This is a genomic window from Delftia sp. HK171, assembly GCF_001886655.1.
GTDB lineage: Bacteria > Pseudomonadota > Gammaproteobacteria > Burkholderiales > Burkholderiaceae_C > Comamonas > Comamonas acidovorans.
The window spans coordinates 2157433-2214554 of the sequence record NZ_CP018101.1 but is presented as its reverse complement, the minus strand read 5'-3'; the positions used below and the strand labels follow the sequence as shown (position 1 = coordinate 2214554).

Genomic DNA, 57122 nt, shown 5'->3' with positions numbered 1-57122 from the left:
CGGGGCGAACCACTCGTTCACCCAGACCACCTTGGCCTTGATCGAGGGATCGACGCTTTGCGCACCCAGCACGAAGCTGTTGATGTTGCGCACCACTTCCGGAATCGGCACCGAGGCCACGACGCCGACGGTCTTGGTCTTGGTCATGCCGCCGGCCACGATGCCGGCCAGGTAGGCGCCCTCGAAGGTCTTGGTGTCGTAGGTGGCCACGTTGTCGGCGTTCTTGTAGCCGGTGGCGTGCTCGAACTTCACGTCCTTGAGGTCGGCCGCGACCTTCTGCACGAACTCCTGGTAGCCGAAGCTGGTCGCGAAGATCAGCTTGTTGCCCTGGCCGGCCATGTCGCGCATCACGCGCTCGGCATCGGCGCTCTCGGGCACGCTTTCGACAAAGGAGGTTTCCACCTTGTCGCCGAACTTCTCCTGGATGGCCTTGCGGCCCAGCTCGTGCTGGAAGGTCCAGCCACCGTCGCCGATGGGGCTGACGTACATGAAGCCGATCTTGAGCTTCTCGGCCGGCGCCTGGGCGGCAGGCGCGGCAGCGGGAGCAGGCGCTGCGGCCTCTTCCTTCTTGCCGCAGGCGGTCAGGGCCGCCACCGAGATGGCCGACAGGCCGATCATCTTCACGAGCGTGCTTTTCAGGCCAGGTTTCAGGGTGCGTTCGCGCAAAGCGGGCATGCGTTTGTCCTTTTGTGGTTCTGGAGGGAGAGAAAAAAATGAAAGCGTCAGGAGCCCGGGTAGAAGGGCTTGCCCAGCGAGGCCGGCATGTTGGCACGGATCCAGGCCGGATTGCGCGAGATCAGCACCAGCACGACGATGGTCGCCAGGTAGGGCAGCATGGACAGCAGCTGGCTGGCCACCTGCACGCCCGTGGCCTGCAGGTGGAACTGCAGCATGGTCACACCGCCGAACAGGTAGGCGCCCAGCAGCACGCGCGCAGGGCGCCAGGTGGCAAAGGTGGTCAACGCCAGCGCGATCCAGCCCCGGCCCGACACCATGCCCTCCACCCACAGCGGCGTATAGACGGTGGAGATGTAGGCGCCGGCCAGCCCGCACATGGCGCCGCCGAAGACCACGGCCGCCAGGCGGATGCGGCGCACCGGATAGCCCAGCGCGTGGGCCGACTGGGGCGACTCACCCACGGCGCGCAGCACCAGGCCGGCCCGCGTGCGGTAGAGGAACCAGACCAGGGCCGCCGCAATGACCACCGCGCCATAGACCAGCGGATGCAGGCGGAACAGCGCCGTGCCGACCACGGGCAGGTCGGACAGCCAGGGCACGGCGAACTTGGGCAGCTCGGGCAGGCGCGCCTGCACATAGCCCAGGCCCAGGAAGGCCGAGAAGCCCGTGCCGAACAGCGACAGGGCCAGCCCCGTCGCGTACTGGTTGGTGTTCAGCCAGATCACCAGCACGCCGAATATGGCAGCCAGCAGCGCGCCCGCGCCCATGCCGGCCAGAAAGCCCACGGTGGTGCTGCCCGTGTGGACCACGGCGGCAAAGCCCGCAATGGCGGCGCACAGCATCATGCCCTCGGCACCCAGGTTGACGATGCCGGCCTTTTCATTGATCAGCAGGCCCAGCGCGGCCAGCGCCAGCACGGTGCCGGCGCTGAGCGTGGAGCCCAGCAGCAGTGCATAGGATTCCATCAGCGGGCCTCCTTGACGGCAGGCGACGCTGCGGGCGGGACCACGGGCGTGCGGGACACCCACCGCACGCGGTAGGCCACCAGCGTGTCGCAGGCCAGCAGCGTGAACAGCAGCAGGCCCTGGAACACGCCGGTCAGCGCCTTGGGCAGGCCCAGGCGCGACTGGGCGAGTTCGCCCCCGATATAGAACATGCTCATGAGAATCGCGGAAAAGATCATGCCCACGGGATGCAGGCGGCCGACGAAGGCCACGATGATGGCGGCGAAGCCGTAGCCGGCCGGGACATAGGGCGTGAGCTGGCCCAGCGGGCCGGCCACTTCCAGCGCACCGGCCAGGCCGGCGGCGGCGCCCGAGATCAGCAGCGCCGTCCACAGCGCGCGGCGCGAGGAAAAGCCCGCGTAGCGCGCAGCAGCCGGGGCCAGCCCACCGACCTGCAGCGCAAAGCCGGCACGGGTACGGAACAGGAAAACCCACAGCATGGCCGCCGCAGCCAGCGCCAGCAGCAGCCCGATGTTGGTGCGCATGCCCTGCATGAGCTTGGGGATCTGCGTGACGCGCTCGAAGGTCTTGGTCTGCGGGAAGTTGTAGCCCATGGGGTCCTTCCACGGCCCGTAGACCAGAAAGCCCAGCACCAGGGTGGCCACGTAGACCAGCATCAGGCTGACCAGGATTTCATTGGCGTTGAAGCGGTCGCGCAGCAGGGCCACAATGCCGGCCCAGACCATGCCGCCCAGCATGCCGGCCACCAGGATGGCGGGCACGATCCACGGGCCCGTGGTCTTGTCCGCCAGCAGCGCCACGCCGCCTGCGGCCACGGCGCCGATCACGAACTGGCCTTCGGCACCGATGTTCCACACATTGGAGCGAAAGCACACGGCCAGCCCCAGCGCGATCAGCAGCAGCGGCGTGGCCTTGACGGCCAGCTCGCCCAGCGCATAGGTGGACTTGACGGGGTCCCAGAAGAAGGCCTGCAGGCCGCGCACCGGGTCTTTGCCCAGCATCACGAACAGGCACACGCCGATCAGCACGGTGATGGCCAGCGCCAGCACGGGCGAACCGTAGGTCCACAGCTTCGAGGCCTGGGGGCGTTGCTCAAGCTTGAACATGGGCGCCTCCCCTGGCGGCGTTCTGGGCGGCGTTCGGGGCGGCAGCACCGTCCCACAGGCCGCTCATCCACTCGCCGATCTGCTGCACGGTGGCATCGGCCCGCGCCACCGAGGGCGACAGCCGGCCCTTGGCCACCACATGCAGGCGGTCACATATTTCGAACAATTCGTCCAACTCCTCGCTGAGCACCAGCACGGCGCAGCCTTCGTCACGCAATTGCAGGATGGCGCCGCGGATCTGCGCGGCCGCCCCCACGTCCACCCCCCAGGTAGGCTGGGAGATGATGAGCAGCTTGGGCCTGGCATCGATCTCCCGGCCCACGATGAATTTCTGCAGGTTGCCGCCCGACAGCGACTGCGCAGCCGCGTTGGGGCCACCGGCCTTGACGTTGAAGCGCGCGATGATGGCGCGCGCCTGCTCCTGCAACTGGCCCATGCGGATCCACCCGCCCGCGCCCAGCGCGGTCTTGCGCGTCAGCAGCAGGTTGTGCGCCAGGCCCATGCTGGGCACGGCACCGCGGCCAAGACGCTCCTCCGGCACGAAGTGCAGGCCCAGCGCACGGCGCCGGCCGGGGCCCAGGCGCCCCGCCTCCCGGCCGGCAATCTGCACCATCTCGGGCGCCGCGCGCGTGTCCTCGCCGGACAGCGCATACAGCAATTCCTTCTGGCCATTGCCCGAGACACCGGCGATGCCCACGACTTCGCCCGCGCGCACATCGAGCTGTATGCCATGCAGGTCCACGCCGAAGGGCTCCGAGCGCGCCAGCGCCAGGCCCTGCACGCGCAGCACGCTGGCGCCGACCTGGGATTCGCGGTGCGTGAGCTCGGGCGGCTCCGAGCCGATCATCAGCCGCGACAGCGAGGCATTGCTCTCCACGGCCGGGTTGCACACACCCGTCACCTGCCCGCCGCGCAGCACGGTACAGGCCGTGCACAGCGAACGGATCTCGTGCAGCTTGTGGCTGATGTAGAGGATGGAGCAGCCCTCGGACGCCAGGCGGCGCAGCACGACGAAGAGCTTCTCCACCGCCTGCGGCGTGAGCACCGAGGTGGGCTCGTCAAGAATGAGCACGCGCGGGTGCGTGAGCAGGGCGCGGATGATTTCCACGCGCTGCATCTCGCCCACGCTCAGCGTGTGCACGGGGCGGTGGGGATCGACCTCCAGCCCGTAGTCATGCGCCGTGGACTCGATGCGCTTCACCACCTCGGCCAGCGGCAGGCTCTTGTCCAGGCCCAGCCAGACGTTCTCGGCCACGGACAGCGTGTCGAACAGGCTGAAATGCTGGAACACCATGGCGATGCCCAGCTGGCGCGCCTCCTGCGGGTTGCGGATGTGGACCGGCTTGCCATCGACCTCGATGCGGCCCTCGTCGGGCTTGACGGCGCCGTAGATGATCTTCATCAGCGTGGACTTGCCGGCACCGTTCTCACCCAGGATGGCATGCACTTCGCCGGCGCCCACGGTCAGCGAAATACCGTTGTTGGCCACCACCGCCGGATAGCGCTTGGTGATGCCTGTCAGCTGCAGCCGGGGCGGTGCGGCGGCTGGCAGGGGGACTGTATCGGGGGGATTCATGGCTGGGATTGTCTTTCAATTTCTGCAACAAACTGGAACACAAGTCCTTGAAACCGCCTCGGCGGCCCTCATATCGACCACCACTTTGTTCACCAAAAAGGCGGTTCCTGCCGCCATCGCCTAGCGGGCACGGGACATCAGGGCCACATGCCGCACGGCGTCGCGCAGCCAGCGCGTGGAGGCGCCCATGTGCGTGCGGGCGTGCCACAGCTGGTAGTACACCAGCGGCGCGAACTCCACCGGGCAGGGCAGGATCACCAGGGGCAGGCGCTGGCTGAAGCGCTCGCAGAACAGCCGCCCCGTGGTCAGCACCAGCAAGCTGGTGGCCACGATGTCGGGGATCAGGCTGAAATGCGCGCAGCGCGCCGCCACCTGGCGCTGCAGGCCCATGCGGGACAGCTGGTCGTCGATCACGCCGCGCGCGCCCGGATAGGTGGGCGTGGGCGCAATGTGCTCGGCCTCCAGCCACTGGGCCACGTCCCAGCCGCGGCGCACGGCCGGGTGCTGGGGGCTGACCAGGCAGACCACCTCGTCCTCGAACAGGCTGGCCATGTGCAGGCCCTGCGGCGGCTCGGGCCAGTTGCCGATCACCACGTCCACATCGCCCTGGGCCAGTTGCACCTCGTAGTGCGCGTCGCCGTTGAGCGCCAGGATGTCCACGGGGCAGCCGGGCGCCTCGGTCTTGAGATGGGCCACCAGGCGCGGCAGGAACAGCGGGTCCAGGTAGTCGCTGGCGGCGATGCGGAAGGTGCGCGTGGAAGTGCGGGGATCGAAATGGCGCGCATCGCTGAACAGGCCCTCGGCCGCGCGCAGGATGTCGGCGGCCGGCTGCACCATGCGCAGCCCGGCCTCGGTGGGCTGCATGTGCGCGCCCGAGCGCACCAGCAGCGAATCGCCGGCCAGGTCGCGCAGGCGCTTGAGCGCAGCGGACACCGCCGGCTGGTGCATGCCCAGGCGCAATGCGGCACGCGAGACGCTGCGCTCGGTCAGCACCGTGTGCAGCACCCGTATCAGGTGCAGATCAATCTTGTCGAACAGGGCCTGGTCGCGCATGTAGCGAAGCAATCAGCGAAAAAAAGAGCGGTCGCGCCGGGGACGCGCCGCAGGTCATGGGGAGCCCGCAGCGTAACCCAGCCATGACCCCCGCCAGCTAGATACAAGCACCAAGAATGCCCTGGGCAGGGGCGGTTAAACACTTGTGCACGCAGCACATGCAATATGCGAGCCAGTCGCCGGCAAACCATTGTCCAAACCTATACAGACTTCCAGACTGTTAGCGTGATTCAATGAAATCGCTTCAAAAGGAAGTGGATTGCAGGAGACAAGACGATGAAACAGCCAACCCCTTTTTCGGGCATGGTGGCCGCAGCCACGCTCGCCAGTGTGCTGACCGCCTGCGGCGGCAGCGGTGACTCAGGCCTGGGTGTCATCGAGATACGCAGCCTGTCCAACCGGGCCGACATGATCAGCGACGGCAATGCCTATATTGAAATTGTGCTGCCCAAGGGCAGCCCGCCCGGTGCGCTGAAGGTGGCGCTCAATGGCACGGATGTCACCGCCCGGTTCGCCCAGCGCGCCAATGGCCGGATTCTGGGCCGGGTCGAGGGATTGAAGGTGGGCGCCAACACCCTCACCGCCACGGCGGCCGGCAGCGCGAGGGCACGGCTGGACATCACCAACCATGGCCGGGGCGATCCCATCTTCGCCGGGCCGCAGACCGCGCCGTGGATCTGCGCCACGCGCAATGGCGCGCAAGCCACCGTTTCCGTGCCGGGCACGGCACTGTCGGCGACCGTGACCACGCGCGTCAGCGGTCTCGATACCGATCCGGTGGATGTCCAGTGCAATACCAGGACCCAGTACACCTACTACTACATGCCCAAGGCCAGGCAAGGCAGCGCCTGCACGATGGGTCCGGCAGGCGCCACGCCCTGCCATGTGGCCTACGACCCATCGCAGCGCCCGGCCGACAGCGAGATCGCCGACTTCACCAACGACCGCGGAGATACGGTCAAGCACCTGCTGCGCATGGAAACTGGCGTCATGGGCCGCGGCACCTTCCAGATCCTGGCCTACCATGACCCCGCGCAGGCCTGGACGCCCTGGGAGCCGCAAAAGGGATGGAACGGCAAGGTGCTGTGGCGATTCGGCGCAGCCGCTTCCGGCAATCGCTTCCAGGAGCCGGCGGTCAACCTCCTCGACCAGTTCAGCGGCAGCCTGCCGTTCGACCCCAACGCGCTCGCGGCAGGCCACATGGTCGTGAAAGCCATGCTGACCAACCACCTGCACAACAACAACGAGTTGCTGGCCGCCGAGAACATGATGCGCATCAAGGAGCATCTGATCGAGAACTACGGCGAAGTGCGCTACACCATGGGCGACGGCGACTCGGGTGGCTCCATGATGCAGACAGTGATCGCCTCCGCCATGCCGGGTCTGCTGCAGGGCATACAGACGGGGCTGAGCTATCCCGATGCTGTGTCCACCTGGATGGAAACACGCGACTGCGGCCTGCTGTCCAGCTACTACAGGACGGCCGCAGGACAGGCACTGAGCGACACCGCGAAGGCCGCCATCAACGGCCATCCGGCCAGCTACTGCGACAAATGGGTAGGGAGCTTCATCGCCCCGCAGAACCCCCGGCTGCCCGACAACTGCGGCGTGGGCTTTCCCGCCTCCATCGTCTACGACCCGCGCACACGCGGCCAGGGCGTGCGCTGCTCGATCCACGACATGCTGGTCCCGGTGTTCGGGACGTTCAAGAACACCGACGGCCACACCAAGCCGCAGCTGCCGTATGACAACACGGGCCTGCAGTACGGACTCAAGGCACTGCAGTCGGGCGCCATCGACGCGGAGGCTTTCGTGCAGCTCAACGAAGGCATCGGCAGCTACACCAACGACATGGACTGGACCGGCGGCACTGCGTCCCGGCCGGCAGCCCGCGAGCGGGCCGTGGCCAGCCTGCTGCCCAGGCTCTACAGCAGTGGCCTCACCAGCAACGGCAGGAACCTGTCCCAGGTGGCCATCATTGACCTGCGGCCCGAGGGCGGCAGCGACATCCACATGACTTGGCGCAGCCTGCAGCAACGCGCACGGCTGGATGCCGCCAACGGCCACCATGACAACCATGTGATCCGTGCCAGCAAGGGCATGGTCCCGCTGCTGATCGCCCCGGCCATGCGACGCGAGGCCTTTGTCATGATGGACCGCTGGCTGACCGCCGTGGAGCGCGACACCACCGGCGCTGCGCTGGCACAGAAAGTGGTGCGCAACAGGCCTTCGGATGTCAGGGATGGATGCATCGCCGCAACGGGAGCCGCCCCTTCGGATCTCGACAAAGTCCTGGCCCTGGACGACCCAGCCTGTCCCCTCAAGCCGACCCTGTCGCCACGCCAGGTGGCCGGAGGCCCGCTCGTGGAGGACATCTACCAGTGCCAGCTCAAGCCCCTTTCGTTCACCAGCCCGGAGTACGCCGGCATCACCTTCAGCCCGGCCCAGCAAAAGCGCCTTGCCGCAGTGTTTGCGGCGGGAGTGTGCGACTGGAGCCAGGCCGGAACGGGCCAGAGCCAGGAGGCGGCCTTCCTGACCGATTTCAGTGCCGGCCCGGCGGGCACCAAGGCCGGGCCTGCTCCGGTCTCGCGCAACGATTGAGTTGCGCCTTGCGCGAAGTCCCGCAGGCGTCCGGGGGCCGGTGATCAGGGTTTGCAGCGTGCCAATTCATGCAATGAAGCAGCAGACTTTCATTGAAGATTTGCATCAAGCACCATGCAGCCGCCCACGATCAACGCCGTCCTCAAGTCCGCGCCCTTTGCGCCCCACCTGAGCAGGGCCCACCTGCTCAGGTTGCGGCGGGAGGTGCTGTTGCGGCACATACCGGCCGGCACCCCGCTTTGCCACAAGACGCACCGGGCCGGCCACTGGGCCGGCGTCGTCCAGGGAGCGGTCAAGATCCATGCACTGTCGCCTACCGGGCGCAGCACCACGCTGGCCACCTTTACCCCGGGTTGCTGGTTCGGCGAGGGCACACTGCTCAAGCACGAATGCTGGCCGTTCGACGCGACGGCGATCGAGGATACGCTGGTGGCACTGATGCCGGCCAGCACCTTTCACTGGCTGCTGGAGCGCAGCCTCGGCTTCAACCGCTTCCTGCTGGACCAGCTCAATGCGCGCCTGGGCCAGTTCATCGGCCGCTGCGAGCATGCGCGGCTGCACCATTCCAGCCGCCATGTGGCGCACTGCATCTCGGAGCTGACCGATTCGAGGCTGTATCCGGACAACGGCAACCGGCACCTGGGCATGTCGCAGGAGGAGCTGGCCAGCCTGGCCGGCGTGTCGCGCCAGATCGTCAATCGCACCCTGGGGAGCTGGAGGACATCGGAGCGGTCCGCGTCTCCTATGGCGCATTGACACTGATCGATCCCGAAGGACTGCGGCGCTTCAGCGAATCCTTCGAGTGAGGCACGGCCCCGGCGCTCAGGCGGCCTCCAGCACCTCGACGCGGTTGCGGCCCTTGCGCTTGGCCGCATAGCAGGCCATGTCGGCCGAGCGCAGCGCGCTGCTGACCGTGTGCTGGCGGGCATCGAGCACCACCATGCCGACGCTGGCGCCCATCAGGTAGCGCTGGCCCTCGTGCGCGCCTTCCCAGTCCTGCACGGCCATGCACAGGCTTTGCGCCAGCAGCATGCCCTGCTCCGCCGAGGTGCCCGCCAGCAGCACGGCGAATTCATCACCGCCCAGGCGCGCCACCCAGCCCAGCGGCCGGACCACGCTGTCGATCAGCCGGGCCATGTGGCACAGCACCTCGTCGCCCGCCGCATGGCCGCCCTGCTGGTTGACGTGGGCGAAGTGGTCCAGGTCCAGGAACAGGATCACGCCATGCTGCTGCAGGCCGACGGTCTCCTCCTCCGCCTCTTCCTCCGCCTCTTGCGCCTCCTCGACCGTGGCGACGGCGGTGTTGTCGCTGTGCAGCAGGGCGGATTCACCCTGCTGCAGCGCCTCGGCCGGCCGGCGCTGGGCGGCACTGCATTCCTGCAGCCATTCATGCAGGCGCATGGCAAAGGCCTCGCGATTGGGCAGCAGGGTCAGCGGATCGTGCATGGCCTTCCAGCCCGGCTGCTCGCGCACCAGTCGCTGCATGGTCACGTCCTCGACCACCCAGACCAGGGTGGGGTCTGCCGGCACCACGGCGCGCGGCTCCAGGCCGCGCTGCAGGCGCTGCAGGCTCTGGCCGTGCAGGCGCACCCAGATGGGGCGGCCGTCCTTGCGGACAAAGCACTGCTCGCTGTCGAACTGGCCGTACATGTCCAGGTCCTTGCGCACGCGCTCCAGCAATTGGATGTGCGCCGCGTCGGAGGCGCACAGCTGGCGTATCGCCTGCCCCTGCAGCTCGCGCGGCGGGTAGCCGAGCATGCGCGCGGCCTGCAGGCCCACCAGCTCCAGATGCGCCGACCGCGTGACCACCAGGCCCACGGGCGCGTAGTCCATCAGCGTCTGCAGCTGCAGTTGCAGCCGGCCGACCTCGTGCGCCTGCTCCTGCCCCATCTGCCCCAGGCGATGCAGGGCCTGCCACAGCGTGGAGGCTTCGCCCCAGGCATGGGTCCAGGGCATGCGCCAGCCGCCTTCCTCGGCATGGCCCGGCTCGGGTTCGGGCGCGGGATCGGGCTCCTCGGCCATCAGCCTTCCCTGGCTCGCCAGCCATTGGCGTGCAGTGCGGTGCAGGGCCGCCATGGGTTCGGTGACCAGAATCAGCAGCAGGACCAGCAGGCCAGCGACACCGGCCACGACGGCCAGCAGCCACCACAGCACGCGCGGCGCCAGGCTGGGTGCGATGGCTTCCTCGGGGGTGATCCTGACCACCAGCCACTGCGGCAGCGGCATGCCTGCCGTCGTCACCAGATAGCCTGCGCGCCGCTGGGTGTCGGGGCCCACCTGCACTGCGCCGGCCGCGGGGTCCTGCAGCCAGTCCGCGCCCAGGCCGGGCTCGGCCTCGGCGCGTGCCGACCAGCGCGAGGGGTCGGAGTGGGCCAGGATCTGCCCGTCGCGCTGCATGACCAGCAGGCGCCCGCCGGAGCGCGAGGGATCGATGCTGGGCGGCAGCAGGGCCTGGGCAGACATGCGCACGCCGGCCGACAGCACGCCGCTGACCGTGCCGTTGCCGGTGCGCAGCGGCACGGCGTACAGCAACTCCATCATTCCGGGATCGGCTCCCTTGCGCACCATGGTGGAGACCACGGGCCGGCCATCGGCCAGGCTGCGCCGCATCACGTCGCGCACGCCTTCGTCCAGATCGACCAGGGGCTCTGAACGGCCGCCGCGCAGGCTGAGTTGCAGCTGGCCACGCGCGTCGGCCAGTTGCAGGGTGTCGAACAGCCGCACGGATGCGTCTCCGCGCAGCATCTCGCCCATCAGCCGGCTCGGGTCGCTGCCCTGGTCGGCAATGCCCTGGGCCAGCACCCACAGCAGGCGCTGCTGCTGCTCCAGCCGCGCAGCCAGCATGCGCGCCACGGTATCGACCTCGTCGGCCTGCCGGGCCATGGCGCGCTCCAGCGTCTGCTGGCGCATGTTGTGCGAGACCCACCAGGCACTGCCAAGGCCCGCCAGCAGCACGGCCGCAGCGGCCAGCGCCAGCACCGTGCAGCGCATGGCGCCCCAGCCTGTGGCCGCGCGCGGCCGCGAGGGTGAATCCGGCAGCTGCGGAGCATCCTGGGATGCCAGCAGTGCCTGGAAAAAGGGAGATCGGCGGGCGTCCAGTGACATGACGCCATCAATATATGCAGGCCCGAAAGCCGTCCCACTGGGTGGAACCCGCGAACCAGTGGATACCCCGCCCCGCAAGGCCCGGCGCTTGCAGGCCGGCACCCGTCAGCGGCGTGGGAATCAGCCTACTGCGAGCACTTCGAGGGCCGCCGGCTTGGGCAGATCAATGACATTGCCCCGGCCCGCGATGAGCCCGTGCTCACGCAACTGGCGCAGCACGCGCGAGAAGGTCTCGGGCGCAATGCCGAGCTGGGCGGCGATGAGCCGCTTGCGCAGGTGCAGCGTCACGCGCAGGCCGCCAGCTTCGTGCGGCATGGCATGGCGCAGCAGCCACTGGGCGCAGCGCGCCTCGGCGTCCTTGGACAGGCGGCTCACCGCCAGCTCGGTCTGCGCGCAGTAGGCCTGGGCCATGTCCTGCAGCAGTTGCTGGGCGGGCGAAGGCAGCTGCGAGACGGCCTTCAGGAAGTCGGCCTGGGGCAGTTGCTGCACGCGGACATCGCTGTCGGCCAGCATGTCCAGGCTGCTGCCGCGCCGCTGCAGCACAAAGGCCGCATCCAGCCAGGCTGGTCCCTCCACGACACCGAGCTGGTGGCGCATCTGCCCACCCTGGCCTATGCCCAGGAGCACGCGACCGCGCTCCAGATACATCACCGTATCCGGCGACTGCCGACGCAGCCTGAGCCAGGTACCCGCGGCCAACACCTGGGCGGAACCCGGCGCGAAGGCGAAAGCTTGCAAGGAAGACAGGGCGAACATGCATGCAACTTTGCCGGCTTTGCTCCCGCCGCGTTTTGAGCCATGTCAATCCACCGCCAGCACACCGGTCCGCAGGCGGCATACTTGTCACAAGAATGTCACCAGTGAAACGTAATGTATCCAACTGAAAAGTTGAGCCCATGATCGATCCCCAGATGCTCGCCAGCCTGCCCGCTGCCGCGGCCGTGCTCTCCGCCGCCGTGCGGTCCGGCGCAGGCCCCGTGGCGCAGCTCATGCGCGCGGGCGGCCTGTACTGCGTCTTCCAGCCGCTGGCCGACTTGCGCAGCGCCAGCATCTATGCGCATGAGGCGCTGATCCGCGGCCCTCGGGACATGCCATTGCATACGCCCGACGCCCTGCTCAAGGGCGCTGCGGCCGAGGGCATTCTTCGGGAATTCGAGCTGCTGGCGGTCTGCGTGGCGCTGCAGGACTGGGGCCGGCAGAGTGCGCCGGGCCGGCTGTTCGTCAACCTCAGCGCCCAGGCGCTGGTGCAGGCCGTGGGGGTCTGCGGCCCCGGCATGGTCGGGGACACGGTGCGCAGCTTCGGCGTGCAGGCCCGCTCCCTGGTGGTGGAGATCACCGAACACGACCATGTGACCGACATGCCCGCCGTCTGCGCCGCCGTGAAGGCCGTGCATGCCACGGGCGCGCGCCTGGCGCTGGATGACTTTGGCGACGGCCGATCCAGCCTGCGCCTGTGGTCCGAGGCCAAGCCCGACTTCGTCAAGATCGACAAATACTTCATCCACCAGATCGAGCAGCGCCCGGCCACGCTGCAGTTGCTGCAGGCCATCAAGGGCATTGCCGAGGTCTTCGGCACCACGCTGATCGCCGAAGGCATAGAGACCGAGGATGAGCTGCGCACCCTGCGCGACCTGGGCATTCCATATGGCCAGGGCTGGCTGCTGGGCCGCCCTGCCGAAACCGCCCAGCCCCAGATCAGCACGCAGGCGCGCAGCGTGGCGCAGGACCCGCGCGTGGCCGTGCTGCCCCACCAGGGACACAGCGCGCGCCCGGGGGTGCTGCGCAATCTGATGGTGATGCAGGCGCCCTGCGTGGTGCCCACGGCCAGCAACGACGAGGTGGCCGAGCTGTTCCAGGCCGGCCAGCAGCTGCATGCCATTGCCGTCGTGGAGGCCGGCCGGCCGCTGGCGCTCATCAACCGCCAGCAGTTCATGAACCACTACGCCACGCTGTACTTCCGCGAAGTGCACGGGCGCAAGCCCTGCCTGGCCTTTGCCAACGTGCAGCCGCGCATCGTGGAGCTCGATTGCGATGTGGACCAGCTCGTGGGCATCCTGACCTCGCAGGACCAGCGCTACCTGAGCGACGGCTTCATCGTCACCGACAACGGCCGCTATGTGGGCCTGGGCACGGGCGAGCAGCTGGTGCGCCGCGTGACCGAAGCCCGCATCGAGGCCGCGCGCCACGCCAACCCGCTGACCTTCCTGCCCGGCAACATCCCCATCAGCCTGCACATGCAGCGACTGCTGGACAGCGGCGCCGGCTTCGTGGCCTGCTACGCCGACCTCAACCACTTCAAGCCCTTCAACGACCACTACGGCTACTGGCGCGGCGACCAGATGATCCGCCTGGTGGCGCGGCTGGCCGTGGCGCACTGCGATGCGCGGCGCGACTTCGTTGGCCATGTGGGCGGGGACGACTTCATGCTGCTGCTGCAAAGCGAGGACTGGCAGCGGCGCTGCGAAGGCATTGTGGGAGCCTTCGCCAGCGAGGCGCGCCAGCTGTTCGACGACCAGGCGCGCGAGGCCGGAGGCATCTGGGCCGAGGACCGCCACGGCATCCGGCGATTCTTTGCCTGCACCACGCTGTCCATCGGCGTGGTGCGCGTCACGCCGGGCAGCGTGCTGGCACCCGAGGACATCGCCAATCTCGCGGCCCTGGCCAAGCAGCAGGCCAAGGCGCAAAGCCTGCCGGGGCGCGGCGCCATCGCGCTGCACACGCCGCGCGATGAAGCGCGGCGCCCGGCCCTGCACGGCACCGCAGCGGCCTGGCCTGCCTGAAACAGAAAGCCCGCAGGCTCTTGCGAGGCTGCGGGCTGGTGGCTGGCCGCCGAACGCTGACAGCAAACGCCGACAGCGTCTGGGCGCGGCCCAGCGATCAGTTCACCGATGCACCAGACTCGTACCAGCGCTTGACCATGCTGCGCTCGTCATCGTTCAGGGCACCCGGATTGCCAAAGGGCATCTTGCGCAGTTGCACCACCTGCTGGTAGATCTGCTGGGCGTGGGCCTTGACCTGCTCAGGCGAGTCCAGGCGCACATTCTTTTGCTGCAGGGCGGCACCGTGGCAGACCACGCAATGCTGCTGGAAGAAGGGCGCCATCTGGGCGTAGCCCACGGCGCCGTCGGCGGCGGGAGCAGCGGCCGCAACGGGTGCAGCGGCTTCGGCACCGGGCGCCGCCGTCGCAGCGGGCTCGGCACCAGCAGGCGCCTGCACGGCGGCGGGAGCCGGTGCGGGGGCTGCGGCAGGCGCAGACACAGGGGCGGCGGCAGGCGCCGGTGCAGGCTTGAGCCAGACGGCCGTGCCGATCAGCACCAGCACGCCGACCAAGGCGTAGGGCCAGGGATGGGCATTGCGGCCCAGCTTGAAGCCGTGGCGCATCACGAAGAACTGGCGGATGGCAGCGCCCGCGAACATCATCAGGATCAGCACCAGCCAGTTCAGCTCATGGCTGTACAGCCAGCCGTAGTGGTTGGACAGCATGGCGAACAGTACCGGCAGCGTGAAGTACGTGTTGTGCACGCTGCGCTGCTTGCCGCGCTTGCCGTGGATGGGGTCCACGGGCTGGCCTTCCTTCAGGGCCTTCACCACCGTGCGCTGGCCGGGGATGATCCAGAAGAACACGTTGGCGCTCATCGAGGTCGCCAGCATGGCACCCATCAGCAGGAAGGCGGCCTGGCCCGGGAAGATGTGGCAGGCCAGGAAGGCCGCGATGCACACCAGCACCAGCACCATGGCGCCCACCGTGGCGTCGCCGTTCTTCTTCTGGCCGAAGACGCGGCAGATGCCGTCGTACAGCAGCCAGAACACGACCAGGAAGGCCAGGGCCGAGGCAATGGCCGCAGCCGAGCCCATGGCGTTGGGATCGGCCGGATTGACGAGGTAGATCTTGGCGTTCCACAGATACGACACCGTCAGCAGCGCAAAGCCGCTGAGCCAGGTGGTGTAGCTTTCCCAGTAGAACCAGTGCAGGTGGTCCGGCAGCTTGGGCGGGGAGACATTGAACTTGACGGGGTGGTAGAACCCACCGCCGTGCACGGCCCAGAGTTCGCCGCTGACGCCCTGCTTCTTGAGGTCTTCATCGACAGGCGGCGTCAGGCTGCTGTCGAGGAAGACGAAATAGAAGGAGGAACCGACCCAGGCGATGGCCGTAATGACGTGGAGCCACCGCAACAGCAGGTTGGCCCAGTCGAGAATGTAGCTTTCCATAGCTCTCAACCTTGGCAGCGTGGGGGCCGCCGGTGTTCAACCTGCTCACCACTGCGGGCGCTCTGAGCAGAAGAAAAAGGCCGCGCACCCGGTAGATATACCGCCGGTGCACCGCTGCGACCATTTCGTAGACACAAAGTGTATGCAATTTTTCGACAGCCAGCCGGCTTGCGCGACATCAATTCACTAGAGATTTCCCTGATTCTGCGCAGGCGCGGCGCTGCGCCGCTGCAGCAGCTGCGCTGCCACGGCCACCGCGATCACCTCAGGCTCCTTGCCCTTGATGCCGGGCACGCCGATGGGGCATGTCACATGGTCCAGCTCCGCATCGCTGAAACCACGCTCGCGCAGCCTGCGCCGGAAGGTGGCCCATTTGGTGGCGCTGCCGATCAGGCCCACATAGGGCAGGTCGCCGTGCTGGCGCTGGCGGCTCAGGCATTGGGCGACCACCTCCAGGTCCTCGGCATGGCTGAAGCTCATGATCAGCACCTGGGAGCCGGTGGGCAGGTCGGCCACGGCGGACTGCACGGGATCAGAGTATTCACACTGCACGAGCTCGTGCTCCTCCTCGGGGAAGACCGAATCGCGGCTGTCCACCCACATCACGCGGTAGGGAAGATTGCACAGCAGGCGCACCAGCGCATGGCCGACGTGGCCTGCGCCGAACAGCGCCACGCAGTCGCGCGGCGGCTGCAGCCGCTCGCGCAGCATGTCCATGCGGCCCTGGGGCACCAGCACGAACCTCAGCATCACCACGCCGCCGCAGCACTGGCCCAGGCTGGGGCCCAGCGGATAGCGGTGCTGGTGCTCGGCGAGGGCGGGACCGGCCTGCCCAGGCTGTCCGGGCAATCCGGCCTGAAGCGCCGCGTCGCGCAGCAGGCTGCGCGCGCGGTCGATGGCGTCGAACTCCAGGCGCCCGCCGCCAATGGTGCCGGCCACGCGGTCGGCAAACACGGCCATCCAGGCGCCACGCTCGCGCGGCACCGAGCCGCGCGACTCCATCACCTCGACCCAGCACAGCGGCCCCTGCGCAAGGCCCTGCTCGACTTTCTTGAACGTGTCACTCCACATGGGCGCACCTGACAGCCCGTCGTGGCGCCTGCGGGCTTCGTTGGAATTTGTTGCGGGATTTTCCGCTGCGGCACTTGAGTTTTGCGCTCCGACTGCCGGTGCCGCAGCGTTTCAGGATACGCTCGCAATCATGCCCGATTCCCCCGATTCCTCTCAGCACAGTTCCGTGCAAAAGCCACGTTCCGGCCGTCCCTGGCTGTGGGCGGGGCTGATGGCCGCCATTGCCTCCCTGGTCACGGCCTGCAAGTCGCCACCCGGCCCCGGCCCGCGCCCCGACGAGGCCACCTCCAGCGCACAGCTGCAGTACCGCAAGGTGGCGGCCAACCATCTGTACGCGCGCAATGCCGAGCGCATCTACAAGGGCCAGCTGCCGCCCATGCTCTACGCCATCGGCGTGCTGCAGGTGCAGATCGACCGCAACGGCCAGGTCCAGCGCCTGCACTGGATGCGCGCGCCCAGCCATGCCCCCGAAGTGGTGAGCGAGATCGAGCGCCTGGTGCGCGCCGCCGCGCCCTTCCCCGCCCCGGCCGGCGCCGCCCGCATCACCTATACCGATACCTGGCTCTGGGACAAGTCCGGCCGCTTCCAGCTCGACACGCTGACCGAAGGCCAGCTCTGAGCCTCAGGCCGCCAAAGGCTGGCTCATGCCGGTTCAGGCAGATTCACGCGGCTGGCCGTCGGCAAAGCTCCTGGCGCTTCTGAGCAGGCAGGTCACGGCATAGAGCACCAGGTCCTCCGGGGCATCGTCGTTCACGCGGTCGATGACCTCGATGGCATAGCCCAGGTCCTGCGACATCTGCGGCAGCACGCCTGCCGCACGGTCGCCGGCCTGCAGGCTGGCTACCGCCTGGTCAGCGCTGGCGTGGTAGCCGCGCAGCAAATCACGCGCGGCACACACCATGGCCGAGCCGGCGCGCTCTGCATGCAGCTCCAGCACGCCCAGGGCCGCGCCCATGTGGCACAGCGCATCGACCGCCAGCACCTCCTGGTGCTGTGGTGAATATCTTCGGTGACTGCGGCCCGATGGGTTGACTGTCTTCATGGCTCCCCTTGCGCGGGACCGTGCTGGTCCCGAAGCAACAATACCTTTCAGGTCCCTTGCAGTCAATACCTTTCCGGTCCATGATTGCCGGCGATGAAACAGACCGATCCTCAGTACAAGCTGCGCCTGCCGCAGGAACTCAAGGACCTCGTCGAGGAGGCAGCCAAGCGCACCGGCCGTTCCATGAACGCCGAAGTCGTGGCCCGGCTGCAGACCACGTTCGAGGCCCCTCTGCTCGGCCGCCTGTCGGCCGCGACGGACCCTGCGCTGGAATGCGAGGAGCCCGTGAGCATCTACGACATCAAGATGAGCGCCGAGGCCGTGGAGCGCATCGAAAAGCGCCTCGAACGCATAGAGCAGGCCGTGCTCCCGCCCGCTGCGCCGGGCAGCGCCAATGAAGACGGCGCCGCTGGCGCCGACTGAGACAACCGCACAAAGAAAAAACCGGCCCGCAGGCCGGTTTCGTTCAAAGGCCCCTCAGGGCCGGGATCACTCGACCACCTTGGTGATCTTCGAGCCCTGCAGCGACACGCCGGCTTCCAGACCCGCATTGGTCAGCACATAGCTGGTCACGGGGCCCTGGGCGGTCGTGGTGTCCACGCTGCCATTGGCGCCCACCTTGCCTGCGGCCACCGTGGCATCGGCGCCCACGGACCAGCCCTCGCTGGCCAGGAACTTGTCCAGCGCTTCCTGGGTGTTGAACACATAGATCACAGCCTTGGACTGGCCACCGGCCTGCCAGCCCACCGAGGCGCCTGTCGTGCTGTAGTAGCCCTTGTTCTGGCCGCCGACGCGCAGAACGCCGCGGCCATGCTCGACACCGATGACGAAGCTGCCGCCGATCACCGAGGGGAAGATCAGCACGCCCTTGGAGCGGGCCACCATTTCCTTGGAGCCTGGCGCCGTCTGGTACAGCCGCTCCAGCGCAGCGTTGGCGCGCGCATTGACGGTGGTGGCATCAGCGCGCGGCGCGGACTGGGTTTCCGGCTTGGTGGTCGTGCAGCCGACCATGGCAATGCTGCCGGCCGCCAGTGCAGTGGCCATCACGACGGTACGCAAAGAAAACTGACGCATGGGAAAACCTGCCTTTCTTGATTGGACGTTTTGGGGAGACCCCATCGGTTCATTGGATTGATCACCTTGCCTCACGGTCCCGGGCACCCCTTCCAGTGCTCGCAAACCGTTTCTGAGACAGGCTGGGGATGATGCTAGGCGGCTTTGCGGTACTTGTGATGAGACATGTCACAAGTTGCGCCATAGGACTACAGGCCCGCAGGAAATGTCTGAAAATCCCGTGCCGGGCCGCCACAGCCGACACCGAAAGCGCGCTGATGCCAGAATGCACGCACAGCAACACCCGGCCCACCGGGCCTATCCACACCGAGGGAGTTCATGAAGTTCTGGAGCCACTTTCACCATCCCCAGGCAGCCATGGTGCTGCTGCGCGTCACGCTCGCGGTCCTGTTGCTTTTTCACGGCTGGGCCAAGCTGCGCTACGGCATAGGCAGCATCGAGCGCATGGTGGAGTCCACGGGCGCACCGGGCTGGCTGGCCTATGCGGTCTATCTGGGTGAGGTGGTGGCGCCGCTGCTGCTACTGGTCGGCCTGTGGGTGGTGCCTGCGGCGCTGGTGATTGCGATCAACATGGTCGTGGCCTTTGCGCTGGTGCACACGGGCCAGGTGATGCAGCTGCACAGCTCGGGAGGCTGGGCGCTGGAGCTGCAGGCCTTCTTCTTCATCACGGCCCTGGTCGTGGCCATGGGGCATTCCAAGGGCAAGTAGCCCGCACGCTTGCTGGAGCCCCAAAAGCAACGGCCCGCAATGCGGGCCGTTTTTCGTTTCAGGGCTCACTCCAGGCCATCCCCCGACAGCCTGCCTGCAGCAGGGCTCAGGAGCCCCGGTACGTGGAATAGCTCCAGGGGCTGACCAGCAGGGGCACGTGGTAGTGCTGGTCGGCATGGGCCACGCCGAAGTCCAGGCTCACCTTGTTGAGGAAGTTGGGCTCCGGCAGTTGCACGCCACGGGCCTTGAAGTAGGCCGCCACGTCGAAGGTCAGGCGGTAGGTGCCGGTCCTGAGGCTGTTGTTGTCGAACAGCGGCGCATCGGTGCGGCCGTCGTGGTTGAGCACCAGGCTCTTGATCAGCGTGGCCTGGTCGCCATCGGTGGAATACAGCGCGACAGCCATGCCGGCTGCGGGGCAGCCGTTCATGGTGTCGAGGACGTGGGTGCTCAGGCCCATGGAAATCTCCTGTGCGGCGGGAGCTGGCCCGCCCGGTTGTCATTGGTTGGTCAATGCACGGAGCGCGGCGCGCGACAGCACTCGCGGCCCTGCCCTGCATTCGCAAAGTGTATACAGTTTTTGTACGCCCTTGAAGGGCGTTGCACAGCCGACGCCTAGGCAGATACCCGCACTTTCGGCGCCCGGGCCGGCGCGCGGGAAGCCTGCCGACGCCATGCTTCTACACTGTGGTCCGCCGCCGCCCCGGCCGCAGGACCCTCCGGCCGGCGCACACAGGGCGGCACAGGACGCGCGCTCTTTTTCCACTGTTCCACTGTTTCATCTGCCAAGGAGATACCGATGCAACTTCGCTCCCCCTTGCTTGCAACCAGCCTGGCGCTGGCCATTGCCAGCCTGGCCGCCTGCAGCAGCACGCAGCCGCCCGCGGCTTCGGCGGCGCCAGCACCCGTGGCCGCAGCGCCTGCCCCGGCAGCGGCGCCCATCACGCAGAGCAACGCGGCCCAGGCCGCCAGCGCCGCCTATGACTTCGACATGGATGTGTTCCATCCCGTCGTGGGCAGGAGCGGCATGGTGGCCAGCGAGCAGGAGCTGGCCTCGCGCATCGGCCTGCAGATCCTGAAGTCCGGCGGCAATGCGGTGGACGCCGCCGTGGCCATGGGCTTTGCGCTGGCCGTGGCCCTGCCCAACGCAGGCAACATCGGCGGCGGCGGCTTCATGGTGGTGCATGACGCCAAGAGCGGCAAGAACATTGCGCTGGACTTCCGCGAGGTCGCGCCCTCCAAGGCCACGCGCGACATGTACGTGGGTGCGGATGGCAAGGTCATCGACGGCAAATCGCTCTACACCCACTACGCCGTGGGCGTGCCCGGCACCGTGGCCGGCATGGAGCATGCATTGAAGAAATGGGGATCGCTGCCCTTGTCCACGGTGATTGCGCCGGCCGCAAAGCTGGCCGACAAGGGCTTTACGGTCAGCGAGACCCTGGCCAAGATCCTGGAGCAGGAAAAGAAGAACATGGGCCAGTGGCCCGCCACCCAGGCCATCTTCTGGCGCAACGGCGAGCCCCTCAAGCGCGGCGACCGCCTGGTGCAAAAGGACCTGGCGCAGTCGCTGCGCCTGATCGGCCAGCAGGGCTCCAAGGTGTTCTACGAAGGCTCCATCGCCCGCAAGATCGCGGCCGAGATGGCGCCGCATGCAGGCGCCCTCTCGCTGCAGGACCTCAAGAGCTACAAGGTCGCCGAGCGCGAGCCTCTGCGCGGCACCTACCGCGGCTACGAGATCGTGACCATGCCGCCACCGTCCTCCGGCGGTGCCCACCTGATCCAGATCCTCAACATGATGGAACGCTGGCCCATGAACCAGTGGGGCGTCAACAGCGCGCAGAGCATCCACTACATGGCGGAAAGCATGAAGCTGGCCTATGCCGACCGTGCCGAATACCTGGGTGATCCCGACTTCGTGACCGTGCCGCTCAAGGGCCTGACCTCCAAGCGCTATGCCGAGGCACTGGCCGCCGGCATCGACCCCTACCAGGCGCGCGCCGGCAAGGACATCCGGCCCGGCAAGCCCCAGCCCTACGAGAGCGACCAGACCACGCACTACTCGGTGGTGGACAAGGCGGGCAACGCCGTGGCCGTGACCTATACGCTGAACACCAACTTCGGCAGCGGCATCGTGGCCAAGGGCACGGGCATCCTGCTCAACAACGAGATGGACGATTTCTCGGCCAAGCCCGGCGTGGCCAACGCGTATGGACTGGTCGGCGGCGATGCCAATGCGGTGGCCGCAGGCAAGCGCCCTCTGTCGTCGATGACGCCGACCATGGTGCTCAAGGGCGGCAAGCCCGTTCTGGTCACCGGCAGCCCCGGCGGCGCACGCATCATCACCACCGTGCTGCAGACCGTGGTCAACACCATCGACTTCGGCATGAACCCGGCCGAGGCCGCCGCCACGCCGCGCTTTCACCACCAGTGGACGCCCGATGAGCTGCGCGTGGAAAAGGGCATCAGCCCCGACACCGTGGCCCTGCTCAAGTCGCGCGGCCACAACGTTGCCGTGAAGGCGTCGATGGGCCGCACGCAGACCATCGAGCTGCGCGACGGCATGCTCTACGGCGCCTCCGACCCGCGCAACCCCGACGGGCAGACACTGGGATATTGAAGAAAGAAAAAGCCGCGCCCGTTGCCGAGCGCGGCTTTTCACAACAGGGCGGCGCAAGGCCGCCCTCCCACCAATCGTTGTCTCAAAGGCCGGCCATCAGTCCTGGACCTTCTGGCCCACTTCGAAGTTGGCCTGGATCTCCAGCGCACGCACCATGCCCGAGTGGTCCCAGTTCGCGCCGCCGTGGGCCACGCAGCTGTTGAACAGCTCCTGGGCCTGGGCGGTGTTGGGCAGGGACACGCCGAGCTGGCGCGCGCTGCTCAGGGCCAGGTTCAGGTCCTTCTGGTGCAGCGAGATGCGGAAGCCCGGATCGAACGTGCGCTTGATCATGCGCTCGGCATGCACTTCCAGGATCTTGGACGAGGCAAAGCCGCCCAGCAGCGCCTCGCGCACGCGGGCCGGGTCGGCGCCGGCGCGCGACGCGAACAGCAGGGCCTCGGCCACGGCCTCGATGTTCAGCGCCACGATGATCTGGTTGGCCACCTTGGCGGTCTGGCCGTCGCCGTTGCCGCCCACCAGGGTGATGTTCTTGCCCATGCGCTCGAACAGCGGCTTGACGCGCGCGAACACGTCCTCGGGGCCGCCGACCATGATGGACAGGGTGGCGTTCTTGGCGCCCACCTCGCCGCCGGAGACCGGCGCATCCAGGTACTGGGCGCCGATGGCCTCGATGCGGCGAGCGAAGTCCTTGGTGGCCACGGGCGAGATGGAGCTCATGTCCACCACCACCTTGCCGCTGCTGCCCTTGAGGCCGGCGGCCACGCCGTCCTCGCCGAACAGCACCTTCTCGACATCGGGCGTGTCGGGCAGCATCAGGAAGATGATGTCGGCCCGCTCGGCCACGCCGCGCGCCGTGGTGCACTGGGTGGCGCTGCTCTCGGCGATCTGCGCGGGGATCTTGCCCAGGGTGTTCACGAACAGCTGGTGGCCGGCCGTGAGCAGGTGGCCCGCCATGGGCGCGCCCATGATGCCCAGGCCCACGAAACCAAGCTTGAGAGAGGATGCATTCATGCTGTGTACTCCTTGTCGTTTTTGAAAAGCTGAAAAAAACTCCGGCGGCGCTCAGGCGGCGACTGCCGCGCGCACGCTGGTGTGGGCGTCCAGCCAGCCCAGGCCCGATTCGGTATCGCGCGCGGGCTTGTACTCGCAGCCCACCCAGCCCTGGTAGCCGATGCGGTCCAGGTGCGCGAACAGGAAGGGGTAGTTGATCTCGCCCGTGCCCGGCTCGTTGCGGCCCGGGTTGTCGGCCAGCTGCACGTGGCCGATGCGCGCCAGGTGCTTTTGCAGCGTGGCCGCCAGCTCGCCCTCGGTGCGCTGCGCGTGGTAGATGTCGTACTGCACGAAGGCGTTGGGCGCGCCCACCTCGTCGAGGATGGACAGGGCCTCGTCCGTGCGGTTCAGGTAGAAGCCGGGAATGTCGAAGGGGTTGATGGGCTCGATCAGCAGGCGCAGATTGGCCGCGCTCAGCGCCGATGCGGCAAAGCGCAGGTTGTCCACGAAGGTGCGGCGCAGCAGCGCGGCATCGGCACCGGCAGGCGCCTTGCCGGCCAGGCAGTTGAGCTGGGGCACGCCCAGCGCATGGCCATAGGTCACGGCCTTGGCCACGCCGGCGCGGAACTCGTCCACGCGGTCGGGGTGGCAGGCAATGCCGCGCTCGCCCGCATCCCAGTCGCCGGCCGGCAGGTTGTGCAGCACGATCTGCAGGCCGTGGGCGTCCACGCGCTCCTTGATCTCTTCGACCGTGTGGGCGTAGGGAAACAGGAATTCCACGGCCTCGAAGCCGGCGCGCGCCGCGCGCTCGAAGCGGTCGAGGAAGGGCACCTCGGTGAACAGCATGCTGAGGTTGGCAGCAAAACGGGGCATGTCAGAAGTCTCCGGTAGTCGTTTGGTGGGTTGGGAGCGGCAGGGCACGCAGGGTGCCCCGCCGATAGAAAAAGCAGTGCAGTGCAATGCCGTGCGATGTGCCGTGGCGGGCCGGTCAATCCAGCAGTGCAAGCGCGCTGGGCACGTCGGCCGGCGCTGCGGCCAGGTCCTCGAACTCGATCACGTTGTCGATCTCGGCGCCCATGGAGATGTTGGTCACGCGCTCCAGGATGACCTCGACGACGACCGGCGTGCGGTGCTCTGCCATCCAGGCCTCGGCCTGCTGCATGGCGGGCGCGAAGTCCTCGGGACGGTGCACGCGGATGGCCTTGCAGCCCAGGCCCTCGACCACCTTGACGTGGTCCACGCCATAGCCCTTGGACTCTTCCTTGTCGTCGACATTGATGTTGTCGAAGGCCAGTTGCACGCAGTAGTCGATGGAGAAGGCGCGCTGCGCCTGGCGGATCAGGCCCAGGTAGCTGTTGTTGACCAGCACATGGATGTAGGGCAGCTTGAACTGCGCACCCACGGCCAGCTCCTCGATCATGAACTGGAAGTCATAGTCGCCCGACAGCGCCACGATCTTGCGGGCCGGGTCGGCCACGCGCACGCCCAGGGCGGCCGGCACGGTCCAGCCCAGCGGGCCGGCCTGGCCGCAGTTGATCCAGTTGCGCGGCTTGTAGACATGCAGGAACTGCGCGCCGGCAATCTGCGACAGGCCGATGGTGGAGACATAGCAGGTGTCCTTGTCCAGGCTGCGGTTCATGCACTGGTAGACGCGCTGCGGCTTCATGGGCACGTTGTCGAAATTGGTCTTGCGCAGGTACTCCACATTGTTCTTGCGGGCCTGGCATTCGGCCACCCAGCCGCTGCGGTCCTTCAGGCGGCCAGCCGCCTTCCACTCGCGCGCCACCTCCACGAAGAGCTTGAGCGCAGCGCCCGCGTCCGAGACGATGCCGTAGTCGGGCGCGAACACGCGGCCGATCTGCGTGGGCTCGATGTCCACGTGCACGAACTTGCGGCCCTTGGTGTAGACCTCGACCGAGCCCGTGTGGCGGTTGGCCCAGCGGTTGCCAATGCCCAGCACGAAGTCGGAGGCCAGCATGGTGGCATTGCCGTAGCGGTGGCTGGTCTGCAGGCCGCACATGCCGGCCATCAGGCGATGGTCATCGGGAATGGTGCCCCAGCCCATCAGGGTGGGAATCACGGGCACGTCCAGCAGCTCGGCAAACTCCACCAACAGCTCGGAAGCGTCGGCATTGATCACGCCGCCGCCCGAGACCAGCAGCGGGCGCTCGGACTCGTTGAGCATGGCGATGGCCTTTTCCACCTGCTTGCGCGTGGCAGCCGGCTTGTAGACCGGCAGGGGCTCGTAGGTATCGATGTCGAACTCGATCTCGGCCAGCTGCACGTCGATGGGCAGGTCGATCAGCACGGGGCCGGGGCGGCCCGAGCGCATCAGGTGGAAGGCCTGCTGGAAGGCGCGCGGCACCTGGGCCGGCTCCAGCACCGTGGTGGCCCACTTGGTCACTGTCTTGGCGATGGAGGCAATGTCCACGGCCTGGAAATCTTCCTTGTGCAGACGCGAGCGCGGCGCCTGGCCCGTGATGCAGAGAATCGGAATCGAATCCGCGCTGGCCGAGTACAGGCCCGTGATCATGTCCGTGCCGGCCGGGCCGCTGGTGCCGATGCACACGCCGATGTTGCCGGCCACGGCGCGGGTGTAGCCCTCGGCCATGTGGCTTGCGCCTTCGACGTGGCGCGCCAGGATGTGGCCGATGCCGCCATGGTCCTTGAGCGCTGCGTACAGCGGGTTGATGGCGGCACCGGGAACGCCGAATGCGACGGTCACGCCTTCTTTTTCCAGCACGCGGACTGCGGCTTCGATTGCTTTCATTTTTGCCATGGGAGGTCTCCTTCAAATTGGAGTCAACTCTAGGCAGACAGGCCGATTGGCGGAACGCCTGCGCAGACCATAAAATTTATTCCGCACAGGAATAACTACCAATGAAAAAGGAGACAGCGCCATGGACAGACTCGATGCCATGCACATGTTCGTGCGCGTGGTGGAGACCAGCAGCTTCACCAAGGTCGCGCACGAATTCGCCACCACGCAGCCCACGGTCACCAAGCAGATCGCAGCCATGGAAGCGCGCCTGAAGGTGCGCCTGCTCAACCGCAACACGCGCGGCGTGAGCCTGACCGAAGCGGGCGCGCTGTACTACGAGAAATGCAAGGCCATCGTCAACGACGTGGCCGAGGCCGACAAGGTGGTCCAGGTGCGCCAGACCCAGGTGCAGGGCCAGCTGCGCATTGGTAGCTCGGTGGCCTTTGGCCGGCGCGTGCTGATACCGCTGGCGCTGGAGTTCATGGCGCACAACCCCCAGGTGCAGGTCGACCTGAGCTTCGAGGACCGCTACACCGACCTGGTGGCCAACGGCATCGACGTGGCCCTGCGCCTGGGCAAGCTGGCCGACTCCAGCCTGGGCGCACGCACGCTGGGCGTGAACCCCTGGGTGCTGGTGGCCTCGCCCACCTACCTGCGCAAGCGCGGCACGCCGCGCCGCCCCTCCGACCTCAAGGAACATGCCACGCTGATCTACAGCAGCGTGCAGGGCAACGACATCTGGCGCCTGCGCAACGCCAGCGGAGAGCCGGTCTCGGTGGCAGTCACGGGCCGGCTGCGCTCCAACAACCTCTCGGCCCTGCTGGCGGCCTCACGCTCGCACATGGGCATCGCCGCCCTGCCCCGCTACGTGGCCCACGACTCCCTGGAAGCCGGCCGCGTGGTCGAAGTCCTCAAGACCTGCCGCCTGCCCGAGCAGGAAATCCACGCCGTCTACCCCTCGCCGCGCCTGGTGCCGCAGAAGGTGCAGTCCTTCATCGCCTTCCTGCAGGGGCGGTTCGATGCCGAGTGGTGGGAGACGCTGCCGCGCGGGGCGTGAGGCCAGGCGCTGCGCATTGGCAATGCAATGTATGTACATTGAGAAGAATGCCGCCCGAACGGCATGTCTGATTTCCGTCTTGCGAGGTGACCGCCATGTCCAAAGAAGTGCAAATGACATTTCGTGTCGAGCCCGAACTGCGCTCGGAGTTTGCCGACGCTGCCTTGCTGGAAAACCGCCCCGCAGCACAGGTGCTGCGCGAGTTGATGCGCGCCTATGTCAACCAGTCGCGTGAGCGCGTCAGCGGCCCTGTGAACGCCGCCATTTCCGCAACGGAGAAACGTCGGCGCGAAGCAGCCGTCAACTTCGCCCGCGCGTCCATCGGACTGGAAGGCTTCATGCCTTCCGAAGCTGCTGAGACCGGCGCACGCCAATTCATCCGGGGTGATATCCAGCTTGCCGATTTCGTCCAGGTGAAGGTCAATGCGCGATGAGTTCCCGCCTGCATCCGCGAGCACGTTGACTGCAGCGCAGCGTCAGCAACTCGAAGCCGATCACACATTCAAACGGCTTGTCGAGCTGGAGCTGGAGCCTGTGCGCGGCAGCTTCGACGCCGCGCACCTGAAGGCAGTCCACCATCGCCTCTTTCAGGACTTGCCGGACGCCGGCTTCCACGAGGTCACGCCTGGCGAATTCAGAACACAGGTGCCCCATGGCCAGGACTGGATGAAGCAGCGCGGCCTATCGACCATGGGAGGCACTTTCCATGTCGTCTATTCACGCATGGACGACGCGGCCATGGCCAGACTCGACAAGGCCCTCGAAGAAGCCAGCCCCGACGAGCTGCGCGGCTTGAAGACCGCTGAATTCACGGCACGGCTTGCCAGGATGTACATCGAGTTGGACTATGCCCATCCATTCAGCGATGGCAACAGCCGAACGCTTCGCACCTTCACCAGGCAGCTCGCCAGGGAAGCTGGATATGAGGTCGATTGGGCACGATTCGGACACAGTGAGACCGGGCGTGATCTTCTCTATATCGCACGCGACCGCAGCGTGAACGAGCTGGCGAAGCCGCACGTGCAGCACGAAAACACCATGCGAAAAATCCTGCGCACGCAGGACCGGCTGAAAGTCCATCCCGCCCTGCCCGACTTGCTGCGCGACGCAGTACGTCCGAGCCGCGCAGTGGCCTTTGAGCAACTGAACGAGCGGGAAGCGTTGAGCGAGCATCCCGAGCTGGAAGCGGCATACAAGACCGTGCATGCAGCAGCGACCCGCCTGGCCTCGCAGATGCCGGGCCATCCCGAGGCGCAGAAAGTCGGCATTCAGTCAGTCATGAACCATGTTCAGAACTGCCTGAATGCCGGGGAGACCGTGCACTTCGTCCGCAGCCACGAAGGGTGAAGCGCAGGCACGCGCCGCTGTGGCAAGGGGCCGAACCCGCTCAAAGCACCAGAATCGCCCGGAAGTCATTCACGTTGGTATGCGTGGGCCCGGTCACCACCAGATCCCCCAGCGCATCAAAGAACCCATACGCATCATTGCGGTCCAGGTACTCGGCAATCCGCATGCCCTGGTCCTGGGCCCGCGCCAACGTATCCGGTGACACGCGCGCCCCCGCGTTGTCCTCCACGCCATCGATGCCATCGGTATCGGCCGCCAGCGCCCAGACCTTCTCCTGCCCCTGCAGGGCCTGGGCCAGGCCCATGCAGAACTCGCCCGCGCGCCCGCCGCGCCCCTTGGGCGTGCCGGCCGGGCGCTGCCGGATGGTGACCGTGGTCTCGCCGCCGGACAGGATCACGCAGGGCTTCGCAAACGGCTGGCCGTGTCGGGCCACGGCGCGCGCCAGGGCGGCGTGGACCTTGGCGACTTCGCGCGATTCGCCCTCGATCTCGTCGGACAGCACATGGGTGCGCAGGCCCGCCGCCTCGGCCACGCGTGCGGCCGCCTCCAGCGAGTGCTGGGGCGTGGCGATCATGTGGACCTCGTGGCCGTCGAAGCGCGCGTCGCCGGGCTTGGGTGTTTCCAGCTCGCCCGCCTCCAGCTCGCGGCGCACGGATTCAGGCACGTCGATGCGGTAGCGCGTGAGGATGGCCAGCGCGTCGGCGCAGCTGCTGGCATCGGGCACGGTGGGGCCGCTGGCGATGATGGAGGGGTCGTCGCCCGGCACGTCGCTGATGGTCAGCGTGACCACGCGCGCGGGTGCGCAGGCCGCGCCCAGGCGCCCGCCCTTGATGCGCGACAGGTGCTTGCGCACGCAGTTCATCTCGCCGATGGCGGCGCCGCTTTCCAGCAGGGCGCGGTTGATGCGCTGCTTTTCCTCCAGGTCGATGCCTTCGGCCGGCAGGGTCAGCAGGGCCGAGCCGCCGCCCGAGATCAGGCACAGCACGAGGTCGTCCTCGGTCAGCCCTTCGGTCAGCGCGAGGATGCGCTCGGCGGCGGCCAGGCCTGCCGCATCGGGCACGGGGTGGGCGGCCTCGACCACTTCGATGCGCTGCGCCAGGCCTTCGGGGCGCGGCGGGATGTGGTGGTAGCGCGTGACCACGAGGCCGGACAGCGGCGCGTCCGCTGGCCACAGCGCCTCCAGCGCCTGGGCCATGGAGCCGCCGGCCTTGCCCGCGCCCAGCACCAGGGTGCGGCCCTTGGGAGGCTTTGGCAGGCATTGGGCCATGCTGTACAGGGGCTGCGCATCCTTGACCGCAGCGCGGTAGAGGTCGAGCAGAAAGGCTTGGGGATCGGTGAGGTGCAGGTCCGTGGTGCTGGTCATGGTGTGTTGTCTCCGCCGGGCATTATGGAATTTCCTGCACCGGCGGTGGCATGCGGTCAAGTCACAACTGATTCGCCCGGCCTCGTTCCTCGCGCCAACTCAACTCAATCCAGGGCCACCTTGGCATCCTTGACCAGCCTGGCGAAGCGGTCGGTGTCGTCGCGAATCTGGCGAGCCATCTGCTCGGGTGATCCTCCGATGGGCTCGGCGCCTATCTCTTCCATCTTCCTGCGGAACTGCGGCGACTCGATGATGCGGTTCATGTCCGCGCCCAGCCGCGCCAGTACATCCCTGGGCGTCGCGGCCGGTGCCAGCACGCCGAACCAGGTGCCCATGTCAAAGCCCTTGAGGCCGGCCTCGTCCAGCGTGGGCACATCGGGCAGGGCCACCGAGCGCCTGGCCGTGGTCACGGCCAGCGCGCGCAGCTTGCCAGCCTTGATGTGGGGCAGCACAGGCGTGACGGTATCGAAGGACATGGCGATCTGCCCACCCAGCAGATCCGTGGTCAGCGGCCCGCTGCCCTTGTAGGGCACGTGCAGCAGCTGCACGCCGCCCATGGACTCGAACTGCGCGCCGATCAGGTGCTGGCCCGTGCCCGCGCCATTGGAGCCATAGGCCAGCTTGCCGGGCTGGGCCCGGGCCTGGGCCAGCAGCTCCTGCACGGTTTTGGCGGGCACCTGCGGATTGACCACCAGCACATTGGGGACCACGGCCACCACGGTGATGGGCGCCAGGTCCTTCTGGAAGTCATAGCCCAGCCTGCGGTAGACGCTGGTGGCAATGGTGTGGTGCACGGCGCCCATGAGCAGGGTGTAGCCGTCAGGTTTCGCCTTGGCCACATGGTCGGCGCCCAGGGTGGCGCCCGCGCCGGGGCGGTTTTCCACGACCACGGGCTGGCCCAGGCTTTTGGACAGCTCCTGGCCCAGCGCACGTGCCAGCACATCGGTGGTGCCGCCTGCGGGAAACGGCACGATGAGGTTGACCGGGCGCGCCGGCCAGGCCTGGGCCCAGGCCGAAGACATGGCGGCTGGAATGGCGGCGGCGGCCAGCGCGCACGCGGCGGCAACCCTGGTGATGCGGTTCATGGTTTGTCTCCTGTCTTTTCTTTTGTGGGTTATCGGACCATGCAGCGCGCGCTCAGGCAGGCACGGGCTCGGCCTGGGCCTCGGCGGTCTGCGCGCGCAGCCGAGTGCAGACCGCGTCGGTGACCTGGCGCGTGGTGGCCTTGCCGCCCAGGTCGCGCGTGTGCAGCGCGGCATCGGCCGTCACCTGCTCCACGGCCTGCATCAGGCGCTGCGCGGCACGGTGCTCGCCCAGGTGCTCCAGCAGCATCACGCAGCTCCAGAAGGTACCCACGGGGTTGGCCAGGCCCTGGCCCATGATGTCGAAGGCCGATCCGTGGATGGGCTCGAACATGCTGGGGTAGCGGCGCTCCGGATCGATGTTGCCCGTGGGCGCAATGCCCAGGCTGCCGGCCAGCGCGGCCGCCAGGTCGCTGAGGATGTCGGCATGCAGGTTGGTGGCGACCAGGGTGTCCAGCGAGGCCGGGCGGTTGACCATGCGCGCCGTGGCCGCGTCCACCAGCTCCTTGTCCCAGCGCACGTCGGGGAACTCGGCGGCCACCTGCACCGCGATCTCGTCCCACATCACCATGGCGTGGCGCTGGGCGTTGGACTTGGTGATCACCGTCAGCAGCTTGCGCGGCCGCGACTGCGCCAGGCGGAAGGCGAAGCGCATGATGCGCTCCACGCCCGCACGGGTCATCATGCTCACGTCGGTGGCCACCTCGATGGGATGGCCCTGGTGGGCGCGGCCGCCCACGCCCGCGTATTCGCCTTCGGAGTTCTCGCGCACGATGACCCAGTCCAGGTCCTCTCGCGCGCAGCGCTTGAGCGGCGCATCGATGCCGGGCAGGATGCGCGTGGGCCGCACATTGGCGTACTGATCGAACCCCTGGCAGATCTTCAGGCGCAGGCCCCACAGCGTGACATGGTCGGGAATGTGCGGGTCGCCGGCCGAGCCGAACAGGATGGCGTCCTGGCCGCGCAGCGCGTCCAGCCCGTCGGCCGGCATCATCTCGCCGTGCGCGCGGTACCAGTCGCCGCCCCAGCCGAAACTGGTGAAGGCAAAGCCCAGGCCGGGCTGGGTTTCGGCCAGCGCCTGCAGCACCTCCTGCCCTGCGGGCACCACTTCCTTGCCGATGCCATCGCCGGGAATGCAGGCGATGCGGTATGTCTTTGTCATGAGGGCTCCTTGGATTGCGGTGGATGAAGTGCCATGCGGTTCCATGGCCTTGTCCGTGAATCTATCGATGGAACAACGCCGCGCGCGCCTCTAGAGTGATGGCATCGTTCACTTTGATTCAACAATGAGCACACCCGTCTCAGCGCCATCGGAGATGGCCTTCTTCTGCCTGCTGGCCCGCAGCGCCAGCCTGTCGGCCACGGCCCGCGAGCTGGGCATCACCACGCCGGCGGCCAGCAAGCGCCTGTCCCAGATGGAGGCGCGGCTGGGCGTGCAACTGGTCAGCCGCACGACGCGGCGCCTGGGCCTGACCGATGAGGGCCAGACCTACCTGGCCCATGCGCGGCGCATCCTGGACGACATTGCCGCCATGGAGCAGGCCGTGGCCGGCATGCCCGGGCAGCCGCAGGGCCTGCTGCGCATCAATGCCACGCTGGGATTCGGGCGCAGCCATATCGCGCCGCTGATCGCCAGCTTCGTGCGCAGGCACCCGCAGATCCAGGTGCAGCTGCAGCTGTCGGCCTCGCCGCCGCCGTTGGTCGATGACAGCTTCGACCTGTGCATACGCTTTGGCGAGCCGCCGGACGCGCGCGTCATCGCGCGGCGCCTGGCGCCCAACCGGCGGCTGCTGTGCGCGTCTGCCGTCTACCTGGCACGGCGCGGCACGCCGGCCACCCCGCGCGAGCTGATGCAGCACGACTGCATCGACATCCGCCAGGGCGACGACACCCACGGCGTCTGGCGCTTCACCCACAACGGCCCCGGCCGCAAGACCGAGGCCATCCGCCTGCGCGACAGCCTGAGCACCAACGATGGCGAGATCGCCGTGGGCTGGGCCCTGGCCGGCCTGGGCATCGTCATGCGCGCCGAATGGGATGTCGCCCGCTACCTGCGCAGCGGCCGCCTGGTGCAGGTGCTGGCCGACCATGCCACGGCGCCGGCCGACATCCATGTGGTCTATCCGCAGCGGCATGCGGCAACCCAGCGCGTGCAGCGCTTTGTCGAGCACCTGGCACGGCACTTCGATACGGCCGCGCCCGGTTTCTGAAAAGGGATGCCGTATGCGGGGAAACGCCAATAAGCAGTAGACAGAAACTGTATACAACTCTTGTGACCAGCCGCTATGATGGCTGAATGGAGACTTCCACCACCAGTTTCATTGTCGAGAGCCTGACCCGGGCCATCGTCGAACACCGTCTTCTGCCCGGCACCAAGCTGGCCGAGCAGAAATTGGCAGACCATTTCGGCGTCTCGCGCACCTTGGTGCGCCAGGCGCTGTTCCAGCTGTCGCAAAACCGCCTGATCCGGCTCGAACCCGCGCGCGGGGCCTTCGTGGCCACGCCCTCGGTGGACGAGGCGCGCCAGGTCTTCGCCGTGCGCCGCATGCTCGAAGCCGAGATGGTGCGCGCCTTCATCGCCCAGAGCACGCCGGCCAAGATCCGCGCGCTGCGGCAGCACGTGGCGGCCGAGAAAAAGGCCATGGACGGCAACGACGTCGGCCAGCGTACCGAGCTGCTGGGCGACTTCCACGTGCGCATGGCCGAACTCATGGGCAACGAGGTGCTGGCCCAGCTGCTGGGCGAGCTGATCTCGCGCTGCGCGCTGATCACGCTGATGTACCAGTCCAGCACGGCCGCCGAGCATTCCCATGACGAGCATGCCGAAATCGTCACGGCCCTGGCCGGCGGCGACGCCGACCACGCCGTGCAACTCATGCAGCAGCACCTGGACCACGTGGAAGCCGGCCTGACCTTCGACCGCGACATGCCGACCAGCGATCTTTCGATGGCCCTTTCCTCCGTATCCGCATGACCTACGACGCCACTGCCCCCTATCCTCGCGACCTGATCGGCTACGGTCGCACGCCCCCGCACGCCCGCTGGCCAGGCCAGGCCCGCGTGGCCGTGCAGTTCGTCCTCAACTATGAAGAGGGCGGCGAGAACTGCGTGCTGCACGGCGACGCCGCCAGCGAGCAGTTCCTGTCCGAAATGTTCAATCCGGCCGCCTACCCCGAGCGCCACATGAGCATGGAAGGCATCTATGAATACGGCTCGCGCGCAGGCGTCTGGCGCATCCTGCGCGAGTTCGAGAAGCGCGGGCTGCCGCTGACCGTGTTCGGCGTGGCCACGGCCCTGCAAAAGCACCGCGAGCTGGCCCAGGCCTTCGACGAGCTGGGCCATGAAGTGGCCTGCCACGGCCTCAAGTGGATCCACTATCAGAACATTCCCGCCGAGGTCGAGCGCGCCCACATGCAGCAGTGCATGGAGATCTTCGGCGAGCTGTACGGCCACGATGGCGACCACGGCCTGGGCTGGTACACGGGCCGCGACAGCCCCAACACCCACCGCCTGGTGGCTGACGACGGCCGCTTCGCCTACGACAGCGACTACTACGGCGACGACCTGCCCTTCTGGATGAAGGTCGGCAAGAGCGACGGCAGCACCCGCAGCCAGCTCATCGTGCCCTACACGCTGGACTGCAACGACATGCGCTTCGCCCTGCCCCAGGGCTACTCGCACGCCGACCCGTTCTTCCAATACCTGAAGGACACGTTCGACGCCCTATACGCCGAGGGCGATCCGGCCGGCGATGACTCCCCCAAGATGATGAGCATTGGCATGCACTGCCGCCTGCTGGGCCGCCCCGGCCGCATCACGGCACTGCAGCGCTTTCTGGACCACATTCAGCGGCACGACAAGGTCTGGGTCTGCCGCCGCATCGACCTCGCGCGCCACTGGGCGCACCACCATCCCGACAAGGAATAACGCAGCATGGCTCTGACGCTGGAACAACTCAACGCCGCCGACCTGGCCACCGTCGCCAGTCTGCTCGACGGCCTCTACGAACACTCGCCCTGGATTGCCGAGGCCGCACTGGCCCAGCGCCCCTTCCGCTCGCTGGCACAGATCAAGTACGCCATGGCCCAGGTGCTGGACAAGGCGCCGGTGCAGGCCAAGCTCGACCTGATCCGCGCCCACCCGGAGCTGGCCGGCAAGGCCATGGAGACCAACACGCTCACGGCCGAATCCACCAATGAGCAGAACAAGGCGGGCCTGACCCGCTGCACGCCCGAGGAGCTGGAGCACATCCGCAAGCTCAATGCCGAGTACGGCAAGCGCTTCGGCTTTCCCTTCATCCTGGCCGTGCGCGGTCCGCGCGGCGCGGGTCTGGCCAAGGCCGAGATCATCGAGACCTTCGAGCGCCGCCTGCACAACCACCCCGACTTCGAGCTGGGCGAGGCGCTGCGCAACATCCACCGCATTGCCGAGATCCGCCTGAACGACAAGTTCGGCTACACGCCCGAGCTGGGCAACGATGTCTGGGACTGGCAGGAAAAGCTGGCCCAGCACAGCGACCCCGGCTATGCCGAAAAGGGCCAGCTCACCGTCACCTACCTGACCGATGCCCACCGCGCCTGCGCCCAGCGCATCAGCCACTGGATGCGCGACTGCGGCTTCGACGAGGTCGAGATCGACGCCGTGGGCAACGTCGTGGGCCGCTACAAGGCGGCCACCGAGGACGCCAAGACCCTGCTGACCGGCAGCCACTACGACACCGTGCGCAACGGCGGCAAGTACGACGGCCGCCTGGGCATCTTCGTGCCCATGGCCTGCGTGCGCGAGCTGCACCGCCAGGGCAAGCGCCTGCCGTTCCACATCGAGGTCGTGGGTTTTGCGGAAGAGGAAGGCCAGCGCTACAAGGCCACCTTCCTGGGCTCGGGCGCACTGATAGGCGACTTCAAGCAGGAATGGCTGGAGCAAAAGGATGCCGACGGCATCACCCTGCGCGAGGCCATGCAGCACGCCGGCCTGTGCATTGACGACATCCCGAAGCTGCAGCGCGATACGGCCCGCTACCTGGGCTTCATCGAAGTGCACATCGAACAGGGCCCGGTGCTCAACGAGCTGGACATCCCGCTGGGCATCGTCACCTCCATCAACGGCAGCGCGCGCTACATCTGCGAGATGATCGGCATGGCCAGCCACGCCGGCACCACGCCCATGGACCGCCGCCGCGATGCCGCCTGCGGCGTGGCCGAGCTGGCGCTGTATATCGAAAAGCGCGCCGCGCGCGACGGCACCTCGGTGGCCACCATGGGCCAGCTCAATGTGCCCAGCGGCTCGGTCAACGTGGTCCCCGGCCGCTGCCAGTTCAGCCTGGACCTGCGCGCGCCCACCAACGAGCAGCGCGACGCCATGGTGGCCGACATCCTGGCCGAGATCGAGGCCATCGCCCAGCGCCGTGGCCTGCGCTACAGCACCGAGCTGGCCATGAAGGCCGCCGCCGCCCCCAGCGCCCCGAATGGCAGCAGCGCTGGGAAGCCGCCGTGGACGCCCTGGGCGTGCCCCTGTACCGCATGCCCAGCGGCGCCGGCCACGACGCCATGAAGCTGCACGAAATCATGCCCCAGGCCATGCTGTTCGTGCGCGGCCTGAACGCCGGCATCAGCCACAACCCGCTGGAAAGCTCCACCGCCGACGACATGCAACTGTCCGTCGATGCCTTCTCCCACGTACTGAACCAGCTGGCCCAAGAGCAGCAATGACCGACATGAACCAAGACAAGCAAGCCACCTACGCCGCCCTGGACGCCTGGATCGACCAGCATTTCGATGAAGAGGTGCAATTCCTGCAGGCCCTGGTCCAGGTTCCGACCGACACCCCGCCGGGCAACAACGCCCCCCACGCCGAGCGCACGGCCGAGCTGCTCAAGACCCTGGGCTACGAGGCCGAGAAGCACACCGTGCCCGAGGCCGACGTCAAGGCCTACGGCATGGAGTCCATCACCAACCTGATCGTGCGCCGCCCCTACGGCAGCGCAGGTGACGCCGGCGGCGGCCTGACCATTGCGCTGAACGCCCACGGCGACGTGGTGCCGCCCGGTGAGGGCTGGACCCAGGACCCCTATGGCGCCGCCATCGAGGACGGCAAGCTCTACGGCCGCGCCGCCGCCGTGAGCAAGAGCGACTTCGCCACCTTCACCTACGCCGTGCGTGCGCTCGAAGCCGTGGCCCGGCCCTCCAAGGGCGCGGTGGAACTGCACTTCACCTATGACGAGGAATTCGGCGGCATCCTGGGCCCCGGCTGGCTGCTGGCCAACAACCTCACCCAACCCGACCTGATGGTCGCGGCCGGCTTCAGCTACGAAGTCGTCACCGCCCACAACGGCTGCCTGCAGATGGAAGTGACCGTGCAGGGCAAGATGGCCCACGCCGCCGTGCCCCACACCGGCGTGGACGCGCTGCAGGCAGCCGTGGTGCTGATGAACGCGCTGTACGCCGAGAACACCAAGTACCAGCAGGTGACCTCCAAGGTGCCGGGCATCAAGCACCCCTACCTGAACATCGGCCGCATCGAAGGCGGCACCAACACCAACGTGGTGCCCGGCAAGGTCGTGCTCAAGATCGACCGCCGCATGATCCCCGAGGAAAACCCGGCCGAGGTCGAGGCCAGCATCCGCGCCGTCATCGCCCAGGCCATTGCCGACTTCAACGCCAAGGGCGGCTACACGGGCGAGGATGCCGTGCGCGTGGACATCAAGCGCCTGCTGCTGGCCAATGCCATGACGCCGCTGGCGGGCAACAAGCCCCTGGTGGACGCCATCCAGGCCCATGGCGAAGCCGTGTTCGGCGAAAAGCCCCCGGCCGTGGGCACGCCGCTGTACACCGACGTGCGCCTGTACGTGGAGCGCGGCATTCCCGGCGTGATCTACGGCGCCGGCCCGCGCACCGTGCTGGAGTCCCATGCCAAGCGCGCCGACGAGCGCCTGGTGCTGGAGGACCTGCGCCGTGCCACCAAGGTCATTGCGCGCATGCTGTGCGACCTCACGGCCTGACCGCCTGACGGCCCGCATCAAGGCCTGACACCCAAGCCCGGCGCCGCCGGGCTTTTTTGCGCCCGGGCACAGCATCGGGGCGCATGCACCACCGCAGCCCATGCCGTGCGCCAGAGCCGCGCCCAAGTCGCGCCAAGCCGCGCCAAGCCGCACGGTAGCGGCCGCCAGGCACCAGCACGGTGCCTAGTGCTTGCCAGGCGGCTGGCATCCATCTTGCAATGCACCATGGCACTCCCGCCCTGGCAGGCGCTGCGCACAAAAACGGGTTGGCGCGACTGCCGCAACAGGGTTTACCGGGAGCAGAAATTTCCCATGATCTGTATACACTTTTTGTATGGATGTTGGCGCCGAACCCTGCCACGCCGGCGTCCGTTCCCATAAATCCCGAGGAGACAAATCCCCATGCAATCTTCCGTTCATCCCGTCGATGAGATGCTGCCCGCAGGCAAGCTCACGGCGCTGGGCCTGCAGCACGTTCTCGTGATGTATGCGGGCGCCGTGGCCGTGCCCCTGATCGTCGGCCGCGCACTCAACCTGCCGCCCGAGCAGGTGGCCCACCTGATCTCGGCCGACCTGTTTTGCTGCGGCCTGATCACGCTGATCCAGGCCATGGGCGCGACCCAGTGGTTCGGCATCAAGCTGCCCGTGATGATGGGCGTGACCTTCGCCAGCGTGGCGCCCATGGTGTCCATGGCGCAGAGCACGGGCGGATCGGCGGGAGCGGGGCTGATCTTCGGCTCGGTGATCGGGGCGGGGATCGTGTCCATCCTCATCGCCCCGCTGATCAGCCGCATGCTGCGCTTTTTCCCGCCCGTGGTGACCGGCACCATCATTGCCGTCATCGGCATCAGCCTGATGCGCGTGGGCGTGAACTGGATCTTCGGCAACCCCGTCGGCCCCACCGCGCCCAGCGTACCCAACCCCGAGCACCTGAAATGGCTGGCCGACGCCCAGGCCACGGCCGGCGCGCCGGGCTCCTCGCTGCCGCCCGTGCCCAAGGGCTTCGCGGTCGTGCCCACCATTCCCAATCCCAAGTACGGCGACCTGACCGGCGTAGGCATCTCGGCCATCGTGCTGCTGTCCATCCTGCTGATCGCGCGCTTTGCCAAGGGCTTCCTGGCCAACGTCTCGGTGCTCATGGGCATCCTGATCGGCGGCGTGCTGTCCGTGGCCATGGGCCTGATGGACTTCAGCAAGGTCGCCAAGGCCGAATGGTTCACGATGGTGCTGCCCTTCGAGATCGCCACGCCGGTGTTCGACCCCATCCTCATCCTCACCATGAGTCTGGTGATGGTGGTGGTGATGATCGAGTCCACCGGCATGTTCCTGGCCCTGGGCGACATGACCGATCGCAAGATCAGCCAGGACGAGCTGACACGCGGCCTGCGCACCGACGGACTGGGCACGCTGATCGGCGGCATCTTCAACACCTTCCCCTACACCAGCTTCTCGCAGAACGTGGGCCTGGTCGCCGTCACCGGCGTCAAGAGCCGCTGGGTCTGCGTGGCTGGCGGCGTGATCCTGATCGTGCTGGGCGTGCTGCCCAAGATGGGCGCCCTGGTCGAGTCCCTGCCCACCGTGGTGCTGGGCGGCGCGGGCCTGGTGATGTTCGGCATGGTGGCCTCCACCGGCATCCGCATCCTGAGCAACGTGGATTTCCAGACCAACCGCAACAACGCCATGATCGTCGCCGTGTCCATCGGCGTGGGCATGATTCCGCTGGTGGCGCCGAATTTCCGCCAATGGATGCCCCACGGCATTCATCCGTTGATCGAATCCGGTATCCTGCTGGCCTCGATTACCGCGGTGGCATTGAACATTTTCTTCAACGGAGCCAGCAGCGATACCTCTGCTGCCGTCCGGGCCGCACGCCAGGCAGACGCCCACTGATGAAACAGTGCCCGCCCTGGCGGGCACGCCCAACAATCGCCCGGCCTACCCGCCGGGCTGTGCGCCCCCTGCCGTCCATAGGCGCCAGGGGGCTTGTTGTCGAAATCCCTGAGGCAAAACTGTCCTGACCCTCATAGGCTGTAGCTATCCGGTAAGCTCCGAGAGCATTTGCAGAGAATTCCTGTATGACCCAAAACCTGTCCAACGCCGAACAAGCCCTGCGCGACGCAGCCCGCGAATACCATCGCAGCCCCAACAAGGGCAAGATCTCCGTCACGCCCACCAAGCCCTTGTCCAACCAGCGCGACCTGTCGCTGGCCTATTCGCCCGGCGTGGCCTACCCCTGCCTGGACATCCAGGCCGACCCCTCGCTGGCCGCCGAATACACGGCGCGCGGCAACCTGGTCGGCGTCATCACCAACGGCACGGCCGTGCTGGGCCTGGGTGACATCGGCCCGCTGGCCGGCAAGCCGGTGATGGAAGGCAAGGGCTGCCTGTTCAAGAAGTTCGCCGGCGTCGACGTGTTCGACATCGAACTGGCCGAGCGCGATCCGGACAAGCTGATCGACATCATCGCCTCGCTCGAACCCACGCTGGGCGGCATCAACCTCGAGGACATCAAGGCGCCCGAGTGCTTCTACATCGAGCAGGAGCTGTCCAAGCGCATGAACATCCCCGTGTTCCATGACGACCAGCACGGCACGGCCATCATCTCCAGCGCCGCCCTGCTCAACGGGCTGGAGCTGGTGGACAAGCAGATCGGCAACGTCAAGATCGCCGTCTCCGGTGCCGGCGCTGCTGCCATCGCCTGCGTGAACGTGATGGTGGGCCTGGGCGTCAAGCGCGAAAACGTCTTCATGTGCGACTCCAAGGGCGTGATCTACGAAGGCCGCCCCGGTGGCCTGGACGCCTCCAAGGCCCAGTACGCGCAAAAGACGGACGCCCGCACCCTGGCCGATGCCGTCAAGGACGCCGACGTCTTCCTGGGCTGCTCGGCTCCCGGCGTGCTCACTGCCGACATGGTCAAGACCATGGCCGACAAGCCCATCATCCTGGCCCTGGCCAACCCCGAACCCGAGATCCGCCCCGAGCTGGCCAAGGCCGTGCGCCCGGACTGCATCATGGCCACGGGCCGCTCGGACTACCCCAACCAGGTCAACAACGTCCTGTGCTTCCCCTACATCTTCCGTGGCGCGCTGGACTGCGGCGCCACCAAGATCACCGAAGCCATGAAGCTGGCCTGCGTGCGCGAAATCGCCGCACTGGCCAAGCAGGACGTCAGCGATGAAGTCGCCGCCGCCTACCAGGGCAAGGAGCTGAAGTTCGGCCCCGACTACCTGATCCCCACGCCCTTCGACACCCGCCTGATCCTGCGCATCGCGCCGGCCGTGGCCAAGGCTGCCGAAGAGTCCGGCGTCGCCACCCGCCCCATCGCCGACTACGACGCCTACCGCGAGAGCCTGACCCGCTTCGTCTACCAGACCAGCATGTTCATGCGTCCGGTGTTCGCCGCTGCCAAGGCCAACCAGCAGCGCGTGGCCTATGCCGAAGGCGAAGACGAGCGCGTGCTGCGCGCCGCCCAGGTCGCCGTCGATGACGGCCTGGCCAAGCCCATCCTGATCGGCCGCCCCGCCGTGATCGAGGCCCGCATCGCCAAGGCCGGCCTGCGCCTGGTGCTGGGCAAGGACGTGGAGATCTGCAACCCCGAGGACGATCCGCGCTTCCGCCAGTACTGGGAAACCTACCACCGCCTGATGGGCCGCAACGGCGTCACGCCCGAGACCGCCAAGGCCGCCGTGCGCCGCTCCAACACGCTGATCGCCGCGCTCATGGTCCACCTGGGCGATGCCGACGCCATGCTCTGCGGCCTGGTCGGCAAGTTCGACAGCCACCTGGCCCATGTGCGCGACGTGCTCGGCCTCAAGCAAGGCGCTGGCGAATTCGCCACCGTCAACGCCGTGATGCTGGACAGCGGCACGCTGTTCATCGCCGACACCTACATCAACGAGGCGCCCAACGCCACCGAGCTGGCCGACATCGCCCGCCTGGCGGCCGAGGAAGTGGCCCGCTTCGGCCTGCCGCCCAAGGTGGCCTTCCTGTCGCACAGCAACTACGGCTCGTCCAGCCGCCCCTCGGCGCTGAAGATGCGCGCCGCGCGCGACCTGTTCGCCGCCGCCAACCCCGACGTGGAATGCGATGGCGAAATGCACGGCGACTCCGCCCTGTCCGAAGCCATCCGCGACCGCGCCCTGCTCGAGTCCTCGCTGCACGGCGAGGCCAACGTGCTGATCTGCCCCAACCTCGACGCCGCGAACATCCTGTTCAACGTGCTCAAGACCACGGGCGGCCACGGCACGACCATCGGCCCCATCCTGCTGGGCGGCGCTGCAGCAGCCCATGTGCTGACCCCCTCCGCCACCGTGCGCCGCGTGGTCAACATGACGGCCCTGGCCGCAGCCCAGGCCATCGCTGCCCGCGGCTGATCCGCGCCGCACCCAAAAAAGGCGCCCCTTCACAGGGGCGCCTTTTTTACGCCCCCTGCCCCGGCAGGAGCGGCCTAAGCCCGGCTAGAATACGCAGCTTCGGAGACTTGGGTGAGCGGTTTAAACCAGCAGTCTTGAAAACTGCCGACGGGCAACCGTCCGTGAGTTCGAATCTCACAGTCTCCGCCAGATTCAGATGATCAGAAACAAAGCGCCTGCCCAGGCGCTTTTTTCTTGTCCATCGCGCACCAGGCAGGTTCAACCAGCGCCCCGCCCCCGGCTGCAGCCACGCAGCCCGCCGTGAGCCCGCAGTCAACGGTCTCCACACATTCTTCACACAGTCTTTACATTGGATTAACCAAGCAGACATAAGCTGCCGAGCTTCTAGCGCTCGCGTAAGCCAAGAGTCCGTAGCCAACGCTGAAGCTCCCGTTCGACCGCCTTCCTGGGAATTTCCCCTGTGCCAGCGCACTTGTCATCGCCGCTGGCATTTCCTATGACCCATCCCGTCCCCTCACAAGCAGCGAGCGCGATCACGCGAAGCGCTCCGCTGGCCATGCCCGCACCGTCGCTTTCCCTGGACATCAAGGTCCTCATCGGCCTCTTTCTCTTTTCGGTGGTCTGGCTGCTGCAGATCGACAGCTCCAGCCTCACGGCACCCAAGGACAACCTCGAACAGCTGACCTGGGTGCACAGCCTGGAGTGGGGCTACTACAAGCACCCGCCCCTGCCGACCTGGCTGCTTTCGGTGCCGGTCCATTTGTTCGGCCTGTCTGCGCGCACCAGCTACGCCACGGGCGCGCTTTTCACGCTGGCGGGCCTGTTCCTTTTCTGGAAGCTGCTGAATGACTTGCGCGGCAGCCGCTACGCCATGCTGGCCCTGTTGGCGGCCATGTGCATCACCTACTACAACGAGCGGATGCACTTCTTCAACCATGAAGTCGTGCTGATGCCTTTCTTTGCGGCCAGCGCCCTGCTGGTGTGGCGTGCGGTGGGCAGCAGGCAGCTGCGCTGGTGGGCCGCCCTGGGCTGCTGCCTGGGGCTGGGCGCACTGGCCAAGTACCAGATGATCCTGGCCGCCGTGGCGGTATTCCTGTTCTGGCTGGCGTCAGGCGCCTGGCGCGAGCGGGTCCACATGATCGGCCTGGTGCTGGCGGCAGCCATCTCGCTGGCCATCATCTCGCCGCACCTGTACTGGCTTTTCCTGAACGACTTCGGCCCCATCCGCTATGCCACCGAATCCTCGCTGGGCGCCAGCCTGGGCGGTGGCGCAAGACTGCTCAATACGCTGCACTGGCTGGCCGACCAGCTGCTCAACCGTGCATTGCTCGCCTGGGTGCTGCTGGGACTGGTGATGGCCCTGCACCGCCGCAGCCGCCTTGTGCCGCAGGACACACCGCAGCGTCCCGGGACAGCCGATGCATCGCGCGCGCTGATCCTGTGCTTTGGCATCACGCCTGTCGTGCTGACCTGCGCCATCGGCATCTTTGCGGGCTCGTCGCTGCAGTTGCACTGGGGCACGCCCTTTCTGCTGCTGGCCATTCCCGTCGCCCTGGAGCTGGCCGGTGCCAGGCTGCACGCGTCGCACATATCGATCACCACCGCCATCAAGTGCTTCGTGGCACTTCAACTGGCCTTGCTGCTCGTGGCCCAGATGACCTCGGCGCGCAGTGAACTGCGGCTTAACAGCCGGCACTGGAGAAACTTCGATTCAAAGGCCTTGAGCCAGGCGCTTGCCGAACCCGCGCGCGAAGCGCTGGGCGGTGATATCCGCGTGATCGCAGGCCCCACGGCCGAGGCCAAGGCCCTGGCCCTGAAGCTGCGCGAAAAGCCGCTGGTGCTGATCGATGGCCGCATGGACATCAGCCCCTGGATTTCCCAGCACATGGTGGATGCCTGCGGGGTGCTGCACCTGCAGCTGGCGGCATCGCAGCCGCCCGGCCATCAGCCGGTGGGCGAAGGCTTTCCATCCCTCTTCTGGCGTGTCACCCCGCCGGAGGAAGATGCGGGCAACTGCGTCGAAAGCTGAACAGGGTGATGGCTGGGCCGGGCCGGGCACTAGCGAACCAGCACGTGCCGCACATCGATGGCAAAGCCGCTCAAACCCTTGCCCGGGGTTTCGCCGTCTTCGACGTCCACATCGAACAACTGCCAGTGCGCTTGCCTGCCTTGCGGCAAAGGCAGACAGGAGATCTGCGGCCCCATGTCGATCATGGCTGCGATGTTGTTGACCGCCTGCACCTGTGCCGCTCGCACCAGGGGCATCAGCAGTTCGTCGGCAATGCCCAACGCGCGCAGGCGGCCCAGCGCCTGCTGCGCATCGCTGAGCAACGGGCCTTCGTTGACGTTCAGATCTCCTTGGTGCAACTGCTCCAGCCAGCGGCTGTCGCCGGCAGCCGATACCTCGCTGCACAACCCGTGAACCAGTGCCGCCATTGCCACGGTGGGCTCTCCGCGGCTTTCGCTCAGAGCCCATAGCACGGGCTCGGCCATACCAAGCGATTCGTAATAAGGGAACAGCCCGTGCAGTTCGGGATGCTGTTCGAGCAGGTATTCGCTGTAAGTCTTCTTGGGCTTCTTGGACATGGGCGCGCTATGTGTTTCAAATCAAGGCTTGTCAATTTTCTGCTGTCTTGGCTGAATCACGGTCACATATCCAATGACCATTCCACCGATCAAGGCCATGGGCCAACCCAAAAGAAACACCACCACATAGGCCATGGATGCACCGCCGCCTGCATAGGGCGCGCATTCTTGTGCATTGGCCCACAGACTGAAAATCAGCACCGTTGCCGCAGAAACCAGGCAAGGCCAGGAACTGGGCCAAGCCAGCATGCCCAGCGGCACCAGCATCACGAGTGCATTGGCAAGCCAGAAACGGGTCAGACCTGCATGGCACCAGATCTGTGTGAACAGGGATTGAATGGGAAAGCTGGCAAGCAGGGCCAGCATGCCAAGCCGTCTGACCGCGTAATGGCGACGCAAAAATCCAGGCCTCATGTCACATTGCCTTGCTCGAGAAATGATGGGCAGAAAGAATACGCTGCTTGCGGGCCGCGCCTGTCCGCATTGCGTGATTGCACCCATTGTTGAGAACCACCACCGTGCCCATGAAATCCCCTTGCGAAGAACTCATCGACATGCTGGGCCAGCCCTATGACGCCGGCAAAGTGGCCCAACTGCTTGGCCCACTGGGTGTCAAGCGAATGCCCAGGCCGTCGAGCCATTTTGATGACGACATCATCTGGTCCGCCAAGTCCTCGCTGCGCATCGATGTCTATCGTCCCCGGGCACTTTCCAGGCGGACGGGGAGAGACTGGGAGGATGGCGATGTCTGGCTCATTGGCTCCGTGCATTTTCTTGCGCCGGGGGCAGACAGCAGAATCCGGGCCGTATTTGCGGGCAGCCTGCCTTCGGGGCTGAGCATGCGATCCGCACCTGAAGCGCTGGTGGCGGTTTTTGGGCCGCCGCAAATGGATGATGGGATCGAGCGACCGGGACATGGCGGACGTCTGCTGGCCTGGCGCAAGCCGCAGGTCAACATCGTGGCTGAGTATGAGGACGCGGGCGAAGCTGGCTCCATCACCAGCTTTGTGGTGTGCCTCATCGGCTGCATAGGTGCCTGGCGCCACGACGATCCGGAGGTCTTCGCGCCCTGAGGACCTGGCGGCCAAATCGCGCCTTGCATCCTCAACCCAGGGCAGGCGCTCGCAGATACCCCATCAGCACCTGCACGATGCCATCCTCCAGGGCCTGGGGGGTGAACATGGCAGGCGGATCGATGACGGCGGCATGCACCAGGGACTCCATGGTCTGCAGCAGCATCCAGGTGGCCAGGTCCAGATCGCGGTGGGCGAGCTGACTGCGGTGCAGCTCCAGGAGCTGGCGCACCTGGCGGAAGATGCCGCCGTCCGCCGCGCTTTGCTCGCGCGGCGCGTCGAAGAAGGGGAACTCCTTTTCCAGCACCCGGTGCAGATCGGGCTCGACCCGGTGCGCCGCCAGCAGCGCGCGGACCATGGCCTGCACATGGCCTTGCAGGCCCTGCGGCGGCTCTGCCGCAAGCACGGCGGCAATGGCCGCGTACATCTGCGCGGCGTGGCGCTCGTGCAAGGCCGTGATCAGCGAGTCCTTGTTGGGAAAGTACTGGTAGAGCGAACCCACGCTCACACCTGCGCGCTCGGCCACCAGATTGGTGTTGGTGGCGGCGTAGCCGCGTTCTGCAAGAACGCGAGCCGCGGCCTCCAGAATGGCCTCGACCGTGGCAAGGGAACGCGCCTGCCGTGGCTGCTTGCGGGGCTGGGGCGGTTGCCGCTGCGCCGCCTGCGAATGCGAGTTTTCAATGCGAGCCATGGCTCATATTCTCCTGGACATGTGACCTGAGTTTTTACTCGTATTTGAAAGGGAATGCACATGTCTTCCGGAATTTCGCCATCCGCGGCCGCGTCGCCGCCGGTGAACGCATTTGCGCGGCTGCTGCCGCTGACGCTGGCGGTCTTCGTCAGCTTTCTCTGCCTGGGCATGCCCATGCCCGTGCTGCCCCTGCACCTGAGCCAGACCCTGGGACTGGGCACGCTGGGCGTGGGCACGGTGATGGGCTGCCAGTTCGCGGCGGCCCTGCTGTCGCGGGCCTGGGCCGGCTCTCTGGCCGACACGCGCGGCGCCAGGCGTGCCATGGTGCTGGGTATGTTGCTGGCCGCCGCTTCGGGCGTGGCCTACCTGATGTCCCGCGCCTTCGAGGGCGGACAGGCCGGAGTCTGGGTGCTGGCCGCCGGCCGCGTGCTGCTGGGCTGCGCCGAGAGCCTGATCATCACAGGCGCCCTGAGCTGGGGGATGGGAATGATCGGCCCGCAACATGCTGGCAAGGTGATGGCCTGGGTGGGCATTGCCATGTACGGCGCCTATGCGGCGGGCGCGCCGGCCGGCGTGGCAGTGCAGGCTGCCTGGGGCTTCTCGGGCATTGCCGTGGCCACCATCGTGCTGCCGCTGGCCGCCCTGGCCATGGTCTGGGGCCTGCGCGCCACGCCAGCTGCGGCCCAGCGCCGCACGCCGTTCTACAAGGTGCTGGGCACGGTGTGGCTGCCCGGCCTGGGGCTGGCCCTGTCCAGCGCGGGCTTTGGCGTGATCACCACTTTTGCGGCGCTGCTGTTCGCGTCGCGCGGGTGGGGCGCGGCCTCGCTGGCCTTTACGGCCTTCGGCCTGGCCTTCATCGGGGCGCGTTTGTTCTTCGGCCATCTGCCTGACAAGCTGGGCGGCGTGCGGGTGGCGCTGGCCAGCATTCCGCTGGAGGCAGCGGGCCTGCTGCTGATCTGGGGCGGCGGCGATGCGGCCTGGGCCTACGCGGGAGCCGCACTCACCGGCTTCGGCTATTCGCTGGCCTTCCCGGCCTTCGGCGTGGAGGCCGTCCGCCGTGCGCCACCCCAGGCGCGCGGTGCGGCCATGGGCGCCTATGTGGCCTTCTTCGACCTGTCCATGGGATTGACGGCTCCCGCCGCCGGGCTGCTGGCCAGTGTCACGGGCGTCGGAGACGTGTATTTCGCCGCCGCCGTGAGCGTGGCCCTGTCCATTGCCGTGGCCCTGCTGCTGCGCGTGAACGCAGCCCGGGGAGCCTCCCATGGCTGAGCCGCTTCACACCCCCGCCGGCACGCAGCGCGCCCTGGGCACCGTGGTGAACGTGCAGTCCATCACCCCGCGCATGCGCCGCATCACGCTGGGCGGCGAGCAGATTGCCGCCTTCTCGCGAGCGCCCGCAGCGGATGCGCCCGCCGCCTGGGTCAAGCTGTTCCTGCCGTCCGGCGAAGGTCGGGCCTATACGCTGCGCAGCGTGGACCGCCAGGCCGGCACGCTGGACATTGACCTGGTGCTGCATGGCGATGCGTTCAATGCCAAGCATGAGAACAACACCTCAGCTGGCGGCGACAGCCCCGCCTCCCGCTGGGCCGCCCAGGCCCGCGTGGGCGAGCAGGTGGCCATTGCCGGCCCACGCAGTGGCGGCTTCGCTCCACCAGCCGACACCGATTGGATGATGCTGGCAGGCGATGCCTCGGCCCTGCCGGCCATGCAGTCCATCGCCGCGAGTCTGCCGGCCTCCGCCCGGGTCAAGGCCTATGTGGAAATCGTCGACGACGGCGAATGCCAACCCATGGACAGCGCCGCCAACTGGCGCACCGAGTGGATCACCGCTGCGCCAGGCCAGCCCGGCCAGAGGCTGTGCCAGCGGCTCATGTACCGGCCGCTGCCGCTGGGCACCGGCTATCTGTGGATGGCCGGCGAGTCCGGCGCCATGCGCACGTTGAAGATGCACTTCCTGGACCGTGGCATCGCCCGCACCCAGCTGAGCACCAAGGGCTACTGGAAATCCGGCGAGGCGGACCACAAGGATCGCCAGGGTCGCTAGGGCCGCGCACGCAGCTTTCTCCCCCCATCAACAGCGCCACATCCCCCGGGTAACCACCCGGACGCGGGATGCAGGCGCTCACTAGAATCAAAAAATGAACTTTGACATCAACATTCAAATTCAATGAAAACCAATGGCTGCCAGACGGCGCCTCCCTCGGCCTCCGAACTGCATGCGGCGTATGCAGCCGGCACGCTGACGCCCATGCAAGCCACCGAGCACTGCCTGCGGGTGGCCTGCGCAAGCCAGTCCGTGTTCACGCGCATCACGGCGGACCGCGCGCTCGAAGAGGCCCGGCAGTCCACCGAGCGCTGGCGCGCGGGCCGGCCGCTGGGGCCGCTGGACGGCATCCCCATCAGCTGGAAGGACTTGTTCGACGTGCGCGGCACGCCGACCACGGCGGCCTCGGCCCTGCTGCAGTCGGCCGCGCCAGCCCGGGCCGACGCCGCCGTGGTGGCGCGTGCCGCAGCGGCCGGCATGGTCTGCCTGGGCAAGACCAATCTCAGTGAGTTCGCCTACTCGGGCCTGGGGCTCAATCCCTGCTTCGGCACGCCGGTGTTTGCACATGAGGGAGGCCACGACCGAGCGCCCGGAGGCTCGTCCAGCGGCGCTGCGCTGGCCGTGGCCCTGGGCTGCGGGCCGCTGGCCATGGGCACGGACACGGCGGGGTCCGTTCGCATTCCCGCCGCCTTCAACGGGCTGGTGGGCTATCGCGCCAGCAGGGGGCGCTATTGCCTGCAGGGCGTGTTTGCGCTGGCGCCGTCCCTGGACACCCTGGGGCCGCTGGCCCTGAGCGTGGCCGACTGCATGGCGCTGGACCGCGTGCTGCGCGGGCTGACCGACGACGGCCATGCCAACGCATCCCCCGCAGCGGACCTGCGCAATCAGGTGTTCTGCACGGACCTCAGCCTGCTGGATGACGACCGCGTGCAAGCTCCCGTGCGCAACAACCTCCTGTCCTCCCTGGCCTTGCTGGAGACCCGGGGTGCCCGCGTGGAGCGCCGCACGCTGCGCAGCCTGCGCGCCGTACGGACGCTGACCCGGCGCCATGGCTGGCTGGGCGCCCATGAAGCCTTTGCCACCCACCGCGCACGCCTGGACGATGCCGATCAGGCCGCACGCATGGACCCGCGCGTGCGCCAGCGCCTGGAGGCGGCCAGGCATCTGAGTCCTGACAGCTACCGGACATTGATCGCCCAGCGCGCACCACTGATGGCCTTGTTCGCGCAGGAGCTGGGCGATGCCACCCTGGTGCTGCCCACCACGGGCCACAGCGCCCCCCTGCTGCTGCCGCTGCTGGACGACGACAGGCTGTTTGCCGAAACCAACCTCGCCACGCTGCGGCTGACCATGCCGGGCAGCTACCTGGACACGCCGGCCGTGGCCCTGCCCAGCGGCGTGCAGCGCATTCCCGGCCTGGACGGCAGGCCTGCGTTTCTGCCCACGGGCCTGCAGCTCATGCGCCCCCGGGGCGATGACGACCGGCTGCTGTGCATTGCGCTGAGCGTCGAACAGGTTCTTTCTCCCTCCACCGTTCCCATTGATAGGAGTGCATGACATGAGCAAGGAAATCCAGATCACGTTTGGCGTGGACGTCGACGCCGTCGGCGGCTGGCTCGGTTCGTATGGCGGGGAAGACTCGCCCGACGACATCTCGCGCGGCATGTTCGCGGGCGAGGTCGGCTCGCTGCGGCTGCTCAAGCTGTTCCACAAATACGGCCTGAAGACGACCTGGTTCATTCCGGGCCACTCCGCCGAGACCTTTCCCGAGCAGATGAAGGCCGTGGTGGACGCGGGCCACGAAATCGGCATCCACGGCTACAGCCATGAGAACCCGATTGCCATGACGCCCGAGCAGGAAGAGGCCGTGCTGGACCGCAGCATCGAAGTCATCACGCGGCTGGCCGGCCGCGCGCCCACGGGCTACGTCGCTCCGTGGTGGGAATTCAGCCCGGTCACCAACGAGCTGCTGCTCAAGAAAGGCATCAAGTACGACCACAGCCTGATGCACAACGACTTCCATCCCTACTACGTGCGCGTGGGCGACCAGTGGACCCGCATCGACTACAGCAAGCATCCCGACACCTGGATGAAGCCCTTGGTGCGCGGCAAGGAGACACGGCTGGTCGAGATCCCCGCCAACTGGTATCTGGACGACCTGCCGCCCATGATGTTCATCAAGAAGTCGCCCAACAGCCACGGCTTCGTCAACCCGCGCGACATAGAGCAGATGTGGCGCGACCAGTTCGACTGGGTCTACCGCGAGCACGACTACGCGGTCTTCCCCATCACCATCCACCCCGATGTCTCCGGCCGCCCCCAGGTGCTGCTGATGCTGGAGCGCCTGATCGAGCATTTCCAGTCGCATGAGGGCGTGCGCTTCATGACTTGCGACCAGATCGCCGACGACTTCCTGCGCCGCCAGCCGCGTTGATGCCGCATCCCACCTCAGCGAGGACACCATGAATACCTCCGCCATTGCCTCCGACGCCCCAGGCGCCGGCCATCCGGCCCCGGCCGGCATCGATGCCCCCTGGACCGCGCCCACCGTGACGCGCAGGCAGGTCAGCTACGCCACCTGGGTCTGCTTTTTCGCCTGGGTCTTTGCCGTCTACGACTTCATCCTCTTCGGCACCCTGCTGCCGCAACTGGGCGAGCACTTCCAGTGGAGCGCCGAGCAGCAGGCGCGCCTGAACACCTGGGTGACGCTGGGCACGGTGATCGTGGCCTTTGCCATCGGCCCCATCGCCGACCGGCTGGGGCGGCGCAAGGGCATCATCATCGCCGTGGCAGGCGCCGCGCTGTGCTCGGGACTGACAGCGCTGGCCGGCTGGGTGATCGGGCTGTCGGCGGGCCTGGGCTTCGTGCTGCTGATCGTGGTGCGCTCGCTGGCGGGCCTGGGCTACGCCGAGCAAAGCATCAACGCCACCTACCTGAGCGAGCTGTTCTCCCTGGTCTACACGGACCCAGCCTCGCTGCGGCGGCGTGGCTTCATCTACTCGCTGGTGCAGGGCGGTTGGCCCGTGGGCGCCGTGCTCACCGCCGTGCTGGTGGCCCTGCTGTATCCGCTGGGCGAGCGCTGGTTCGGCCAGGGCGGCGGCTGGGCACTGTCCTTCGTGTTCGCCATGTTCCCGGCCCTGGTGATCGCCGTGCTGGGCAGACGGCTGGTGGAAACACCCCAGTTCCTGACCGCGCGGCGCGTGGCCGACCTGCGCCGCGCCGGGCGCGAGGCAGAGGCCATGCGCCTGGCGCAGGAGCATGGCGCCAGCCCACAGCAGGAGCAGCACACCGGCCTGTCGGCCATGTTCCGCGGTGCCTCGCTGCGGCCCACGCTGTCGCTGGCCCTGGGCTTTTTCCTGAACTGGTTCGCCATCGTGATCTTCGCAGTGCTGGGCACCTCGGTGCTGGGCGGCGCGGGCGGCACGCCGGGCAAGGGCGTGGATTTCTCCAGCGCGCTGCAGGTGCTCATCATCTCCAATCTCGCGGGCTTTCTGGGCTATGTCTTCCATGGCTGGCTCGGTGACCGCATAGGCCGGCGCAACGCCGTGGCCATAGGCTGGATGCTGGGTGGCCTGGCCTTCGCTCTCATGCTGAACGCGCCCTCGGGCGACTTCTGGCGCATCGTGCCGCTGTACTCGCTGGGGCTGTTCTTCCTGATCGGCCCCTATGCAGCCGCCCTGTTCCTGATTGGCGAGAGCTTTCCCAGCCACATCCGTGCCACGGCCAGCTCCTTCGTCAACGCCATGGGCCAGGTGGGCGCCATCGCGGCAGGCTTTGGCGTGACCTGGACGCTGTCGCAAGGCTCGGACTGGGTGCAGGCGGCGCTGTACTGGGGCGCCATTCCCTGCGCGGCCTCGGGCCTGCTGATGTTTCTGGCGCCCCATGTCGATCCCGAGACCGTGAAGTGAGGCCGCCATGAACCCGGACACCCCCAGCAACAAGGTGGCCCTCGTCACGGGCGCCGCCAGCGGCATCGGCCAGGCGCTGGCCCTGGCCTATGCGCAGGCAGGCATTGCCGTGGCCGGCAGCTACTACCCCCGGGATCCGCACGATCCCGGCCAGACCCTGGAACTCGTCGAACGCGCGGGCGGGCGGTGCGTCATGGAGGCGGTCGATGTGGGCGATGCCGAACAGGTCGAGCACCTGGCCCGGGTCGCGGTGGACCGCTTCGGCCGGCTGGACTTCGCCGTCGCCAATGCGGGTTTGCTGCGCCAGGCGGCCCTGGTCGAGATGAGCGATGCGCAGTGGCTGGAGGTCATCAACATCGACCTGGGCGGCGTGATGCGCACCTTCCGGGCCAGTGCGCGCCACATGGCTGCAGGCGGGGCCATGGTGGCCGTCTCCTCCATTGCAGGCGGCGTCTACGGCTGGGAGCAGCATGCCCACTATGCGGCCGCCAAGGCAGGCGTGCCAGGGCTGTGCCGCGCCGTGGCCATGGAGCTGGCACCGCGCGGCATACGCTGCAATGCCGTGATTCCGGGCCTGATCGAGACGCCGCAATCGCTGGACCCGGTCAACTCGCTGGGGCCGGAGGGCCTGGCGCAGGCGGCCAGGGGCATCCCGCTGGGACGCGTGGGGCAGGCCCACGAAATCGCCGCCCTGATCCGCTTCCTGACCAGCGACGACGCCTCCTACATCACCGGCCAATCCATCATTGCCGACGGCGGCCTGACCGTGCGCTGGCCCAGTTGAGTACATCCGACATGAACACCTCCAAGCCCCTGGACGGCCGCCGCGCCGTCGTGACAGGCGCGGGCAGCGGCATCGGCGAGGCCATCGCCCTGGCCTATGCGCAGGCCGGCGCGCAGCTGTTGCTGGCCGACATCGATGCCGCCCGCGCCGACAGCGTGGCCCGGCGCTGCCGCGCGCTGGGCGCGCAGGCCGAGACCGTCATCGGCGACGTGGGCGACGAGTCCACGGCCCACCGCATCATCGACCGCTGCGTGCAGGCCTTCGGCGGCATCGACATCCTGGTGAACAACGCCGGCATGCTCACCCAGTCGCGCTGCGCCGACATGTCCACCGCGATGTGGGACGAGATGCTGCGCGTGGACCTGCGCAGCGTCTTCCTGTGCGCGCGGCGCGCGGTGCCGCACATGCAGGCCCAGCGCTGGGGCCGCATCATCAACATCGCCTCGCAGCTGGGCATCAAGGGCGGCGTGGAACTGAGCCACTATGCGGCGGCCAAGGCCGGCGTGATCGGCTTCACCAAGTCGCTGGCGCTGGAAGTGGCACCCGACAATGTCCTGGTCAACGCCATTGCCCCCGGCCCCATCGCCACGCCGCTGGTCGATGGCATCAGCGCGGACTGGAAGCGCGCCAAGGAGGCCAGCCTGCCGCTGGGCCGCTTCGGCCGCGCCGACGAAGTGGCGCCCACGGCGGTGCTGCTGGCCTCCGATCCCGGTGGCAATCTGTATGTGGGACAGACGCTGGGGCCCAACTCCGGCGATGTCATGCCGTGAAAAGAAGCACCCCCTGAGTCGCTTCGCGCCTTCCCCCTCTCTTCGGAGGGGGGCGTACGGGCAGCCGGCGACACCCTCTGTGCGGGGCGGCGCGGCCGGCATAGGCCCTTCCTCGGTGTCTCTGCTCTTTGGCTGCGCCAGTTTCGCAGGCGGCTCCATTCGCAACCGAAAGGGTTTCTGTCATGTGTGGAATGTGCGGTTTGCTGCAGGCCTCCGGCCACTGGAGCCAGGCGCCGGTCGGATCGGCCGGGCGACGCCAGCGGCTGATTCAGATTGCGCGCGCCAACCGGCTGCTGGCGCTGTGGCGGCTGCGGCTCAGCGATTTCCATGGCCAGTCCTATGTGCTGGCCGGCCCCACGGGGGCCAGCGTGCTGATTGCCGATTTCGGCGCGCTGTGGCCCGCCGCCGAGCAGATGCTGGGCCGAGCCCTGGATCCGCTAGCCATGCCGTGGCAGCCGGCGCAGGCACAAGGGCAGGCACAAGGGCAGGCACAAGGGCAGGCACAAGTGCGGTCACAAGGGCGTGCACCAGCGCAGGAACACAGGGAGCAGGCGCCATGAGCGGCCTGACGGACCACCACGGCGAGCGGCTGCCCGTAGGCGTGCTCACGGGCTTTCTGGGCAGCGGCAAGACCACGCTGCTCAGGCAGTGGCTGCAGGACTCGCCCGCGGGCGAGACTGCGGTGCTCATCAACGAATTCGGCGCCGTGGGGCTGGACCATCTGCTGGTGGGCCGCATAGACGCCGACACGGTGCTGCTGGACAACGGCTGCGTCTGCTGCGCCATACGCGGCGAACTCAAGGACGCTTTGTGGCGCCTGCACCAGCGCCGCCTGCGCGGCGAGCTGCCGCCTTTTCAAAGGGTGCTGATGGAGACCACGGGGCTGGCCGCGCCCGGCCCCGTGATCGCCACCCTGATCGGCGATGCGCAGCTGCGCCGGATCTTCAGGCCGGCCTTCATCTCCACCGTGGTCGATGCGCTGCATGCCCCGTGGCAACAGTCCCAGCGCCCCGAATGGCTGGCCCAGGTCGCGGCGGCCGACCGGCTGTACCTGAGCAAGACCGACCTGGCCACGCCACAGCAGGCCGAGGCACAGCGTGCGCAACTGGCGCAGATCAATCCCCTGGCCAGCATCGTCACCTGCGGCCCTGGCGCAGGGGTACCGCCTGCCTGGCAGATGCAGGAATCCCATGCTCTGCAAACCGATTGGCTGGCACGCGCCATTGCCGGCACGCCGCGCGGCCGCACGGGCCAGGGCCAGGGTCAGGGTCTGCACGCAGGCGCCCAGGCGTTCTGCGTGGAACTCGACAGCCCGGTGGACTGGTGCGTGCTCACCCTGTGGCTGACCATGCTGCTGCACCGCCATGGCGACCGGCTGCTGCGCCTGAAGGGACTGGTGGCCGTGGCCGCGGATGGCTGGCCGCAGGGGCAGCCCACGGCGCTGCACGGCATGGGCCATCTCATGCACGCCCCCGAGCACTTGCCCGAGTGGCCGGGCGAGGACAGGCGCTCTCGCCTGGTCTTCATCACGGCCGGGCTCGATGAGCAGCAGGTCAGGGCTTCCTGGCAATCCTTCCAATCGTTCTACCGCCTCCACTCGCAGGACAATGGCAGCCAGACCCCGGCAAGCCCCTCACCCCACACTGCGTGAACCTCCACGGCAAGGACCGCAACATGCGCAAGAACGATCCCGAACTGCGTGTCCTCGGCACCTCGGTGACGCTGACCGAAGCCCTGCGCCAACGTGCGCAGCAGGACCTGGGCATACGCATCCATTTCGAGGTGCTGGACGGCTTCGACGCCCAGCGCCAGGCCGTGATGCGCCAGGACAGCTTCGACCTGTACGACCAGTGGTTCCACAGCGTGGATTTCCTGTGGCCCACCGGCACCCTGCAGCCCATCGACACGGCGCGCCTGACCTGTTGGGACGAGGTCAACGCCCTGCCCCGCACCGGCCGCATCACGCCGCAGGCGGCCTTTGGCGCGGGCTGCAATCCTGTCACGCGCCTGTATGTGCAGGCCGATGGCAGCGTCAGCGATGTGCCCAGTGCGCATATCTCCATGCTGCCGCTCACGCACAACGTCGACAGCTTTGTCTACCTGCCCGCCGCCCTGCCCGCGCTGTTCGACCAGGCCGAGGAAAGCTGGTCCTGGCTGGTCTCCCCCGCCTGCCGAGGGCGCGCTGCGCTGCAGGCCGATGCCGCCATCGGCGCACTGGACGCGGCCCTTGCCCTGCAGGCCAGCGGTGACATGCGTTTCGGCGACATCAGCAACCTGGGGCTGGAGGAAATCGACCGGATGATGGCCGTGCTGCTGCAGCGGCAGGAGTCCGAGCAGTTCAGGGGCTTCTGGGGCAACTACGCCGATGCGGCACGGCTGATGATCGATGCAGGCGTTGCCATCCAGAGCCACTGGTCGCCAGCCATGGGCCACTACCGCGCAGCGGGGCTGGACTACCGGCTGGCCTGTCCGCGCGAAGGCTACCGCGCCTGGTACGGCGGCCTGGGCATCTCCAGCCAGGCCAGGGGCGACACGCTGGATGCCGCCTACCGCTACCTGAACTGGTGGCAATCCGGCTGGCCCGGTGCCGCGATGGCGCGGCAGGGCTACTACATCTCCAACCCGCTGCGCACGCGCGAGCACCTGAGCGCCAGCGAATGGGACTACTGGTACGCCGGCCTGCCTGCCGCCGAAGACCTGCAGGGCACCGACGGCCAGCTCGTGGTCCCGCGCGGCAGCGTGCGCGACGGCGGCTCCTACGAGCAGCGCCTGGGCCGCATCGCCGTCTGGAACACCGTCATGGACGAGCACAACTACCTGGTGCGCCAGTGGGCCACGCTGCTGCGCCGTGCGCGCGCCTTATAGTCCTGCCCGATGACGGCGGCACACGCACACGCACACGCAGATGAAGCAGGAATGAGAAGAGCCACACAAGCATCCACGCAGACTGCGCCGGACGAAGAGACCGGCGAGAGCGGCGAATCTGGCGATTCCGAGCGCCGGCTGCGCTATGAACTGATACGCCAGCGCCTGCGCCAGGCCATCGTCGAGCAGCGGGTGGCGCCCGGCCTGGTGCTGCTGGAGGGGCCGGTGGCCAAGGTCTTCGGCACCAGCCGCATTCCCGTGCGCAAGGCCTTCGAGCTGCTGCATGCCGAAGGGCTGCTGAGCACCTTCGACGGACGCGGCTACCTGGTCGCCCGGCCCGGGCAGGCCGTGCAGCCCCAGCGCCTGACGCTGGACGCGCAGGCCCTGGGCCTGGAGGCGGGCCAGGCCACGATCCACATTCCATCGGAGAGCGAGCGCATCCACGACGAGCTGGAGCAGTCCATCTCCATCGCCATGATCTTCGGGCGCTTTCAGATCGATGAGAGCGCCGCCATGGACCACTTCAACGTCAACCGCGTGGCCCTGCGCGAGGTGCTGAGCCGGCTGGTAGATAGAGGGCTGGTGGAGAAAAGCACCTACGCCGCCTGGCGTGTGGCCGCGCTGAC

50 protein-coding genes, 1 tRNA gene and 1 pseudogene (2 of these 52 only partly in view) are annotated in these 57122 nt (G+C 67.5%); 31 read left to right on the top strand and 21 right to left on the bottom strand.

All coding sequences use genetic code 11. From position 1 onward, the window contains the following. From BO996_RS10040 to BO996_RS10020, 5 genes are all read right to left on the bottom strand, one after another. Positions 1–675, bottom strand: partial view of a BMP family ABC transporter substrate-binding protein gene (locus BO996_RS10040; protein ID WP_012204061.1) — the 5' portion only. Its footprint begins 498 nt before the window's first position; the window shows 675 of its 1173 coding nt (coding positions 1–675); it begins with the start codon at positions 673–675; the stop codon falls past the left edge of the window. A 47-nt stretch (positions 676–722) separates the two neighbouring features. Then, a complete protein-coding gene (locus BO996_RS10035; protein WP_013803692.1) occupies positions 723–1643 on the bottom strand; it encodes an ABC transporter permease in 921 nt (306 codons plus the stop codon). Continuing rightward, positions 1643–2749 carry an ABC transporter permease gene (locus BO996_RS10030; RefSeq protein WP_071954651.1) on the bottom strand — a complete coding sequence of 369 codons (1107 nt, stop codon included), beginning with the start codon at positions 2747–2749 and terminating at the stop codon, positions 1643–1645. Before BO996_RS10030 ends, BO996_RS10035 begins: the two co-directional genes overlap by 1 nt. Further along, positions 2736–4325 (bottom strand): ABC transporter ATP-binding protein, encoded by a 1590-nt coding sequence (locus BO996_RS10025; RefSeq protein WP_065346735.1) that lies wholly within the window; start codon positions 4323–4325, stop codon positions 2736–2738. The genes BO996_RS10030 and BO996_RS10025 overlap by 14 nt, the downstream gene beginning before the upstream one ends. 120 nt (positions 4326–4445) lie before the next feature. After that, positions 4446–5378 carry a LysR family transcriptional regulator gene (locus tag BO996_RS10020; RefSeq protein WP_012204057.1) on the bottom strand — a complete coding sequence of 311 codons (933 nt, stop codon included), beginning with the start codon at positions 5376–5378 and terminating at the stop codon, positions 4446–4448. Positions 5379–5654: 276 nt separating this feature from the next. Here BO996_RS10020 and BO996_RS10015 point away from each other — a divergent pair, with 276 nt between their 5' ends. Continuing rightward, positions 5655–7979, top strand: a complete 2325-nt coding sequence (locus BO996_RS10015; RefSeq protein WP_071954650.1) for a DUF6351 family protein — start codon at positions 5655–5657, stop codon at positions 7977–7979. 114 nt (positions 7980–8093) lie between these two features. Beyond that, positions 8094–8735 (top strand): Crp/Fnr family transcriptional regulator, encoded by a 642-nt coding sequence (locus tag BO996_RS10010; RefSeq protein WP_232240507.1) that lies wholly within the window; start codon positions 8094–8096, stop codon positions 8733–8735. Positions 8736–8801: 66 nt separating this feature from the next. Here the strand turns inward: BO996_RS10010 and BO996_RS10005 are convergent, their stop codons facing one another. Both BO996_RS10005 and BO996_RS10000 read right to left on the bottom strand, forming a co-directional pair. After that, positions 8802–11084: a sensor domain-containing diguanylate cyclase gene (locus BO996_RS10005; protein WP_071954649.1), complete on the bottom strand. Its 2283-nt coding sequence runs from the start codon at positions 11082–11084 to the stop codon at positions 8802–8804. Between the two features lie 120 nt (positions 11085–11204). After that, positions 11205–11840, bottom strand: a complete 636-nt coding sequence (locus tag BO996_RS10000; RefSeq protein WP_013803698.1) for a Crp/Fnr family transcriptional regulator — start codon at positions 11838–11840, stop codon at positions 11205–11207. A gap of 140 nt (positions 11841–11980) precedes the next feature. Here BO996_RS10000 and BO996_RS09995 point away from each other — a divergent pair, with 140 nt between their 5' ends. Further along, positions 11981–13864: an EAL domain-containing protein gene (locus tag BO996_RS09995; protein ID WP_071954648.1), complete on the top strand. Its 1884-nt coding sequence runs from the start codon at positions 11981–11983 to the stop codon at positions 13862–13864. 97 nt (positions 13865–13961) lie between these two features. On the opposite strand, the gene BO996_RS09990 is transcribed toward BO996_RS09995, so the two are convergent. After that, positions 13962–15293 (bottom strand): urate hydroxylase PuuD, encoded by a 1332-nt coding sequence (locus BO996_RS09990; protein ID WP_071954647.1) that lies wholly within the window; start codon positions 15291–15293, stop codon positions 13962–13964. A 186-nt stretch (positions 15294–15479) separates the two neighbouring features. Next, positions 15480–16364 carry a xanthine dehydrogenase accessory protein XdhC gene (gene xdhC, locus BO996_RS09985; protein WP_071954646.1) on the bottom strand — a complete coding sequence of 295 codons (885 nt, stop codon included), beginning with the start codon at positions 16362–16364 and terminating at the stop codon, positions 15480–15482. A gap of 130 nt (positions 16365–16494) precedes the next feature. Here xdhC and BO996_RS09980 point away from each other — a divergent pair, with 130 nt between their 5' ends. Further along, positions 16495–16983, top strand: a complete 489-nt coding sequence (locus BO996_RS09980) for a hypothetical protein (RefSeq protein ID WP_065346741.1) — start codon at positions 16495–16497, stop codon at positions 16981–16983. Between the two features lie 33 nt (positions 16984–17016). On the opposite strand, the gene BO996_RS09975 is transcribed toward BO996_RS09980, so the two are convergent. Beyond that, positions 17017–17406 (bottom strand): hypothetical protein, encoded by a 390-nt coding sequence (locus tag BO996_RS09975; protein ID WP_043824006.1) that lies wholly within the window; start codon positions 17404–17406, stop codon positions 17017–17019. Between the two features lie 93 nt (positions 17407–17499). Here BO996_RS09975 and BO996_RS09970 point away from each other — a divergent pair, with 93 nt between their 5' ends. Next, positions 17500–17829 carry an Arc family DNA-binding protein gene (locus BO996_RS09970; RefSeq protein ID WP_012204047.1) on the top strand — a complete coding sequence of 110 codons (330 nt, stop codon included), beginning with the start codon at positions 17500–17502 and terminating at the stop codon, positions 17827–17829. A gap of 66 nt (positions 17830–17895) precedes the next feature. On the opposite strand, the gene BO996_RS09965 is transcribed toward BO996_RS09970, so the two are convergent. Then, positions 17896–18480: a BPSL1445 family SYLF domain-containing lipoprotein gene (locus BO996_RS09965; RefSeq protein WP_013803704.1), complete on the bottom strand. Its 585-nt coding sequence runs from the start codon at positions 18478–18480 to the stop codon at positions 17896–17898. Between the two features lie 318 nt (positions 18481–18798). Between BO996_RS09965 and BO996_RS09960 the strand changes: the two genes are divergently transcribed. Next, complete coding sequence (locus BO996_RS09960) at positions 18799–19188, top strand: DoxX family protein (RefSeq protein WP_013803705.1); 390 nt, start codon at positions 18799–18801, stop codon at positions 19186–19188. Positions 19189–19294: 106 nt separating this feature from the next. On the opposite strand, the gene uraH is transcribed toward BO996_RS09960, so the two are convergent. Beyond that, positions 19295–19645: a hydroxyisourate hydrolase gene (gene uraH / locus BO996_RS09955; protein WP_012204044.1), complete on the bottom strand. Its 351-nt coding sequence runs from the start codon at positions 19643–19645 to the stop codon at positions 19295–19297. Positions 19646–19984: 339 nt separating this feature from the next. Between uraH and ggt the strand changes: the two genes are divergently transcribed. After that, positions 19985–21805, top strand: coding sequence for a gamma-glutamyltransferase (gene ggt / locus BO996_RS09950; RefSeq protein ID WP_071954645.1), 1821 nt, complete (start codon positions 19985–19987; stop codon positions 21803–21805). 96 nt (positions 21806–21901) lie between these two features. Here ggt and glxR read toward each other — a convergent pair whose 3' ends face one another. The 3 genes from glxR to gcl all read right to left on the bottom strand — a co-directional run bounded on the left by glxR (position 21902) and on the right by gcl (position 25574). Continuing rightward, a complete protein-coding gene (glxR, locus tag BO996_RS09945; protein ID WP_043824000.1) occupies positions 21902–22816 on the bottom strand; it encodes a 2-hydroxy-3-oxopropionate reductase in 915 nt (304 codons plus the stop codon). 51 nt (positions 22817–22867) lie between these two features. Continuing rightward, positions 22868–23668 (bottom strand): hydroxypyruvate isomerase, encoded by an 801-nt coding sequence (hyi, locus tag BO996_RS09940; RefSeq protein ID WP_012204041.1) that lies wholly within the window; start codon positions 23666–23668, stop codon positions 22868–22870. A 115-nt stretch (positions 23669–23783) separates the two neighbouring features. Then, complete coding sequence (gene gcl / locus BO996_RS09935) at positions 23784–25574, bottom strand: glyoxylate carboligase (RefSeq protein WP_012204040.1); 1791 nt, start codon at positions 25572–25574, stop codon at positions 23784–23786. A 121-nt stretch (positions 25575–25695) separates the two neighbouring features. Between gcl and BO996_RS09930 the strand changes: the two genes are divergently transcribed. The 3 genes from BO996_RS09930 to BO996_RS09920 all read left to right on the top strand — a co-directional run bounded on the left by BO996_RS09930 (position 25696) and on the right by BO996_RS09920 (position 27960). Next, the gene (locus BO996_RS09930; protein WP_013803709.1) at positions 25696–26613 is read left to right on the top strand and encodes a LysR family transcriptional regulator; all 918 of its coding nucleotides are present in this window, start codon (positions 25696–25698) and stop codon (positions 26611–26613) included. 95 nt (positions 26614–26708) lie between these two features. Further along, positions 26709–27047 carry an antitoxin VbhA family protein gene (locus tag BO996_RS09925; RefSeq protein WP_232240506.1) on the top strand — a complete coding sequence of 113 codons (339 nt, stop codon included), beginning with the start codon at positions 26709–26711 and terminating at the stop codon, positions 27045–27047. Next, on the top strand, positions 27037–27960 hold the full coding sequence (locus BO996_RS09920) for a Fic family protein (RefSeq protein WP_071954644.1): 924 nt from the start codon (positions 27037–27039) through the stop codon (positions 27958–27960). Before BO996_RS09925 ends, BO996_RS09920 begins: the two co-directional genes overlap by 11 nt. A gap of 40 nt (positions 27961–28000) precedes the next feature. On the opposite strand, the gene BO996_RS09915 is transcribed toward BO996_RS09920, so the two are convergent. The 3 genes from BO996_RS09915 to BO996_RS09905 all read right to left on the bottom strand — a co-directional run bounded on the left by BO996_RS09915 (position 28001) and on the right by BO996_RS09905 (position 31567). Continuing rightward, the gene (locus BO996_RS09915; protein ID WP_071954643.1) at positions 28001–29323 is read right to left on the bottom strand and encodes a glycerate kinase type-2 family protein; all 1323 of its coding nucleotides are present in this window, start codon (positions 29321–29323) and stop codon (positions 28001–28003) included. A gap of 104 nt (positions 29324–29427) precedes the next feature. Then, a complete protein-coding gene (locus BO996_RS09910; protein WP_071954642.1) occupies positions 29428–30408 on the bottom strand; it encodes a tripartite tricarboxylate transporter substrate binding protein in 981 nt (326 codons plus the stop codon). Between the two features lie 52 nt (positions 30409–30460). Further along, positions 30461–31567, bottom strand: a complete 1107-nt coding sequence (locus BO996_RS09905; RefSeq protein WP_071954641.1) for a tartrate dehydrogenase — start codon at positions 31565–31567, stop codon at positions 30461–30463. A 124-nt stretch (positions 31568–31691) separates the two neighbouring features. Here BO996_RS09905 and BO996_RS09900 point away from each other — a divergent pair, with 124 nt between their 5' ends. The 9 genes and pseudogenes from BO996_RS09900 to BO996_RS09860 all read left to right on the top strand — a co-directional run bounded on the left by BO996_RS09900 (position 31692) and on the right by BO996_RS09860 (position 43804). After that, a complete protein-coding gene (locus BO996_RS09900) occupies positions 31692–32615 on the top strand; it encodes a LysR family transcriptional regulator (protein WP_071954640.1) in 924 nt (307 codons plus the stop codon). A gap of 86 nt (positions 32616–32701) precedes the next feature. Further along, complete coding sequence (locus BO996_RS09895) at positions 32702–33379, top strand: GntR family transcriptional regulator (RefSeq protein WP_012204034.1); 678 nt, start codon at positions 32702–32704, stop codon at positions 33377–33379. Continuing rightward, positions 33376–34332 carry an allantoinase PuuE gene (gene puuE / locus BO996_RS09890; RefSeq protein ID WP_071954639.1) on the top strand — a complete coding sequence of 319 codons (957 nt, stop codon included), beginning with the start codon at positions 33376–33378 and terminating at the stop codon, positions 34330–34332. The genes BO996_RS09895 and puuE overlap by 4 nt, the downstream gene beginning before the upstream one ends. Before the next feature lie 6 nt (positions 34333–34338). Then, positions 34339–36113, top strand: a pseudogene (uraD, locus tag BO996_RS09885) (2-oxo-4-hydroxy-4-carboxy-5-ureidoimidazoline decarboxylase). Then, positions 36110–37402: a M20 family metallopeptidase gene (locus BO996_RS09880; protein WP_012204031.1), complete on the top strand. Its 1293-nt coding sequence runs from the start codon at positions 36110–36112 to the stop codon at positions 37400–37402. The pseudogene uraD and the gene BO996_RS09880 overlap by 4 nt, the downstream one beginning before the upstream one ends. Before the next feature lie 402 nt (positions 37403–37804). Then, complete coding sequence (locus BO996_RS09875) at positions 37805–39292, top strand: nucleobase:cation symporter-2 family protein (RefSeq protein ID WP_013803717.1); 1488 nt, start codon at positions 37805–37807, stop codon at positions 39290–39292. 185 nt (positions 39293–39477) lie between these two features. After that, positions 39478–41775, top strand: a complete 2298-nt coding sequence (locus BO996_RS09870) for an NADP-dependent malic enzyme (protein WP_071954638.1) — start codon at positions 39478–39480, stop codon at positions 41773–41775. A gap of 101 nt (positions 41776–41876) precedes the next feature. Next, a tRNA-Ser gene (locus BO996_RS09865) sits at positions 41877–41964 on the top strand. A gap of 367 nt (positions 41965–42331) precedes the next feature. Further along, entirely contained in the window at positions 42332–43804 is a 1473-nt protein-coding gene (locus BO996_RS09860; RefSeq protein WP_071954637.1) for a glycosyltransferase family 39 protein, read from the top strand. 29 nt (positions 43805–43833) lie between these two features. Here the strand turns inward: BO996_RS09860 and BO996_RS09855 are convergent, their stop codons facing one another. Together BO996_RS09855 and BO996_RS09850 are read right to left on the bottom strand one after the other, a co-directional pair. After that, positions 43834–44361, bottom strand: a complete 528-nt coding sequence (locus tag BO996_RS09855) for a hypothetical protein (protein WP_071954636.1) — start codon at positions 44359–44361, stop codon at positions 43834–43836. 21 nt (positions 44362–44382) lie between these two features. After that, positions 44383–44727: a hypothetical protein gene (locus BO996_RS09850; RefSeq protein ID WP_071954635.1), complete on the bottom strand. Its 345-nt coding sequence runs from the start codon at positions 44725–44727 to the stop codon at positions 44383–44385. Positions 44728–44885: 158 nt separating this feature from the next. Between BO996_RS09850 and BO996_RS09845 the strand changes: the two genes are divergently transcribed. Further along, positions 44886–45434 (top strand): hypothetical protein, encoded by a 549-nt coding sequence (locus BO996_RS09845; protein ID WP_071954634.1) that lies wholly within the window; start codon positions 44886–44888, stop codon positions 45432–45434. Between the two features lie 31 nt (positions 45435–45465). Here BO996_RS09845 and BO996_RS09840 read toward each other — a convergent pair whose 3' ends face one another. Beyond that, entirely contained in the window at positions 45466–46125 is a 660-nt protein-coding gene (locus tag BO996_RS09840; protein WP_071954633.1) for a TetR/AcrR family transcriptional regulator, read from the bottom strand. 60 nt (positions 46126–46185) lie between these two features. Here BO996_RS09840 and BO996_RS09835 point away from each other — a divergent pair, with 60 nt between their 5' ends. The 11 genes from BO996_RS09835 to BO996_RS09785 form a co-directional block, all read left to right on the top strand. Next, entirely contained in the window at positions 46186–47394 is a 1209-nt protein-coding gene (locus BO996_RS09835; RefSeq protein ID WP_071957062.1) for an arabinose transporter, read from the top strand. Beyond that, on the top strand, positions 47387–48169 hold the full coding sequence (locus BO996_RS09830; protein ID WP_071954632.1) for a siderophore-interacting protein: 783 nt from the start codon (positions 47387–47389) through the stop codon (positions 48167–48169). Before BO996_RS09835 ends, BO996_RS09830 begins: the two co-directional genes overlap by 8 nt. Positions 48170–48292: 123 nt before the next feature. Then, entirely contained in the window at positions 48293–49726 is a 1434-nt protein-coding gene (locus BO996_RS09825; RefSeq protein WP_071954631.1) for an amidase, read from the top strand. 1 nt (position 49727) lies between these two features. Continuing rightward, on the top strand, positions 49728–50603 hold the full coding sequence (locus tag BO996_RS09820; RefSeq protein WP_013803733.1) for a polysaccharide deacetylase family protein: 876 nt from the start codon (positions 49728–49730) through the stop codon (positions 50601–50603). 28 nt (positions 50604–50631) lie between these two features. Further along, on the top strand, positions 50632–52077 hold the full coding sequence (locus BO996_RS09815; protein ID WP_071954630.1) for an MFS transporter: 1446 nt from the start codon (positions 50632–50634) through the stop codon (positions 52075–52077). Positions 52078–52084: 7 nt separating this feature from the next. Next, positions 52085–52861 (top strand): SDR family NAD(P)-dependent oxidoreductase, encoded by a 777-nt coding sequence (locus tag BO996_RS09810; protein WP_071954629.1) that lies wholly within the window; start codon positions 52085–52087, stop codon positions 52859–52861. A gap of 11 nt (positions 52862–52872) precedes the next feature. Next, positions 52873–53631 carry an SDR family NAD(P)-dependent oxidoreductase gene (locus BO996_RS09805; protein WP_063326947.1) on the top strand — a complete coding sequence of 253 codons (759 nt, stop codon included), beginning with the start codon at positions 52873–52875 and terminating at the stop codon, positions 53629–53631. Between the two features lie 191 nt (positions 53632–53822). Next, positions 53823–54191, top strand: a complete 369-nt coding sequence (locus BO996_RS09800) for a hypothetical protein (RefSeq protein ID WP_232240541.1) — start codon at positions 53823–53825, stop codon at positions 54189–54191. After that, the gene (locus tag BO996_RS09795; RefSeq protein WP_071954627.1) at positions 54188–55282 is read left to right on the top strand and encodes a CobW family GTP-binding protein; all 1095 of its coding nucleotides are present in this window, start codon (positions 54188–54190) and stop codon (positions 55280–55282) included. The genes BO996_RS09800 and BO996_RS09795 overlap by 4 nt, the downstream gene beginning before the upstream one ends. 23 nt (positions 55283–55305) lie before the next feature. Continuing rightward, the gene (locus BO996_RS09790) at positions 55306–56496 is read left to right on the top strand and encodes an ABC transporter substrate-binding protein (RefSeq protein WP_013803739.1); all 1191 of its coding nucleotides are present in this window, start codon (positions 55306–55308) and stop codon (positions 56494–56496) included. 51 nt (positions 56497–56547) lie between these two features. Then, positions 56548–57122, top strand: the 5' portion of a protein-coding gene (locus BO996_RS09785; RefSeq protein ID WP_071954626.1) for a GntR family transcriptional regulator. It continues 502 nt past the right edge of the window; only the first 575 of its 1077 coding nucleotides appear in the window; it begins with the start codon at positions 56548–56550; the stop codon falls past the right edge of the window.

Coding starts and splice junctions, on each gene's coding strand:
- BO996_RS10035 (WP_013803692.1), bottom strand. CDS start 1,643: ATGGAATCCTATGCACTGCTGCTGGGCTCCACGCTCAGCGCCGGCACC.
- BO996_RS10030 (WP_071954651.1), bottom strand. CDS start 2,749: ATGTTCAAGCTTGAGCAACGCCCCCAGGCCTCGAAGCTGTGGACCTAC.
- BO996_RS10025 (WP_065346735.1), bottom strand. CDS start 4,325: ATGAATCCCCCCGATACAGTCCCCCTGCCAGCCGCCGCACCGCCCCGG.
- BO996_RS10020 (WP_012204057.1), bottom strand. CDS start 5,378: ATGCGCGACCAGGCCCTGTTCGACAAGATTGATCTGCACCTGATACGG.
- BO996_RS10015 (WP_071954650.1), top strand. CDS start 5,655: ATGAAACAGCCAACCCCTTTTTCGGGCATGGTGGCCGCAGCCACGCTC.
- BO996_RS10010 (WP_232240507.1), top strand. CDS start 8,094: ATGCAGCCGCCCACGATCAACGCCGTCCTCAAGTCCGCGCCCTTTGCG.
- BO996_RS10005 (WP_071954649.1), bottom strand. CDS start 11,084: ATGTCACTGGACGCCCGCCGATCTCCCTTTTTCCAGGCACTGCTGGCA.
- BO996_RS10000 (WP_013803698.1), bottom strand. CDS start 11,840: ATGTTCGCCCTGTCTTCCTTGCAAGCTTTCGCCTTCGCGCCGGGTTCC.
- BO996_RS09995 (WP_071954648.1), top strand. CDS start 11,981: ATGATCGATCCCCAGATGCTCGCCAGCCTGCCCGCTGCCGCGGCCGTG.
- BO996_RS09990 (WP_071954647.1), bottom strand. CDS start 15,293: ATGGAAAGCTACATTCTCGACTGGGCCAACCTGCTGTTGCGGTGGCTC.
- xdhC (WP_071954646.1), bottom strand. CDS start 16,364: ATGTGGAGTGACACGTTCAAGAAAGTCGAGCAGGGCCTTGCGCAGGGG.
- BO996_RS09980 (WP_065346741.1), top strand. CDS start 16,495: ATGCCCGATTCCCCCGATTCCTCTCAGCACAGTTCCGTGCAAAAGCCA.
- BO996_RS09975 (WP_043824006.1), bottom strand. CDS start 17,406: ATGAAGACAGTCAACCCATCGGGCCGCAGTCACCGAAGATATTCACCA.
- BO996_RS09970 (WP_012204047.1), top strand. CDS start 17,500: ATGAAACAGACCGATCCTCAGTACAAGCTGCGCCTGCCGCAGGAACTC.
- BO996_RS09965 (WP_013803704.1), bottom strand. CDS start 18,480: ATGCGTCAGTTTTCTTTGCGTACCGTCGTGATGGCCACTGCACTGGCG.
- BO996_RS09960 (WP_013803705.1), top strand. CDS start 18,799: ATGAAGTTCTGGAGCCACTTTCACCATCCCCAGGCAGCCATGGTGCTG.
- uraH (WP_012204044.1), bottom strand. CDS start 19,645: ATGGGCCTGAGCACCCACGTCCTCGACACCATGAACGGCTGCCCCGCA.
- ggt (WP_071954645.1), top strand. CDS start 19,985: ATGCAACTTCGCTCCCCCTTGCTTGCAACCAGCCTGGCGCTGGCCATT.
- glxR (WP_043824000.1), bottom strand. CDS start 22,816: ATGAATGCATCCTCTCTCAAGCTTGGTTTCGTGGGCCTGGGCATCATG.
- hyi (WP_012204041.1), bottom strand. CDS start 23,668: ATGCCCCGTTTTGCTGCCAACCTCAGCATGCTGTTCACCGAGGTGCCC.
- gcl (WP_012204040.1), bottom strand. CDS start 25,574: ATGGCAAAAATGAAAGCAATCGAAGCCGCAGTCCGCGTGCTGGAAAAA.
- BO996_RS09930 (WP_013803709.1), top strand. CDS start 25,696: ATGGACAGACTCGATGCCATGCACATGTTCGTGCGCGTGGTGGAGACC.
- BO996_RS09925 (WP_232240506.1), top strand. CDS start 26,709: ATGTCCAAAGAAGTGCAAATGACATTTCGTGTCGAGCCCGAACTGCGC.
- BO996_RS09920 (WP_071954644.1), top strand. CDS start 27,037: ATGCGCGATGAGTTCCCGCCTGCATCCGCGAGCACGTTGACTGCAGCG.
- BO996_RS09915 (WP_071954643.1), bottom strand. CDS start 29,323: ATGACCAGCACCACGGACCTGCACCTCACCGATCCCCAAGCCTTTCTG.
- BO996_RS09910 (WP_071954642.1), bottom strand. CDS start 30,408: ATGAACCGCATCACCAGGGTTGCCGCCGCGTGCGCGCTGGCCGCCGCC.
- BO996_RS09905 (WP_071954641.1), bottom strand. CDS start 31,567: ATGACAAAGACATACCGCATCGCCTGCATTCCCGGCGATGGCATCGGC.
- BO996_RS09900 (WP_071954640.1), top strand. CDS start 31,692: ATGAGCACACCCGTCTCAGCGCCATCGGAGATGGCCTTCTTCTGCCTG.
- BO996_RS09895 (WP_012204034.1), top strand. CDS start 32,702: ATGGAGACTTCCACCACCAGTTTCATTGTCGAGAGCCTGACCCGGGCC.
- puuE (WP_071954639.1), top strand. CDS start 33,376: ATGACCTACGACGCCACTGCCCCCTATCCTCGCGACCTGATCGGCTAC.
- BO996_RS09880 (WP_012204031.1), top strand. CDS start 36,110: ATGACCGACATGAACCAAGACAAGCAAGCCACCTACGCCGCCCTGGAC.
- BO996_RS09875 (WP_013803717.1), top strand. CDS start 37,805: ATGCAATCTTCCGTTCATCCCGTCGATGAGATGCTGCCCGCAGGCAAG.
- BO996_RS09870 (WP_071954638.1), top strand. CDS start 39,478: ATGACCCAAAACCTGTCCAACGCCGAACAAGCCCTGCGCGACGCAGCC.
- BO996_RS09860 (WP_071954637.1), top strand. CDS start 42,332: ATGCCCGCACCGTCGCTTTCCCTGGACATCAAGGTCCTCATCGGCCTC.
- BO996_RS09855 (WP_071954636.1), bottom strand. CDS start 44,361: ATGTCCAAGAAGCCCAAGAAGACTTACAGCGAATACCTGCTCGAACAG.
- BO996_RS09850 (WP_071954635.1), bottom strand. CDS start 44,727: ATGCTGGCCCTGCTTGCCAGCTTTCCCATTCAATCCCTGTTCACACAG.
- BO996_RS09845 (WP_071954634.1), top strand. CDS start 44,886: ATGAAATCCCCTTGCGAAGAACTCATCGACATGCTGGGCCAGCCCTAT.
- BO996_RS09840 (WP_071954633.1), bottom strand. CDS start 46,125: ATGGCTCGCATTGAAAACTCGCATTCGCAGGCGGCGCAGCGGCAACCG.
- BO996_RS09835 (WP_071957062.1), top strand. CDS start 46,186: ATGTCTTCCGGAATTTCGCCATCCGCGGCCGCGTCGCCGCCGGTGAAC.
- BO996_RS09830 (WP_071954632.1), top strand. CDS start 47,387: ATGGCTGAGCCGCTTCACACCCCCGCCGGCACGCAGCGCGCCCTGGGC.
- BO996_RS09825 (WP_071954631.1), top strand. CDS start 48,293: ATGAAAACCAATGGCTGCCAGACGGCGCCTCCCTCGGCCTCCGAACTG.
- BO996_RS09820 (WP_013803733.1), top strand. CDS start 49,728: ATGAGCAAGGAAATCCAGATCACGTTTGGCGTGGACGTCGACGCCGTC.
- BO996_RS09815 (WP_071954630.1), top strand. CDS start 50,632: ATGAATACCTCCGCCATTGCCTCCGACGCCCCAGGCGCCGGCCATCCG.
- BO996_RS09810 (WP_071954629.1), top strand. CDS start 52,085: ATGAACCCGGACACCCCCAGCAACAAGGTGGCCCTCGTCACGGGCGCC.
- BO996_RS09805 (WP_063326947.1), top strand. CDS start 52,873: ATGAACACCTCCAAGCCCCTGGACGGCCGCCGCGCCGTCGTGACAGGC.
- BO996_RS09800 (WP_232240541.1), top strand. CDS start 53,823: ATGTGCGGTTTGCTGCAGGCCTCCGGCCACTGGAGCCAGGCGCCGGTC.
- BO996_RS09795 (WP_071954627.1), top strand. CDS start 54,188: ATGAGCGGCCTGACGGACCACCACGGCGAGCGGCTGCCCGTAGGCGTG.
- BO996_RS09790 (WP_013803739.1), top strand. CDS start 55,306: ATGCGCAAGAACGATCCCGAACTGCGTGTCCTCGGCACCTCGGTGACG.